The organism is Citrobacter sp. CK181, assembly GCF_030333595.1.
Taxonomy (GTDB): domain Bacteria; phylum Pseudomonadota; class Gammaproteobacteria; order Enterobacterales; family Enterobacteriaceae; genus Citrobacter_B; species Citrobacter_B koseri.
Genome location: NZ_JAOWFN010000013.1, coordinates 343419 through 401089 on the forward strand (window position 1 = coordinate 343419; position 57671 = coordinate 401089).

The following is a 57671-nucleotide window of genomic DNA, read 5'->3' on the forward strand; positions in this document are numbered from 1 at the left end:
CAATCGCCGCCACGCTCATCAGCGTTTCGATGGCGAACCAGCTACCGGTTTTCATCAGGCGCAGCGCCTGACGGGCAATGGGATACAGGCCGACCAGCGTGGTGGCGATAAACGCCAGTTGGCCGAACGGATGGTTGAATTGCTCCAGCCCCCAGCTAATCGCCATCATAATGATGAGCGTGATCAGCGGCAGGTTTTCTTGCAGCCGGGATTCGCGCGCCTCTGCTGTGGCCTGTTCATCACGCAGGGTATAGCCCGCCTTTTGTACGGCGCGTTCAACGTGTTGGCGGATATCGGCATTCGCATCCACCACCAGTTTCTCGGTGGCGAACAGCACCTGTACCTGATTGACGCCCCCGACCTGGCGCACGGCGTTTTCGACTTTACGGGCGCAGGCGGCGCAGTCCATACCGGCGACTTTCCAGGTGTAACGCGTCCCTTCGGTGGTGTCGGGGACGAGAGCCTCCGTTGCGCAGGCGCCCTCACAGCAGCAGTCATCTACCTTCCGGGGGGCTGGCGCCAGTTTGAAGGATGAAAATTGTGGGACTTTTTTGCCATCAGTATCGGGTGTCAACATGGCATCCTCCGGTTGATGATAATTTTCTCATTAACCGGAGGATACACTCTGGAGTCGACTCCAGAGTCAAGCGTTATTAAAGATAAAGCGAGCGGACAATCAGGAAGTGCCCGGCAAAGTAGCAGGCGGCGGAAATAGCGTTATCCGCGCGGAAGCGGCAGCGGTAATGGCTGCCCAGCCAGACGATGTTGCCGAGGAATAACAACGATGCGCCCATAAAAGCAGAGAGCGCCGGGGCGGTCGGGCGGAAGAACCACAGTTCACCGGCCAGCCAGACCATCATGAGCGTCATGGCGATAAAGGTACATATCGGCCAGCGCAGCTCTTCCAGACGCGTCCAGATCACCGCAATCAGCAACCCGCCCAACACCAGCAGCACTAACGGCAATGGCCAGAAGAACGACAGCGTCATCTGGCTGGCGAAATAGAGGGTGTACAGCAGGTGCGACAGGAAGAATGCGCCAATGGCGTACAGCAGACGTTGGCGCGGCAACAGCGTCAACGCATCGCCCAGCAACGAGGCGCACAGGCCCGCCAGCACAAGGTAGCTGATCGCGTCGAACATCGGCGCTTGCCAGGCGAGTAAAAGAAGGAGAATCAGGGTGAGAGGTTTAAAGACCCAGCGCTGCCACGCTGGCCCACGATACGATGCGTCCACAAATAGCCATGCGGAAAGACAGACAGCGATAAACGACCAAAGCATCTTAGTTCCTTGAATTCGTTATTTTTTCGCGAGCGGTATGCTCACGGCCCTGTTGTCCAGTGTAGAGGTCGGCGCAGGCAGATGACAACACCATAACGGGCAGGGTATGCTTATTTCCGCATTTTCTGATGGGTTAAAATGATGAGTAAACCACCACTTTTTTTCATTGTTATCATTGGCTTGATTGTTATCGCCGCGTCGTTTCGCTTTGTTTCGCAGCGGCGAGAAAAAGCCGATAACGATGCCGCGCCATTGCAGCAAAAGCAGGTAGTGGTGAGCAATAAGCGCGAAAAGCCGATCAACGAGCGGCGCTCGCGTCAGCAGCAGGTGACGCCAGCGGGCACCAGTATGCGTTATGAAGCTAGCTTTAAACCGCAGCGCGGCGGGCTTGAGCAGACGTTCCGGCTTGATGCCCAACAGTACCATGCGTTAACGGTCGGGGATAAAGGCACGCTGAGCTACAAAGGTTCGCGGTTTGTCGATTTTGTCGCCCAGCCATAAGATTTCGCCCAATGGCGTGTTGCTTATCGGGCCTACGGTCTGAGGGGTTTGTAGGTCGGATAAGGCGCAGCCGACATCCGGCAAAAGGTTATTTTTTAACGTTAAATTTCTTCTGCCACACCAGCAGCTCAAAGACGCCGAACAGGAAAATGCGGATTTTCTCGCCGGTGGTCATCTGCGGGCCATCTTTAGGCATGGTGCTTTTTAACAGTGCCAGCTGCATACCGTGCATCAGCACCATAAAGACCAGCGCGACGTTGACGAAAATATTCAGCGGGCGCGGGAAAGGCTGTACCATATTAAGAATTAAAAACGCCCAGACGCAGAGCATCAGTAATCGACCCAGATTAATCAGCATCGCTTTCTCCTTGTGCTTCCCGTTGATACAGGCGGTATGCGACCTGTCCGGCCACTTTTTCACGATACAACGACCAGTTTGCCGGGACGGGCGGCAGACCGTTTTCGACTTCGCTTTCGACGTAAATATACGCGTCATCAGCCAGCCAGCCGTGCGTTTCCAGCAGGCTTAACGTCTCTTCCAGCAGCCCTTTGCGAAACGGGGGATCGACAAACACCACGCTGTGCGGCGTACCGGTCTGCGCCAGAAAGGCCAGCGTATTGGCGTTGACCACGCGGGCGTTGCCTGCCTTTAGCGTAGCAAGATTCTTTTGTAACTGCTGTGACACGGCGCGATCCATCTCCAGCAACGTCGCGCCCGCCGCATAGCGGGAAAGCGCTTCCAGCCCCAGCGCGCCGCTTCCGGCGAAACAATCCAGACAGTGGGCGTCTACCATGACCGGTGCCAGCCAGTTAAACAGCGTCTCGCGAACCCGGTCGGTTGTCGGGCGCAGCCCTGGGCTGTCGGGAACCGGAAGTTTACGGCCCCGCCATTGTCCGCCAATAATGCGGATTTGACCGCTGCCAGAGTGATTCGGTTTTTTCATTTCTATTGCTCAATCCGCTGCTGACGTGTCATTCCAGGCGGTGATGTGAATTAAGTTAAGTGGTAGACTATTTCATCATTTTTTTAGCTTCCATGTATATAGCGCCAGATATTAACCGCGAGGAGTACAGTCGCAGATGGCAAAACAGAAAAAACGTGGCTTCTTTTCCTGGCTGGGCTTTGGTGAAAAAGAGCAGGAACAGGAACAAAAAACCGAAGAACAACAGCGTGTTGAAGAACAGTTAGCGCCAGAAACGCCGGTTGAGACGGCGGCAGAGGCCGACGCGGAAACGCACGCCCACGGCAAGGCGGAAACCGACGCTTTCGCCGAAGCTGTGGTGAACGTCACCGAACAGGTTCAGGAAAGCGAAAAACCGCAGCCGGTTGAGCCAGAGCCTGTCGTAGAGCCTGTTGTTGACCCCGTGGTTGAAGAAGACATCGTTGAGCCGCAGGCGGTGGTGGAACATGAAGAACTGCCGCTGCCGGAAGAGGTGAACGTCGAAGAGACGTCGCCTGAAGAGTGGCAGGCCGAAGCGGAAACGGTAGAGATCGTGGAGGCGGTAGAAGAAGAGGCGCAAAACGAACCGCAACTGACCGACGAAGAACGGGAAGCGCAGGCGCTGGCGGCGGAAGCGGCGGAAGACGCGGTGGTTGTCGTGCCGACGGCAGAAGAAGAGACGCCGGTTGAGGAGATGATTCAGGAGCAAGAGAAGCCGACAAAAGAGGGTTTCTTTGCGCGCCTGAAACGTAGTCTTCTGAAAACAAAAGAAAATCTCGGTTCAGGATTTATCAGTCTGTTCCGTGGTAAGAAAATCGACGATGATCTGTTTGAAGAACTGGAAGAGCAGTTACTGATTGCCGATGTGGGTGTGGAAACCACCCGCAAGATCATCGCTAACCTGACAGAGGGCGCCAGCCGCAAACAGCTGCATGACGCCGAAGCGCTGTATGGCCTGCTGAAAGACGAGATGGGCGATATCCTCGCAAAAGTTGACGAACCGCTTAATATTGAAGGCAAAACGCCATTTGTTATTCTGATGGTTGGCGTTAACGGCGTGGGGAAAACCACCACGATCGGTAAGCTGGCGCGTCAGTTCGAGCAGCAGGGCAAATCCGTGATGCTGGCGGCGGGGGATACCTTCCGTGCGGCGGCGGTAGAGCAGTTGCAGGTCTGGGGCCAGCGTAACAACATTCCGGTTATCGCCCAGCATACCGGCGCGGATTCCGCTTCCGTTATCTTTGACGCCATCCAGGCGGCGAAAGCGCGTAATGTGGATGTGCTGATTGCCGATACCGCAGGTCGCTTGCAGAACAAAGCGCACCTGATGGAAGAACTGAAAAAAATCGTTCGCGTGATGAAGAAACTCGACGAAGATGCGCCGCATGAAGTGATGCTGACCATCGACGCCAGCACCGGGCAGAATGCGATAAGCCAGGCCAAACTGTTCCATGAAGCGGTTGGCCTGACCGGTATCACCCTGACCAAGCTGGATGGCACGGCGAAGGGTGGGGTTATCTTCTCGGTTGCCGATCAGTTTGGCATTCCTATCCGCTATATTGGTGTGGGCGAACGTATCGAGGATTTACGTCCGTTTAAGGCGGACGATTTTATAGAGGCACTTTTTGCCCGAGAGGATTAACAATGATTCGCTTTGAACATGTCAGCAAGGCCTATCTCGGTGGGAGACAAGCGCTGCAAGGAGTCACATTCCACATGCAGCCAGGCGAGATGGCGTTTCTGACCGGCCACTCAGGCGCGGGGAAAAGTACCCTGCTGAAGCTTATCTGTGGGATTGAACGGCCGAGCGCTGGGAAAATCTTCTTCAGCGGGCATGACATTACGCGCCTGAAAAACCGTGAAGTGCCGTTTCTGCGTCGTCAGATCGGAATGATTTTCCAGGATCACCACCTGCTGATGGATCGTACGGTCTATGACAACGTGGCGATCCCGTTGATTATCGCTGGCGCCAGCGGGGACGACATCCGTCGTCGTGTGTCGGCGGCGCTGGATAAAGTCGGGCTGCTGGACAAAGCGAGGAATTTTCCCATTCAACTCTCTGGCGGTGAGCAGCAGCGCGTGGGGATTGCCCGTGCGGTGGTGAACAAGCCTGCGGTGCTGCTGGCGGATGAACCGACCGGGAACCTGGATGATGCCTTATCGGAAGGGATTTTACGTCTGTTTGAAGAGTTTAACCGCGTTGGGGTGACGGTATTGATGGCGACGCACGACATCGGGCTTATCTCCCGTCGTTCGTACCGTATGCTCACCCTGAGCGAAGGTCATTTGCATGGAGGCCTGGTCAGTGAATAAGCGTGACGCTATCAACCAAATCAGGCAGTTTGGCGGCAGACTGGACCGTTTTCGTAAATCTGGCGGTTCGTCCGGCGACGGCGGTCGCAATGCGCCGAGACGCGCAAAACCCTCGCCAAAGCCGAACTCGCGTAAAACCAACGTCTTTAACGAGCAGGTGCGCTATGCGTTCCAGGGCGCGTTACAGGATCTGAAAAGCAAGCCGCTGGCGACGTTTCTGACGGTGATGGTGATTGCCATCTCTCTGACGCTGCCAAGCGTCTGCTACATGGTCTATAAGAACGTCAACCAGGCGGCGACGCAGTACTATCCGTCCCCGCAGATCACCGTTTATCTGCAAAAGACGCTGGATGACGACGCGGCCGCCGGGGTGGTCGCACAGGTCCAGGCCGAGCAGGGGGTGGAGAAGGTCAACTATCTCTCCCGCGACGATGCATTGGGCGAGTTCCGCAACTGGTCTGGCTTTGGCGGCGCGCTGGACATGCTGGAAGAGAATCCGCTTCCGGCAGTGGCGGTGGTGATCCCGAAACTGGATTTCCAGGGAACGGAGTCGCTGAATACGCTACGCGATCGCATCTCGCAGATTAACGGCATTGATGAAGTGCGTATGGATGACAGCTGGTTTGCCCGTCTGGCGGCGCTGACCGGGCTGGTAGGGCGCGTTTCCGCGATGATCGGCGTGCTGATGGTGGCGGCGGTGTTCCTCGTCATCGGCAACAGCGTGCGCCTGAGCATTTTCGCCCGCCGTGACACCATCAACGTGCAGAAACTGATTGGCGCGACGGATGGATTTATCCTGCGACCGTTCCTGTACGGCGGCGCGCTGCTCGGCTTTTCAGGGGCATTTCTTTCACTGATTTTGTCAGAAATTTTGGTGATGCGCTTGTCGTCAGCGGTGACGGAAGTGGCGCAGGTTTTCGGCACGAAGTTTGATATCAATGGCTTATCGTTCGATGAGTGCCTGTTGCTGCTGCTGGTGTGCTCGATGATCGGCTGGGTTGCGGCGTGGCTTGCCACTGTGCAACATTTACGTCACTTTACTCCCGATTAATAAAAGCGTGGTATACTCTTTCCCTGCAATGAGTTCCCGTTCGCAGGGAAAGAGCATCAAAACATCTCATCCCCCTGCCCACAGTGTTTTTTCATAGCGGTGTCACATTTTGTGCGTAATTTATTCACAACGTTGCATTGAACTTGTGGATAAAATCACTGTCTGATAAAAGAGTGAGTGCTATTCTCGTTGCTCATAAACGCTGGCACGTTTGTTGCTCATTTGCAGTGCCAGACGATATAAATTGAGAGGATTTGAATGACCAAAGAAATGCAAAATTTAGCTTTAGCCCCTGTTGGTAACCTGGAATCTTACATCCGGGCTGCAAACGCGTGGCCGATGTTATCGGCTGACGAAGAACGGGCACTGGCTGAAAAGCTGCATTACCAGGGCGATCTGGAAGCAGCTAAGACGCTGATTCTGTCTCACCTGCGCTTTGTTGTTCATGTTGCTCGTAACTATGCGGGCTATGGCCTGCCGCAGGCGGATCTGATTCAGGAAGGTAACATCGGCCTGATGAAAGCCGTGCGCCGTTTTAACCCGGAAGTGGGTGTGCGCCTGGTTTCTTTCGCCGTGCACTGGATCAAAGCGGAGATCCACGAATACGTATTGCGTAACTGGCGTATCGTTAAAGTCGCAACCACCAAAGCACAGCGTAAGCTGTTCTTTAACCTGCGTAAAACCAAGCAGCGTCTGGGCTGGTTTAATCAGGATGAAGTGGAAATGGTGGCGCGCGAACTGGGCGTAACCAGCAAAGACGTTCGCGAGATGGAATCCCGTATGGCGGCGCAGGACATGACGTTTGACATGTCTTCGGACGACGAGTCTGACAGCCAGCCGATGGCGCCAGTGCTGTATTTGCAGGATAAAACCTCTAACTTTGCCGACGGCATTGAAGAGGATAACTGGGAAGATCAGGCGGCAAACAAACTGACCCACGCAATGGAAGGTCTGGACGAGCGTAGCCAGGACATCATTCGCGCCCGTTGGCTGGACGAAGATAATAAGTCCACGCTACAGGAACTGGCCGACCGCTATGGCGTTTCTGCTGAACGTGTACGTCAGCTTGAAAAGAACGCGATGAAGAAACTGCGCGCCGCTATCGAAGCGTAATTTCCGCGAAGTGCCCGAAAAACCCTGGATGAGAATCCGGGGTTTTTTGTTTTACAGGCCGGATAAGGCACCGCCGCCATCCGGCAAACAGGCAAACATAAATGCCCGATGGCGTTTCGCTTATCAGGCTACGGGGATAACGCTTTTTTTCTCCCCCGCTCTGGCGAATTCTTCCCCCCTGGCAAACACTTACCGATGGGTTGTGCGCATCTTAGGGGGAGAAGGTGAAAAATAACGAACTGAATGAAAGACGGTTGCAGGCGACGCCGCGCGGCATCGGGGTGATGTGCGGTTTCTATGCCGACAGAGCGGAAAACGCCACGCTGTGGGATATTGAAGGCAATGAGGTGATTGATTTCGCCGCCGGAATTGCCGTGTTGAACACCGGGCACCGTCATCCAAAAGTCATCGCGGCAATTGAAAAACAGCTCCAGTCATTTACCCATACCGCGTATCAAATCGTGCCTTATGCAAGCTACGTTACGCTTGCCGAGCGTATTAACGAGCGCGTGCCGGTCAACGGCCCGGCGAAAACGGCTTTCTTCTCCACCGGCGCGGAGGCGGTCGAAAACGCGGTGAAAATTGCGCGTGCCTGTACCCGACGACCGGGGCTGATTACCTTTGGCGGCGCGTTTCACGGGCGAACCTTTATGACGATGGCGCTCACCGGTAAGGTCGCGCCCTACAAAATTGGCTTTGGGCCGTTCCCGGGATCGGTCTATCACGCGCAATATCCGAATCCTTTGCATGGCGTTACCACGGCGGATGCGCTGAACAGTCTCGAACGGATTTTTAAAGCCGATATTGCGCCGGACCAGGTGGCGGCCATTATCCTGGAACCGGTGCAGGGGGAAGGGGGCTTTAACGTCGCGCCAACGGATTTCATGCAGGCGCTGCGTACGTTATGCGATACCCACGGCATCTTGCTGATCGCCGATGAAGTGCAGACCGGTTTTGCCCGTACAGGCAAACTGTTTGCGATGGAGCACCACGGCGTTCAGCCGGATCTCATTACGATGGCCAAAAGTCTGGCCGGCGGTATGCCGCTGTCGGCGGTATCCGGTCGCGCCGAGGTGATGGATGCGCCTGCGCCGGGCGGTCTTGGCGGCACCTACGCCGGAAACCCGCTGGCGGTGGCCGCCGCGCATGCGGTGCTTGATGTGATTGAAGAAGACGATCTCTGCACTCGCGCCACGCAGCTTGGTCAGCATCTGGTTGAGGTGTTGAACAAAGCGAAAGCCGCCTGCCCGTCCATTGCCGAGATCCGCGCGCAGGGCTCGATGGTGGCGGTAGAGTTTACCGATCCGCAAACCGGCCAGCCGTCCCCTGAATTTACCCGGCAGGTGCAGGATCGCGCATTGCAGGAGGGTCTGCTGCTGCTCAGCTGCGGTGTTTACGGCAACGTGATCCGCTTCCTCTATCCGCTGACGATCCCCGATGCGCAGTTCCGTAAAGCGCTGGAGATCATTACGCGTTCGCTGACACGATAAACCGACGCCGCCCGTTGCGGCGGCGCCCCGTTTTGTCATCAACTTGTTATCTGACTGTCAAATTAGCTATTCCAAAATCATAAAAATCGGGTATGTTTTAGCAGAGTATGCTGCTAAAGCACGGGTGGCTTACCATTAATTGAAATAAAGTGCTGAACAACAACATCACAACATACGTAATAACCACAATAATGGGGATTCTCAGGATGAATATGAAGGGTAAAGCGTTATTGGCAGGATGTATCGCCCTGTCTTTGAGCAATATGGCGTTTGCTAAGGATATCAAAGTGGCCGTTGTCGGCGCGATGTCCGGCCCGGTAGCGCAGTACGGCGATCAGGAATTTACCGGCGCGGAGCAGGCGATTGCCGATATCAACGCGAAAGGCGGCATCAAGGGCGATAAGCTGGTTGCCGTGAAATATGATGATGCCTGCGACCCGAAACAAGCGGTAGCAGTAGCCAACAAAGTGGTCAACGACGGCATTAAATATGTTATCGGCCACCTGTGCTCCTCATCCACGCAGCCTGCGTCTGATATCTATGAAGACGAAGGCATTCTGATGATTACCCCGGCTGCGACCGCACCGGAACTGACCGCGCGCGGTTATCAGCTGATCCTGCGCACCACCGGTCTGGACTCCGATCAGGGGCCGACGGCGGCGAAATATATTCTGGAAAGCGTGAAGCCGCAGCGCATCGCCATTATTCACGATAAGCAGCAGTACGGTGAAGGCCTGGCGCGCGCGGTGCAGGATGGCCTGAAAAAAGGCAATGCCAACGTGGTGTTCTTCGACGGGATTACCGCCGGCGAGAAAGATTTCTCCACCCTGGTGGCGCGCCTGAAGAAAGAGAACATCGATTTTGTGTATTACGGCGGCTACCACCCTGAGATGGGGCAGATCCTGCGCCAGGCTCGCGCTGCTGGCCTGAAAACGAAGTTTATGGGGCCGGAAGGGGTAGCGAACGTGTCGCTGTCTAACATTGCCGGTGAGTCTGCCGAGGGGATGCTGGTCACCAAGCCGAAGAACTACGATCAGGTTCCGGCGAACAAACCGATCGTAGACGCTATCAAAGCGAAGAAACAGGACCCAAGCGGCGCGTTTGTGTGGACCACCTACGCGGCGTTGCAGTCATTGCAGGCGGGTCTGAATCAGTCCGACGATCCGGCTGAAATCGCCAAATACCTGAAAGCGAATACCGTGGAAACCGTTATGGGGCCGTTGTCCTGGGATGAGAAGGGCGATCTGAAAGGCTTTGAGTTCGGCGTCTTTACCTGGCATGCCGACGGTACGGCAACCGACGCCAGGTAATTGAGTGCCGGGTGGCGGCTTCGCCTTACCCCCTGGAAAATTGCGTGAGAGTTGCGAAACACGTAGGCCGGATAAGCGTTAGCGCCATCCGGCTTTTTTATTACCGTTTTTCCCAGCCGTCCGCCTGCGCCGTAAACCCTAATGCCTGCATAAACGCCGCCATTACGCCTCGCTCTTCGACGCCGACATCTGCCATCCACCAGGCTGAAACGCCCGGATTATTGCGGATCACCTCTTCCACCAGATACTGCCCCACGCCGCGACGACGCGTGATCTCGCGAACCCGCAATGAGTCCAGCGCGCCTTGCGTACCGCTTAGCGTTACCCGCACAGCGCCCAACAGACGCTCATTGAAACGCGCCGCGTAGATCCGGTGAGTATCATCTACGCTTAAAGACGAGGCGGAGTATTCCGGCCAGATTTTACCCAGATCGATGAGATCCTGGGCGCTAAAGTTTTCTAAACGAACGATGGTCAGCTTCATCGACAGCATGTCCAAATCACCAAAGAGAGAACCAGTGTACCGAAATAATGTGTTCCGACACTTTCTCTTTTTTATTTCATTTACCAGGCGATTAGTTTTTTGGCAACGATAAGTACAGTTTGAAACATCAGAGAATGAAAAACAGGCAGGATAATCCCCTGGGAGGCAGCGTTTTATTCCGCTCTTTGTGCCGTTATTTTATGCTGACAAGTGCGCTTTTTTTTGTTTATCTATAGCTGAAATCAGAATATTATCTTTTCTTAATCGACTGAAAAATAGAGTGTTTGCTCTGATTTTGCATAAAAAGCTGTGCTAAACCATTAATGCAACAGGTAAAAATAGCATAGTTCAAAAAAAGCACAGTCTGCTTTTTAACCACATAAATACAAAATATATACACAAAATCATTCAAGGTGCATCAAGGCGGCAAGAGCGTGAATCCCCAGGTGCTTACATAAGTTAGTGACTGGGGTGAACGCACGTAGCCAACACCGGGGCAGCGTGAAGGATGAAGTGTAATAACGTCACGAATGGGGATTCAGTAAATGAAACGGAATGCGAAAACGATCATCGCAGGAGTGGTTGCACTGGCGATGTCGCATACGGCAATGGCGGACGATATTAAAGTCGCCGTTGTCGGGGCGATGTCCGGCCCGGTAGCGCAGTGGGGCGATATGGAATTTAACGGCGCGCGTCAGGCCATTAAAGACATCAACGCCAAAGGCGGCATCAAAGGCGATAAGCTGGTGGGCGTTGAGTATGACGACGCCTGTGACCCGAAACAGGCTGTCGCGGTGGCGAACAAAATCGTCAACGACGGCATTCAGTACGTTATCGGCCACCTGTGCTCCTCTTCCACACAGCCCGCGTCTGATATCTATGAAGATGAAGGCATCCTGATGATCTCCCCGGGCGCCACAAACCCGGAACTGACGCAGCGCGGCTACGAACACATCATGCGTACGGCGGGCCTGGACTCCTCCCAGGGGCCAACGGCGGCGAAATACATTCTTGAGAAAGTGAAGCCGCAGCGTATCGCCATTATTCATGATAAGCAGCAGTACGGCGAAGGTCTGGCGCGTTCCGTACAGGACAGCCTGAAAGCGGGCAACGCCAATATCGTGTTCTTTGACGGGATTACCGCTGGCGAGAAAGACTTTTCCGCGCTGATTGCCCGCCTGCAAAAAGAGAATATCGACTTCGTTTATTACGGCGGTTACTACCCGGAAATGGGCCAGATGCTGCGCCAGGCGCGCGCTATCGGCCTGAAAACCCAGTTTATGGGGCCAGAGGGCGTGGGCAATGCCTCACTGTCCAACATTGCTGGCGCGGCGGCAGAAGGCATGCTGGTGACGATGCCAAAACGCTATGACCAGGACCCGGCGAACAAAGGCATTGTCGATGCCCTTAAAGCCGACAAAAAAGATCCTACCGGCCCTTACGTGTGGATCACCTACGCTGCGGTGCAGTCGCTGGCAACCGCAATGGATCGTACCGGCAGCAAAGCGCCGCTCGATCTGGTGAAAGATCTGAAAGCACACGGGGCTGATACCGTGATTGGGCCGCTGAACTGGGATGAAAAAGGCGATCTGAAGGGATTTGAGTTTGGTGTCTTCCAGTGGCATGCCGACGGCTCATCGACCGTTGCCAAATAACGCCTGAAGACAAGTTATCCCTCCGCCCGCGCAAAACGGGCGGGTTGAGAAAGGTTACCTTATGTCCGAGCAGTTTCTCTATTTCTTGCAGCAGATGTTTAACGGCGTCACGCTGGGAAGCACCTATGCGCTGATCGCTATCGGCTATACGATGGTTTACGGCATTATCGGCATGATCAACTTCGCCCACGGCGAGGTCTATATGATCGGCAGCTATGTCTCTTTCATGATCATCGCCGCGCTGATGATGATGGGCATTGATACCAGCTGGCTGCTGGTCGCCGCCGGGTTCGTCGGGGCTATCATTATCGCCAGCGCCTATGGCTGGAGTATTGAACGGGTGGCCTATCGGCCAGTGCGCAGTTCCAAGCGACTGATTGCGCTCATCTCCGCGATCGGGATGTCTATTTTCCTGCAAAACTACGTCAGTCTTACCGAAGGTTCGCGTGACGTGGCGCTCCCCAGCCTGTTTAACGGCCAGTGGATTATCGGCAGCAGTGAGAACTTCGCCGCCAGCATTACCACCATGCAGTTGGTCATCTGGATTGTCACTTTCCTGGCGATGCTGGCGCTGACGCTGTTCATCCGTTACTCCCGTATGGGACGCGCCTGCCGCGCCTGTGCGGAAGACCTGAAAATGGCGAGTCTGCTGGGCATTAATACCGACCGCGTGATTGCGCTGACCTTTGTGATTGGCGCGGCGATGGCGGCGGTGGCGGGCGTGCTGCTCGGTCAGTTCTATGGCGTTATCAACCCGTATATTGGCTTTATGGCCGGGATGAAGGCCTTCACCGCCGCGGTGCTTGGCGGCATCGGCAGCATTCCTGGCGCGATGATTGGCGGCCTGATTCTGGGCGTCGCCGAAGCGCTCTCCTCTGCGTATCTGAGTACCGAATATAAAGATGTGGTGTCGTTTGCGCTGCTGATTCTGGTGCTGCTGGTCATGCCGACCGGTATCCTGGGCCGCCCGGAGGTAGAGAAAGTATGAAACCGATGCATTTTGCGATGGCGCTGCTCTCTGCCGCCATGTTCTTCGTACTGGCGGGCGTCTTTATGGGCGTTCAACTGGAACTCGATGGCACCAAACTGGTGGTGGGGACTGCTGCGGATATTCGCTGGCAGTGGGTGTTTATCGGTACTGCCGTGGTCTTTTTCTTCCAGTTGCTGCGACCGATTTTCCAGAAAAGCCTGAAGGGCATTTCCGGGCCTAAATTTGTTCTGCCAGCGATTGATGGCTCAACCGTGAAGCAGAAGCTGTTCCTGATTGCGCTGCTGGTCATCGCCGTCGTGTGGCCGTTTATGGTGTCGCGCGGCACCGTTGATATCGCCACGCTGACCATGATTTACATCATCCTCGGTCTTGGGCTGAACGTGGTGGTGGGGCTGTCTGGTCTGCTGGTGCTGGGCTACGGCGGTTTCTACGCCATTGGCGCGTATACCTTCGCGTTGCTGAACCACTATTACGGTCTGGGGTTCTGGACCTGCCTGCCGCTGGCGGGGCTGGTTGCAGCGGCGGCGGGATTCCTGCTCGGCTTCCCGGTATTGCGTCTGCGCGGCGACTACCTGGCGATTGTAACCTTAGGCTTTGGCGAGATTGTGCGTATCCTGCTGCTCAATAACACCGAAGTGACCGGTGGGCCGAACGGTATCAGCCAGATCCCGAAACCGACATTCTTCGGCCTGGAGTTCAGCCGTACCGCCCGTGAAGGCGGCTGGGATACCTTCAGCAACTTCTTCGGCGTGAAATACGATCCATCTGACCGCGTGATTTGGCTCTACCTGGTGGCGTTGCTGCTGGTCGTCTTCTCGCTGTTTGTGATCAACCGTCTGCTGCGTATGCCGCTGGGGCGGGCATGGGAAGCGCTGCGTGAAGATGAAATTGCCTGCCGTTCATTAGGCTTAAGTCCGACGCGCATTAAGCTGACGGCGTTTACCATCAGCGCCGCGTTTGCGGGATTCGCCGGAACGCTGTTCGCCGCGCGCCAGGGCTTTGTCAGCCCGGAGTCGTTCACCTTCGCCGAATCCGCTTTTGTACTGGCGATTGTGGTGCTTGGCGGCATGGGTTCGCAGTTCGCGGTTATTCTCGCCGCTATCCTGCTGGTGGTATCGCGCGAGCTAATGCGTGACTTCAACGAATACAGCATGTTGATGCTCGGTGGTTTGATGGTACTGATGATGATCTGGCGTCCGCAGGGCTTGCTGCCGATGACCCGTCCGCAGTTGAAACTGAAAAACGGGGAAGTGAAAGGAGAGCAGGCATGAGTCAGCCATTATTATCCGTTAACGGCCTGATGATGCGCTTTGGCGGTCTGCTGGCGGTAAACAACGTTGAACTGGAGCTGCATCCACGCGAAATCGTCTCATTGATCGGGCCAAACGGCGCCGGGAAAACCACGGTCTTTAACTGCCTGACCGGTTTCTATAAACCGACCGGCGGCACTATTATGCTGCGCGATCAGCATCTGGAAGGGCTGCCGGGTCAGCAGATTGCCCGTATGGGCGTGGTGCGTACCTTCCAGCACGTCCGCCTGTTCCGTGAGATGACGGTGATTGAAAACCTGCTGGTGGCGCAACATCAGCAGTTGAAAACCGGCGTCTTTTCGGGTCTGTTGAAGACTCCGGCGTTCCGTCGGGCGCAGAGTGAAGCGCTCGATCGCGCCGCCACCTGGCTGGAGCGTATCGGCCTGCTGGAGCACGCCAACCGCCAGGCCAGCAACCTGGCCTACGGCGACCAGCGTCGTCTGGAGATCGCCCGCTGCATGGTGACGCAGCCGGAGATCCTGATGCTGGATGAACCGGCGGCGGGTCTGAACCCGAAAGAGACCAAAGAGCTGGACGAATTAATTGCGGAGCTGCGTAATCATCACAACACCACCATTCTGCTGATTGAGCATGATATGAAGCTGGTGATGGGGATTTCCGATCGCATTTACGTGGTGAACCAGGGAACGCCGCTGGCGAACGGGACGCCGGAAGAAGTTCGCAATAACCCGGACGTGATCCGCGCCTATTTAGGTGAAGCATAATGGTGGTGACGCATAAGATGGAAAAAGTCATGTTGTCCTTTGACAAAGTCAGTGCCCACTACGGCAAAATCCAGGCGCTGCACGAGGTGAGCCTGCATATTCGTCAGGGAGAAATCGTCACCCTGATTGGCGCCAACGGCGCGGGTAAAACCACGCTGCTCGGCACGTTATGCGGCGATCCGCGCGCCACCAGCGGTCGGATTGTGTTTGATGGTAAAGACATTACCGACTGGCAGACGGCGAAAATCATGCGTGAAGCGGTGGCGATTGTCCCGGAAGGGCGTCGCGTTTTTTCTCGTATGACGGTAGAAGAGAACCTGGCGATGGGCGGTTTTTTCGCCGAGCGCGACCAGTTTCAGGAGCGCATTAAGTGGGTTTACGCGCTGTTCCCGCGTTTGCATGAGCGTCGTATCCAGCGTGCGGGCACTATGTCCGGCGGTGAACAGCAGATGCTGGCGATTGGCCGCGCATTGATGAGTCAGCCGCGTTTGCTGCTGCTGGATGAACCGTCCCTGGGTCTGGCGCCGATCATCATCCAGCAGATTTTCGATACCATCGAACAGCTGCGCGAGCAGGGAATGACCATCTTCCTCGTCGAGCAGAACGCGAATCAGGCGCTGAAGCTGGCGGATCGCGGCTACGTGCTGGAAAACGGTCATGTGGTGCTGGAAGATACCGGCGATGCGTTGCTGGCCAACGAAGCGGTGCGCAGCGCATATCTCGGAGGCTGAACCGTCTGTGTGCCCGGTGGCGCTACGCTTACCGGGCCTACTCGATCCTGTAGGCCGGATAAGGCGAAGCCGCCACCCGGCTTTTTGTTTTTTGTACGTTTTAGTTGTACAATTTATGTGTACTTAAAAGGAGGCTATATGCGTACAATGAACTATAGTGAGGTACGGCAGAACCTTGCCTCTGTGCTTGATTCTGCTGCCACGGGTACGCCGGTGACGATTACGCGTCGGGGGCATAAATCTGCGGTTATCATCAGCGCAGAGGAGTTTGAACGTTATCAGACAGCAAAACTGGATGCTGAATTTGATGCCATCATGGGCGTTCACGGCGACGAATTAAGAGAACTGGCCGATAAATGACACTTCAATTTATCTCAGCGGAAGAGATAATCCGTTTTCATGACAAATTATTGAGCGTAACGCCCGGCGTTCCGGGAATGCCGGACCCTGGGCGGGCTGAAGCGCTGTTGTACCGTGTTTTAAATAAATACGAATACGAAAGTATTACCGATGTCTGGATCCTTGCGGCGATGCATCTACTCGCTATTTCTCGTGGACATATTTTTAACGATGGTAATAAGAGAACAGCATTATTCATCACATTGCTGTTTCTCAAACGTAACGGTATCTTTCTGGCTGCTAATCCCGATTATGTTGATATGACAGTCGAAGCTGCCGCAGGACGTCTGTCGCTAGAGGAAATTGTACAGCGTTTGCGTCGGTAGCCGCCGCCCGGTGGCGCTACGCTTACCGGGCCTACATATTATCTTCACCATTCCATCATCTTCTTATCATCCTGCTGACGTTTGGCTGTCATTTATTTGTAACTAAAAAGTTATTTTTCTGTCATTCGCGCATGTCATGTTACCTCGCGAGCATAAAACGCGTGATATCGCGCATCCGGCACAACAAGAGAGATAAGCGAATGACATCGTTACGACATACAGCGTTAGGACTGGCGTTAAGCCTGGCATTCGTGGGAAACGCCATGGCCGTTACCACCATTCCATTCTGGCATTCTATGGAAGGCGAGCTGGGGAAAGAGGTTGATTCTCTGGCGCAACGTTTCAATGCGGCCAATCCTGATTACAAGATTGTGCCGGTGTATAAGGGCAACTATGAACAGAGCCTGAGCGCGGGTATCGCCGCGTTTCGTACCGGCAACGCTCCGGCGCTGTTGCAGGTTTATGAAGTCGGCACCGCGACTATGATGGCGTCGAAAGCGATTAAACCGGTCTATGAAGTGTTCAGCGACGCGGGCATCAGTTTCGATGAGTCGCAGTTTGTACCGACGGTGTCCGGTTACTACACCGATTCCAAAAGCGGACATCTGTTGTCCCAGCCGTTTAACAGCTCCACACCGGTGCTGTACTACAACAAAGACGCTTTCAAAAAAGCCGGTTTAGATCCAGAGCAGCCGCCGAAAACCTGGCAGGATCTGGCGGAGTACACCGCGAAGCTGAAGGCGGCGGGAATGAAGTGCGGCTACGCCAGCGGCTGGCAGGGCTGGATTCAGATTGAAAACTTCAGCGCCTGGCATGGTCTGCCGGTCGCCACCCAAAATAACGGCTTTGACGGTACTGACGCGGTGCTGGAATTTAACAAGCCGGAGCAGGTGAAACATATCGCGCTGCTGGAAGAACTGAACAAGAAGGGTGATTTCAGCTACTTCGGGCGTAAAGACGAATCCACTGAGAAGTTCTACAACGGCGATTGCGCCATCACCACCGCCTCTTCCGGTTCTCTGGCGGATATCCGCCACTATGCCAAATTTAATTACGGCGTAGGCATGATGCCTTATGACGCAGACGCCAAAGATGCGCCGCAAAACGCCATTATCGGCGGGGCGAGCCTGTGGGTGATGCAGGGTAAAGACAAAGAGACCTACACCGGCGTGGCGAAATTCCTCGACTTCCTGGCGAAGCCGGAAAATGCCGCTGAATGGCATCAGAAAACCGGCTATCTGCCGATCACCAAAGCGGCTTACGATCTGACCCGCGAGCAGGGATTCTATGATAAGAACCCCGGCGCGGATATTGCCACGCGCCAGATGCTGAACAAGCCGCCGTTGCCGTTCACCAAAGGTCTGCGTCTGGGCAACATGCCGCAGATCCGCACCATTGTGGATGAGGAACTGGAAAGCGTGTGGACCGGGAAGAAATCCCCGCAGCAGGCGCTGGATGCCGCCGTTGAACGTGGTAATCAGCTGCTGCGTCGCTTTGAGCAGTCAACGAAATCGTAACGCATGATATGCCCGGAGGCGCTGCGCTTACCGGGCCTACAAGACCGTAGGCCGGGTAAGGCGAAGCCGCCACCCGGCACTGTTCAGGAATCAAATCTTCATGTCATCATCCCGTCCGGTGTTTCGCTCGCGTTGGCTGCCGTATTTGCTGGTTGCGCCGCAACTGGCGATCACCGTCATTTTCTTTATCTGGCCTGCGGGCGAAGCGCTCTGGTATTCGCTGCAAAGCGTCGATCCGTTTGGGCTGTCCAGCCAGTTTGTCGGTCTGGATAACTTTGTCGCCTTATTCCATGACAGCTACTACCTCGACTCCTTCTGGACGACGATGAAATTCAGTGCGCTGGTGACGGTAAGCGGCCTGTTGGTCTCGCTGTTTTTCGCCGCGCTGGTGGATTACGTGGTACGCGCAAGCCGCCTGTATCAAACGCTGATGCTGCTGCCTTACGCCGTTGCGCCAGCGGTGGCCGCCGTACTGTGGATCTTCCTGTTCAACCCCGGGCGCGGGCTAATCACCCATTTTCTTGCCGGGTTCGGCTATGACTGGAACCATGCGCAACACAGCGGCCAGGCCATGTTTTTGGTGGTGTTCGCTTCAGTCTGGAAGCAGATTAGTTACAACTTCCTGTTCTTTTTTGCCGCGTTGCAATCCATTCCCCGCTCGCTGACGGAAGCGGCAGCGATTGATGGGGCGGGTCCGGTTCGGCGCTTCTTTAAACTTTCGCTACCGCTGATTGCGCCGGTGAGTTTCTTCCTGCTGGTGGTCAATCTGGTGTATGCCTTCTTCGACACCTTCCCGGTGATCGACGCCGCTACCGCAGGCGGACCGGTACAGGCGACGACCACGCTGATTTATAAGATCTACCGCGAAGGCTTTGCCGGGCTGGATCTCTCCGCCTCTGCCGCACAGTCGGTGGTGCTGATGTTCCTCGTCATCATTCTGACGGTTATCCAGTTCCGCTATGTGGAAAGTAAGGTGCGTTACCAATGATTGAGAACCGTCGCGGGCTGACGATATTCAGCCACACTATGTTGATTCTGGGGATTGTGGTGATCCTGTTTCCCTTGTACGTCGCCTTTGTGGCGGCGACGCTGGACAACAGCGCGGTGTTCGATACGCCGATGACGCTCATCCCCGGAACGCATCTGCTGGAAAACATGGCAACGATCTGGGTTAACGGCGTGGGCGTGAACAGCGCGCCGTTCTGGCTGATGATGCTTAACAGTTTCATCATGGCTTTTGGCATTACGGTGGGGAAAATTACCGTTTCTATGCTGTCGGCGTTTGCCATTGTCTGGTTTCGTTTTCCGCTGCGTAATCTGTTTTTCTGGATGATCTTTATCACCCTGATGCTGCCGGTTGAGGTGCGTATTTTCCCGACGGTGGAAGTGATCGCCAATCTGAAAATGCTCGACAGCTACGCGGGTCTGACCCTGCCGCTGATGGCCTCAGCGACTGCCACCTTTCTGTTTCGCCAGTTCTTTATGACGCTGCCGGACGAGCTGATTGAAGCGGCGCGCATTGACGGCGCTTCACCGATGCGCTTTTTCCGCGACATCGTGCTGCCGCTGTCGAAAACCAATCTCGCGGCGCTGTTCGTCATCACTTTCATCTACGGCTGGAACCAGTACCTGTGGCCGTTGCTGATTATTACCGACGTTGATCTCGGCACCGCCGTTGCGGGGATTAAAGGCATGATCGCCACCGGGGAAGGCACTACTCAGTGGAATCAGGTGATGGCGGCGATGCTGCTGACCCTGATTCCCCCCGTCGTTATCGTTTTAGCCATGCAGCGCGCGTTTGTACGCGGCCTGGTGGACAGTGAGAAGTAGGAAATTTTATGGCTGGTTTGAAATTACAGGCAGTAACCAAAAGCTGGGACGGCAAAACCCAGGTCATACAGCCGTTAACGCTGGATGTGGCGGATGGCGAGTTTATTGTGATGGTTGGGCCGTCCGGCTGCGGTAAATCGACGCTGCTGCGTATGGTGGCCGGGCTTGAGCGGGTAACGAGCGGCGATATCTGGATTGACCGCCAGCGCGTTACGGAGATGGAGCCGAAAGACAGGGGCATTGCGATGGTGTTCCAGAACTACGCGCTCTACCCACACATGAGCGTAGAGGAGAACATGGCGTGGGGGCTGAAGATTCGCGGCATGGGCAAAGGGCATATTGCCGAACGGGTGAAAGAGGCGGCGCGGATTCTGGAGCTGGACGGTTTGCTCAAACGCCGTCCACGCGAGCTTTCCGGCGGCCAGCGCCAGCGTGTGGCAATGGGACGTGCGATTGTGCGCGATCCGGCCGTCTTCCTGTTTGACGAGCCGCTGTCCAACCTTGACGCTAAATTGCGCGTCCAGATGCGCCTTGAGTTACAACATCTGCATCGCCGCCTGAAAACCACCTCGCTGTACGTGACGCACGATCAGGTCGAAGCGATGACGCTCGCCCAGCGGGTGATGGTGATGAACAAAGGCGTGGCGGAGCAAATCGGTACGCCGGTAGAGGTGTATGAGAAGCCAGCCAGCCGCTTTGTGGCGAGCTTTATCGGCAGCCCGGCGATGAACCTGCTGGAGGGGCGCATCAGCGCCGCAGGCACCCATTTTGAGCTGGAGAGCGGGATGGCGCTGCCCGTTAACTGGAACTATCGTCGCTATGCCGGGCGGAAAATGACGCTGGGTATCCGTCCTGAGCATATTGCGCTAAGCTCGCAGGCGGAAGGCGGCGTACCGCTGGTGATGGACACGCTGGAGATGCTGGGGGCGGATAACCTGGCGCACGGACGCTGGGGCGATCAAAAAATGGTCGTGCGGCTGGCGCATCAGCAACGTCCGACGGCAGGTGGCACGCTATGGCTGCATTTGCCGGAAAATCATCTGCATCTTTTCGATGGCGAAACAGGACAACGAGTATGAGTAACTGGCCTTATCCCCACATCGTCGCGCATCGCGGCGGCGGAAAACTCGCACCGGAAAACACGCTGGCGGCGATTGACGTGGGGGCGCGGTGCGGACACACGATGATTGAGTTTGACGTGAAGCTGTCGAAAGACGGCGAGATCTTTCTGCTGCATGACGACAACCTGGAGCGCACCAGTAACGGCTGGGGCGTGGCGGGGGAAGTCAACTGGCAGGATCTGCTGCGCGTTGATGCCGGGAGCTGGTTTAGCGGCAAGTTTAAAGGCGAGCCGTTGCCGCTGTTGTCTCAGGTAGCGGAACGCTGCCGCGAGCACGGCATGATGGCGAATATTGAAATTAAACCGACGACCGGCACCGGGCCATTGACGGGGCGAGTGGTGGCGCTGGCGGCGCGGGAGCTGTGGTCTGGAATGACCGCGCCTTTGCTTTCATCGTTTGAAATTGATGCGCTGGAAGCGGCGCAAAAGGCGGCGCCAGAGCTACCGCGCGGTTTACTGCTGGATGACTGGCGTGACGACTGGCATACGCTGACGACCTGGCTGGGCTGCGTCTCTGTTCATCTCAACCATAAATTGCTTGATGAAGCGCGGGTAAAAGCGCTCAAGGCGGCGGGACTGCGCATTCTGGTTTACACCGTCAACAAACCCCAGCGCGCGGCGGAACTGCTGCGCTGGGGCGTGGACTGCATCTGTACCGATGCCATTGATGTGATTGGGCCGGATTTTACTGCGGCGAGTTATTGAGCATATCGCCACTCTGTCGCTGGGGCAGCAGATGTTGCTGACCGCTGCTCTGGCGGGTTCCACCGCTTAACATCCCGCCATTGTTGTTTGGTAAAACCTGCTCACGCACCTGGCCCTGCTGGACCCGCTGCGCGTTATTGTTCATCTGCGTTTGCAGATGCTGTTGCTGAAGCTGGGTCTGCGTTTTTAACTGCTGGTTAAGCATCCCTTTCTGCTGGGTCTGCTGCGTCTGCATTTGGGTTTGCATCCGCTGTTGACTCGGGATCTGATACCCCGGCTGATTCGGGTTATTCATGGTGTTGATGGGCTGCGCAAAGCCGGAAAACGGCAGTAGCGCCGCTAAAATTAAGAGTCGTTTCATCGTCTTTCCTCCTCTGGGGGGATCTATTAAGTTTACTCCTTTCCCGCCGCAACGATGATTATTTCAGAGTTATGCACCAGGCTTAGTGGGGGGCTGACCCCGTATCTCTGGAGAATAACGATGATGAAACCGACGTTTTTGCGCCGGGTAGCCATTGCTGCTCTGCTCTCAGGAAGTTGTTTTAGTGTTGTTGCCGCGCCGCCTGCGCCACCTCCGGTGTCATACGGTGTTGAAGAGGATGTTTTCCACCCTGTTCGTGCGAAGCAGGGGATGGTGGCATCCGTGGATGCGATGGCGACCCAGGTTGGCGTCGATATCCTTAAGCAAGGGGGAAATGCCGTCGATGCGGCGGTTGCCGTTGGCTATGCGCTGGCGGTGACGCATCCGCAGGCAGGGAACCTCGGCGGCGGGGGTTTTATGCTGCTGCGCACCAAAGACGGGAACACCACGGCGATCGACTTCCGCGAAATGGCGCCAGCCAATGCCACCCGCGATATGTTCCTGGACGATCAGGGCAATCCTGACAGTAAAAAATCGCTGACGTCGCACCTGGCGACCGGTACGCCGGGCACCGTGGCTGGATTCTCGCTGGCGCTGGAGAAATACGGCACCCTGCCGCTCAACAAAGTGATACGCCCGGCGATGAAACTTGCGGATGAGGGATTCGTCGTCAACGATGCGCTGGCGGATGACCTGAAAACCTACGGTAGCGAGGTGCTGCCGAATTATGAAAACAGCAAGGCCATTTTCTGGAAAGACGGCGAACCGCTGAAGAAGGGCGACAAGCTGGTGCAGAAAAACCTGGCGAAAAGTCTGGAGATGATTGCTGAGAATGGCCCGGATGCCTTCTACAAAGGGGCAATAGCCGACCAGATCGCACAGGAGATGCAGAAGAACGGGGGGCTTATCACCAAAGAGGATCTGGCGGCTTACAAAGCGGTAGAACGTACGCCGATTAGCGGCGATTATCGCGGGTATCAGGTCTTTTCGATGCCGCCTCCGTCCTCCGGCGGCATTCATATCGTGCAGATCCTCAATATCCTTGAAAACTTCGACATGAAGAAATACGGGTTTGGTAGCGCCGATGCCATGCAGATAATGGCTGAAGCGGAGAAATATGCCTATGCCGATCGGTCGGAGTATCTCGGCGACCCGGATTTTGTGAAGGTGCCGTGGCAGGCGCTGACCAGTAAAGCGTATGCGAAATCCATCGCCGATCAGATAGATATCAATAAAGCCAAACCGTCCAGCGAGATTCGCCCCGGTAAACTGGCGCCGTATGAAAGCAATCAGACCACCCACTTCTCGGTGGTGGATAAAGACGGCAACGCGGTGGCCGTCACCTACACCCTGAACACCACGTTTGGCACCGGGATTGTGGCGGGAAACACCGGGATTCTGCTCAACAATGAGATGGATGACTTCTCCGCGAAACCTGGCGTACCAAACGTTTACGGTCTGGTGGGCGGCGATGCTAACGCCGTAGGGCCGAAGAAACGTCCGCTGTCGTCAATGTCGCCGACCATTGTGGTGAAAGACGGCAAAACCTGGCTGGTGACAGGCAGCCCTGGCGGTAGCCGGATTATTACCACCGTGCTGCAAATGGTGGTCAACAGCATCGATTTCGGGATGAATGTCGCTGAGGCGACCAACGCACCGCGTTTCCATCATCAGTGGCTGCCGGATGAGCTGCGCGTGGAAAAGGGCTTTAGCCCGGATACGCTGAAACTCCTGGAACAGCGTGGGCAAAAAGTCGCGCTGAAAGAAGCGATGGGCAGCACCCAGAGCATCATGGTTGGACCGGATGGTTCGCTGTACGGCGCGTCTGACCCGCGCTCAGTCGATGATTTAACAGCGGGGTACTAAGGATAACGGCCCTCTTCGGTGGAAGAGGGCTTATCAGGAAGTTCTGGTTGTAACCTTGTTTTTCAACAGCATTATTCTGCACGGCGATTATGGTACGTTATTGTCAGTATCAGTATTCTTGATTAGCCTGTATCCTTTTTCAGATACGCGATAGTAAGGCATGGACTTATGCCCACTATCTTCAATATTTACCAGACCCTCGCTAGCCAATTTATTCACAATATTAACGACATTGCTGAACCCCGGGATTCTTTTCATGGAAAGCGTGCGATCCAGATTCATCCAGTTCCAGTTAATATCTTTTTCGGCCATAACTTTTAGTACGTTAAGTTCAGTTTCAGTTATCATAGTTAAGTGCATCCTGGTGGTATAAGTCGTCAACTGTTCCCTTGAGTCTGTAATCTTCCAGCGTGGCTGTATGGGCATGATTCCATAGATTATATCCTGCATCCCCCTCAGGCTGCCCAAATTCCCATCCCAGATTACAGTAGCGCTGATATTCTCGGCATTCATGAGTATAGTAATTCAGATCGACCTGTTCTGGAGGTATTTTCCCTTTTTCAATGTCTTCCAACCTGCCGAACATTACATCATTTGCAGGATCATGAACGAACCTGGAAATATGTTTCTCAACTGTAGCGATACCTTTACTGTTAATAATGACACCATCAGTTGTCAGGCTCTCTATTGGACCTCCGGCAAGCTCGGGATCGAATGTTCGTCCTGATGCAGTTCCCCAGGCACCGAACTGCTCCAGTTCTTCTAATTCAGGAAGTTTCATTCTTCCCATAGTTAAGCTGGCAGCTATTGAAGCTCCAAGAATCAGCAATCCTTTGTTATCCATAACCTGCTCGTAACCCGCTGGAGCAACGCCTCCCAACTTTTCTGCCGTTTCCCTGAAACCTTCGATATTCCCGTTGTAGATACCTCCGGCGGCAAGCAATCTGCCAACCCCTTTGCTGCTTAACGTTTTGAGGCTATTATCTGCGGGTGTTTTTGGACGGGGGATAAACAGGCGGTTGTAGTTCTCGGGCAACGCCAGGTAGCTGAATTCAGTGTTGGCAATAAGGTGTTTGCAGAGGATATATTCATAGCTGATGGTTATTGTTTCTGTATCTAAATTATTTTCGCTGAATTGGTGTTGGATACCTGATAGAAATGCTCCCCGCAGTTGAATATAATGATACTTCTCCCATCTACCGAATCTATTGATGCGGTAGAAATAAAACTCCATATACAACTATTGTCAGGTAGACAATATTTCCCATTATTACCTTATCCTTTAATAACGGCATGCTAAATGTATTAGCCGTGAATCCTTTCTTTATTATCTGTTTACGCTCTATTCTCAGATTCGTATACAGAGTTAATAAATGTTTTCACTTTAGCCAAATATTATTGAGGATATTCTGAATTGGGCAGGACTACTTTTAATTACGGGATATTCCCCTCTCCTGGAGAGAGGGGAGGCGAAAATTACTTCATCCGCGCCATAAAGTATGCGTCGACATACTCACCGTTACGCAGTGCGTACTTCTTGCCGGTGCCTTCAATCTCAAAACCATGCTTCTTGTAGACCGCCACGGCGGGTTCATTATCGACAAATACCGTTAGCTCGATACGCTCCACGCGCAGCCAGTTATCGCACATATCGATCATGGTACGGAGCAGCGCGCTGGCGACCCCACGGTTTTGCCACTGCGCATCAACGCTGATGCCAAAATCGGCGACATGGCTGCGGCGCGGACGCTGGATGACCGCAATGGTGAGATGTCCAACGACAGTATCGTCAATACAGGCGACCAGCTGTTTGATGCCGGGCTGGTCGGCTAGCCGCTCCTGCCACATCGCACTGGAAGGATGAGGAACCTGTAGCGTGTTGTGATACACCTCCGGCTGGGCATGGATCTGACGAATTGCGTCGTAATCTTTTGATTCCGCGTGGCGTATCACTATCTCACTCATTTCTGTGTCCTTAGCAGATTAAAAGTCCTTTTAAACATCATTGACTTTAAAAACGGAGTCAACTGCATTTTTTTGCAAAAAGTATTGGACAAGTGCGAATGAGAATGATTATTATTGCTCTGCGTTCAGGGAGACCCTTGCGGAGAACCTGAAAGCACGACATTGCTCACATTGCTTCCAGTATTACTTTAGCCAGCCGGGTGCTGGCTTTTTTTTTGAGCTGGGTGTTCGGCCTGGCTTACTTGTCATTTTGTCCCCGGGAAGTGCTCGTGCTCCTCACGTACATTTAGTACGCTCCGGGCCCTGCGCGCTTGCCGTGAACAAACTGACCGCGACGCCGACGACCGATCTTGAGGCTTCTTCTTTTGTAGGCCGGATAAGGCAAAGCCGTCATCCGGCAATGGCTCTTGTGACGCCGGATGGCGCTTATGCTTATCCAGCCTACGATCGTTTCACCGCTATTTCCCACATGTTGTTTGCGCTATGGTGTATGCAATCACCTTTCAAAAAGGACACTCCCATGACCTTACACTGCGCATTTATTGGATTTGGTAAAAGCACCACCCGCTACCATCTGCCGTATGTTCTTAACCGTAAAGGCAGCTGGCATGTTGCGCATATCTTCCGCCGTCACGCGAAGCCGGAGGAGCAGGCGCCGATCTACTCGCATATTCACTTCACCAGCGATCTTGATGAAGTGCTGAACGATCCGCAGGTAAAACTGGTGATCGTCTGTACCCATGCGGACAGCCATTTTGACTACGCCCGGCGCGCGCTGGAGGCGGGAAAAAACGTGCTGGTGGAAAAACCGTTTACGCCAACGCTTGCCGAGGCGAAAGTGTTGTTCGAACTGGCGCGGAGCAAAGGGCTGACCGTCACGCCGTACCAGAACCGCCGCTTTGACTCCTGTTTCCTGACTGCCAAAAAAGCGATTGAGAGCGGTAAACTGGGCGAGATTGTTGAAGTTGAAAGCCACTTTGATTACTACCGACCGGTTGCGGAAACCAAACCTGGCCTGCCGCAGGACGGCGCGTTTTACGGCCTCGGCGTGCATACGATGGATCAAATTATTTCGCTGTTCGGACGCCCGGACCATGTGGCCTATGACATCCGCAGCCTGCGCAATAAAGCCAACCCGGATGATACGTTCGAAGCGCAGCTGTTTTACGGCGATCTGAAAGCCATCGTTAAAACCAGCCATTTAGTGAAGATCGATTACCCGAAATTTATCGTTCACGGCACCAGAGGCTCGTTTGTGAAGTACGGCATCGACCAGCAGGAAACCAGCCTGAAGGCCAATATCATGCCCGGCGAACCGGGGTTTGCGGCGGATGATTCTGTCGGCCTGCTGGAATACGTTAATGACGAAGGCGTGACGGTGAAAGAAGAGATGAAACCGGAGGTCGGCGACTATGGCCGCGTTTATGACGCCCTGTTCGAGACCATTACGCATGGCGTGCCGAATTACGTCAAGGAATCTGACGTTCTCACCAACCTTGAGATCCTTGAGCGGGCGTTTGAACAGGCGTCTCCGGCCACTGTAACCCTTGCGAAATAAACAAAATCAACGCCTCTGGGCTTGTTCATAATTTTTGAACAGAGGAGTCAATTTTCACCCTCTATGATCCCGTCTGGATTGGGTTCACACTTACTCCATCGAAAACATCTGGGGGTGAATACAATGATCTACTTACGCAAAGCAAACGACCGTGGTCATGCGAATCATGGCTGGCTGGATTCCTGGCATACTTTCTCTTTTGCAAACTACTATGACCCTAACTTTATGGGCTTCTCGGCACTGCGCGTGATTAACGATGACGTTATTGAAGCAGGACAGGGCTTTGGGACGCACCCGCATAAAGACATGGAAATCCTGACCTATGTGCTGGAAGGCGCAGTGGAACACCAGGACAGTATGGGTAACAAAGAGCAGGTTCCTGCCGGTGAGTTCCAGATAATGAGCGCCGGGACGGGCATTCGTCACTCGGAATACAACCCGAGCAATACCGACCGCCTGCGTTTGTATCAGATTTGGATCATGCCGCAGGAAAACGGGATTACGCCGCGTTACGAGCAGCGTCGTTTTGACGCCGTACAGGGCAAACAGCTGGTGCTGTCGCCGGATGCGCGCGACGGTTCGCTGAAAGTGAATCAGGACATGGAGCTGTACCGTTGGGCGCTGCTGAAAGACGAACAGTCTGTACACCAGATCTCCGCCGAACGCCGCATCTGGATTCAGGTGGTGAAAGGTAACGTCACCATTAACGGCACCAAAGCGTCTACCAGCGATGGTCTGGCGATTTGGGATGAGCAGGCGATCTCCATCCATGCCGACAGCGATAGCGAAGTGTTACTGTTCGACCTGCCGCCAGTTTAAAAATACACGTCATCCTTCAAGCCGCATCTTTGTTGGCTTCCTGGCTTACTCCGGTCGCGTACTTGATGTACGCTTCCGGGGATTTAATGAGGGACATCCTTGTCCCTCACCAGAGGCAACCTTCGGTTGTTCAAATTCGTTCCTGACGAATTTGTCACTGCGTCGCCGCCTTGATGCAACTCGAATGATTTAGTGTATTTCTCACAATACAAAAACAACCTTAGTTTTCTCTGCGAAGGTTCATGCACGTCCGTGGTAAACTGGGGAAATCTATCCCTTTTATGCCTTTCAGGACGATGAAAAAGAAAAGACCCGTACTTCAGGATGTGGCTGACCGCGTAGGCGTGACCAAAATGACGGTCAGCCGTTTTCTGCGTAACCCGGAGCAGGTCTCCGTCGCGCTGCGGGGCAAGATCGCTGCTGCACTTGATGAACTGGGTTACATTCCCAATCGTGCTCCCGATATTCTTTCTAACGCGACCAGCCGTGCGGTGGGCGTTCTGCTGCCGTCGTTAACCAACCAGGTTTTCGCCGAGGTGTTACGCGGCATTGAGACCGTCACCGATGCCCACGGCTACCAGACGATGCTGGCGCACTACGGCTATAAGCCGGAAATGGAGCAGGAACGTCTGGAGTCGATGCTGTCATGGAACATTGACGGGCTAATCCTCACTGAACGTACCCATACGCCGCGCACGCTCAAAATGATTGAAGTCGCGGGCATTCCGGTGGTGGAGCTGATGGACAGCAAATCGCCATGCCTCGATATCGCCGTCGGTTTTGACAACTTTGAAGCCGCTCGTCAGATGACCGCCGCGATTATCGCGCGTGGCCATCGTCATATCGCCTATCTGGGGGCGCGCCTCGACGAACGTACTATCATCAAACAGAAGGGCTATGAACAGGCCATGCTGGACGCCGGGCTGGTGCCCTACAGCGTGATGGTGGAGCAATCGTCGTCTTACTCTTCCGGGATTGAGCTGATCCGCCAGGCAAGACGCGAATACCCGCAGCTGGACGGTATTTTCTGTACCAACGATGACCTTGCCGTCGGGGCGGCGTTCGAATGCCAGCGTTTAGGGCTCAAAATTCCTGATGATATGGCGATTGCCGGTTTCCACGGCCACGACATTGGTCAGGTGATGGAACCGCGTCTGGCCAGCGTACTCACGCCGCGTGAGCGGATGGGCAGTATCGGCGCAGAGCGCCTGCTGGCGCGCATACGCGGTGAAGCGGTGACGCCTAAAATGTTAGATTTAGGTTTCACCTTGTCACCGGGTGGATCTATTTAGTCCAACAAATTTGAAGTAGCTCACACTTATTCACTTCTGCCACGAATGGATATTGCTTCTATTCTGGTCCGGCCGGACAATGTTACCGATAACAGTTACCCGTAACAATTCCTGATCCTTGTACTGTGGGGGCACCACTTTGAGCACGACTAACCATGATCACCACATTTACGTTCTGATGGGCGTATCAGGCAGTGGCAAATCCGCTGTCGCCAGCGAAGTGGCGCATCAGCTGCATGCCGCGTTTCTTGATGGCGATTTTCTCCATCCGCGTTGCAACATCATGAAAATGGCCTCCGGCGAGCCGTTGAATGACGACGACCGCAAGCCGTGGTTACAGGCGCTGAACGATGCGGCGTTTGCGATGCAGCGAACCAATAAGGTATCGCTGATTGTCTGTTCCGCACTGAAAAAACACTATCGCGACCTGCTGCGCGACGGTAACCCAAACCTGTCTTTCATCTACCTGAAAGGGGATTTTGACGTTATCGAAAGCCGCCTGAAGGCACGTAAAGGCCACTTCTTTAAAACGCAGATGCTGGTAACTCAGTTTGACACGCTGGAAGAGCCGGGCGCTGACGAGAGCGATGTACTGGTGGTGAATATCGATCAGCCGCTGGAAGGTGTCGTGGCAAGCACCATTGAGGTCATTAACAAAGGCAGTAAGTAGTGAGTACATTAACGCTTGTTTTAACAGCAGTAGGTTCTGTTTTACTGCTGCTGTTTTTAGTGATGAAGGCGCGTATGCACGCCTTCGTTGCTTTGATGGTGGTGTCTATTGGCGCTGGTCTCTTTTCCGGTATGCCGCTCGATAAAATCGCGGCGACGATGGAAAAAGGGATGGGCGGTACGCTTGGCTTCCTGGCGATTGTCGTCGCACTGGGCGCCATGTTCGGCAAAATTTTGCATGAGACGGGCGCAGTCGATCAGATTGCCGTCAAAATGCTCAAATCTTTCGGCCACAGCCGCGCGCATTACGCGATTGGTCTGGCGGGGCTGATTTGCGCGCTGCCGCTGTTCTTTGAAGTCGCCATTGTGCTGCTGATTAGCGTCGCATTCTCTATGGCGCGCCATACCGGAACAAACCTTGTGAAGTTGGTCATTCCGCTGTTTGCGGGCGTGGCGGCGGCTGCGGCGTTTCTGCTGCCCGGGCCTGCGCCGATGCTGCTGGCGTCCCAAATGCACGCTGATTTTGGCTGGATGATCCTGATTGGTCTGTGCGCGGCAATCCCTGGCATGATCATCGCCGGGCCGCTGTTTGGTAATTTCATTGGCCGCTATGTGGAACTGCACGTCCCGGACGACATTACCGAACCGCATCTGGGCGAAGGTAAAATGCCGTCGTTTGGCTTCAGCCTCTCGCTGATCCTGCTGCCGCTGGTGCTGGTAGGGCTGAAAACGATCGCCGCGCGCTTTGTCGCGGAAGGTTCCAGCGCTTACGAATGGTTTGAGTTTATCGGCCACCCGTTCACCGCGATTCTGGTGGCGTGCCTGGTGGCAATCTATGGCCTGGCGGTGCGTCAGGGGATGGCGAAAGATAAAGTCATGGCGATCTGCGGTCAGGCGCTGCAACCGGCGGGCATTATTCTGTTGGTGATTGGCGCAGGCGGCGTGTTCAAGCAGGTTCTGGTGGATTCCGGCGTTGGCCCGGCGCTGGGCGAAGCGTTAACCGGCATGGGCTTGCCGATTGCCATCACCTGCTTCGTGCTGGCGGCAGCGGTGCGTATCATTCAGGGTTCCGCGACCGTCGCGTGCTTAACGGCGGTGGGGCTGGTGATGCCGGTGGTGGAACAACTGAACTTCTCCGGCGCGCAGATGGCGGCATTGTCTATCTGTATCGCGGGCGGTTCTATCGTGGTCAGCCACGTAAACGACGCCGGTTTCTGGCTGTTCGGTAAATTCACTGGCGCGACCGAAGCGCAAACGCTGAAGACCTGGACGATGATGGAAACCATTCTCGGCACCGTCGGCGCGATTGTCGGTATGATTGCGTTCCAGCTTCTGAGCTGAGTCTTGTTGCCCGGTGGCGCGCTGCTTACCGGGCCTACAAGTGAGCACATATCCACACCGTAGGCCGGGCAAGCGCCACCCGGCTTTTCATCCTCAGCCTTTCATCCACATCCGAATGCCGTCCAGGAACATTTGGGTCGCCATCATCACCAGAATCAACCCCATCAGACGTTCCAGCGCGTTAACCCCTTTCTCGCCCAGCAGACGCAGGAACAGCGACGATTGCAGCAGAATCACAAACGTGCCGCCCCAGGCGATCAGCAGAGCGATGACCAGATGCCCCATCTGGTTCGGATACTGATGCGATAACAGCATCAGCGTCGCCAGGATGGTCGGGCCCGCCACCAGAGGGATAGCCAGCGGTACGATAAACGGTTCTTCGCCCGCCGGGAGTCCGGCGCTGTTGCCTGATGCGCTGGGGAAAATCATCTTAATGGCGATCAGGAACAGAATAATCCCCCCGGAGATCGACACGGTTTCCGCCCGCAGGTTGAGAAAGGCCAAAATTTTCTCGCCCGCAAACAGGAAAATGAGCATCAGTAAAAGCGCAATAAACAGCTCACGAACCATAATCGCCCGGCGGCGCTTTGGTTCGGTATGTTTCAGTACGGACATGAAAATGGGCAGATTTCCGAGTGGATCCATAATCAGGATCAATAAAACTGCCGCTGAAATGATTTCATTCATAACTCAAATTCCCTGATAATTACTGCGGACTTTCTGCTTGCTTAGGAAGCGGGATAAGTCGCATTACTGATGGCTTCGCTATCATTGATTAATTTCACTTGCGACTTTGGCTGCTTTTTGTATGGTGAAGGAAGAACCAGTAGGACACTGGTTTGCATACACAGCACACATCTTTGCAGGAAAAAAACGCTATGAAAAATGTTGGTTTTATCGGCTGGCGCGGTATGGTCGGCTCTGTACTCATGCAACGCATGGTTGAAGAGCGCGACTTCGATGCCATTCGCCCTGTTTTCTTTTCTACTTCCCAGCTTGGGCAGGCAGCGCCGACGTTCGGCGGTACGCCCGGCGGCACACTTCAGGATGCCTTTGATCTCGACGCGCTGAAGGCGCTTGATATCATTGTGACCTGTCAGGGCGGCGATTATACCAACGAAATCTATCCAAAGCTCCGTGAAAGCGGCTGGCAGGGCTACTGGATTGACGCGGCATCCTCGCTGCGCATGAAAGACGACGCCATCATTATTCTTGATCCGGTTAACCAGGATGTCATTACCGACGGCCTGAACAACGGCATTAAAACCTTCGTCGGCGGTAACTGTACCGTCAGCCTGATGCTGATGTCGCTGGGCGGTCTGTTTGCTAATGACCTGGTGGACTGGGTTTCTGTTGCGACTTACCAGGCGGCGTCCGGCGGCGGCGCGCGTCATATGCGCGAACTGCTGGCGCAGATGGGCCACTTGTACGGTCACGTAGCCGATGAGCTGGCGACGCCTTCTTCCGCGATCCTCGACATTGAGCGCAAAGTGACGACCCTGACCCGCAGCGGCGACCTGCCGGTTGATAACTTTGGCGTACCGCTGGCGGGCAGCCTGATTCCGTGGATCGACAAACAGCTCGATAACGGCCAGAGCCGCGAAGAGTGGAAAGGCCAGGCGGAAACCAACAAAATTCTCAACACCTCTTCCGTGATCCCGGTGGATGGTCTGTGCGTGCGCGTCGGCGCGCTGCGCTGCCACAGCCAGGCGTTCACCATTAAACTGAAAAAAGACGTGTCTGTTCCGACCGTGGAAGAACTGCTGGCCGCGCACAACCCGTGGGCGAAAGTGGTACCCAACGATCGTGACATTACCCTGCGTGAGTTAACCCCGGCTGCCGTTACCGGCACGCTCACCACGCCGGTTGGCCGCCTGCGTAAGCTGAACATGGGGCCGGAGTTCCTCTCCGCCTTTACCGTTGGCGACCAGCTGCTTTGGGGCGCGGCAGAACCGCTGCGCCGTATGCTGCGTCAGCTGGCGTAATTGTGGATGGCCTGGTAGCGCGAACGCTTATCAGGCCCACCAATAACGTGAATCACCAGGCCGGATAACGCATCGCCGCCATCCGGCAAACAAAACAGAGTTTAAATGTTGGGTGCTGAGTCACCCTTTTTTTTGCGTAATACAGGAGTAAGCGCAGATGTTCCAATATTTACCAGGAGTAAGATAAAGCATTGGCTATTCTTTAAGGGTGTCTTAATACCGGAGGTATTAAGCCTTAGCCTGAAGGTGGGACGGGGCAGAGAGGATGCACATTGGTGCTGCGCCGTTCAGGTCAAAGAAGTGTCACAACCTGATGTCGAAGATCAGTTGGAAGGGGTGACACCATAAAACAGGAAGACAGCCATGTCCGATCGTATCGATAGAGACGTGATTAATGCGCTAATTGCGGGCCATTTTGCGGACCCTTTTTCCGTACTTGGTATGCACCAAACCACCGCGGGACTGGAAGTCCGCGCCCTATTGCCTGATGCCACCGAAGTGTGGGTGATTGAACCGAAAACCGGACGTAAAGTCGGCAAACTGGAATGTATCGACTCACGCGGTTTTTTTAGCGGTGTGCTCCCCCGACGCAAAAATTTCTTTCGCTATCAGCTCGCTGTTGTCTGGCATGGACAGCAGAATCTGATTGACGATCCTTACCGTTTTGGCCCGCTGATCCAGGAAATGGATGCCTGGTTGCTGTCTGAAGGCACGCATTTACGCCCGTATGAAACGCTGGGCGCACATGCCGACACAATGGACGGCGTTACTGGAACCCGTTTTTCCGTCTGGGCGCCGAATGCCCAGCGCGTCTCCGTCGTTGGGCAATTCAACTACTGGGATGGTCGCCGCCACCCGATGCGCCTGCGCAAAGAGAGCGGTATCTGGGAGCTGTTTATTCCCGGCGCGCAACACGGTCAGTTGTACAAGTTCGAGATGATCGATGCGCATGGCAAGCTGAGAATCAAAGCCGACCCGTATGCGTTTGAAGCGCAAATGCGCCCGGAAACGGCCTCGCTGATCTGCGGTCTACCGGAAAAAGTGGTGCAGACGGAAGAGCGCAAACAAGCCAACCGGTTCGATGCGCCAGTCTCCATCTATGAAGTGCATCTGGGCTCGTGGCGTCGTCATACCGATAACAATTTCTGGCTGAGCTACCGCGAACTGGCGGATCAGCTTATTCCATACGTAAAATGGATGGGCTTTACCCACCTCGAACTGCTTCCTGTTAATGAACATCCCTTTGATGGCAGCTGGGGCTACCAGCCGACCGGGCTGTATGCGCCGACCCGCCGTTTCGGCACGCGCGATGACTTCCGCTATTTCATCAATGCCGCTCATCAGGCGGGTCTGAACGTCATTCTTGACTGGGTGCCGGGCCACTTCCCGTCGGATGATTTTGGTCTGGCGGATTTCGACGGCACCAAACTGTATGAGCACAGCGACCCGCGTGAAGGGTATCACCAGGACTGGAACACGCTTATCTATAACTACGGGCGCCGTGAAGTCAGCAACTATCTGGTCGGGAACGCGCTTTACTGGATTGAGCGTTTCGGCATTGATGCGCTGCGTGTAGACGCCGTGGCGTCGATGATTTACCGCGACTACAGCCGCAAAGAAGGTGAGTGGATCCCCAACGAGTTCGGCGGGCGTGAGAACCTGGAAGCCATTGAGTTCTTACGCAATACCAACCGTATTCTGGGCGAGCAGGTGTCTGGCGCGGTGAGCATGGCCGAGGAGTCCACTGACTTCGCTGGCGTGTCCCGACCACAGGATATGGGCGGACTGGGTTTCTGGTACAAATGGAACCTGGGCTGGATGCATGACACGCTGGACTACATGAAGCTGGACCCGGTTCATCGCCAGTATCATCACGATAAGCTGACCTTCGGCATGCTCTACAACTACACCGAAAACTTTGTCCTGCCGCTGTCGCATGACGAAGTGGTGCATGGCAAAAAATCGATTCTCGACCGTATGCCTGGCGACGCCTGGCAGAAATTCGCCAACCTGCGCGCCTATTACGGCTGGATGTGGGCGTTCCCCGGTAAGAAACTGCTGTTTATGGGCAACGAGTTCGCCCAGGGGCGCGAGTGGAACCACGATGCCAGCCTTGACTGGCATCTGCTGGAAGGCGGCGACAACTGGCACCACGGCGTACAGCGGCTGGTGCGCGATCTCAACCATACCTATCGCCACCATAAAGCGCTGCATGAACTTGATTTTGACGCTTACGGTTTTGAATGGCTGGTGGTGGATGATAACGAACGTTCGGTGCTGATTTTTGTCCGCCGCGATAAAGTCGGCAATGAAATCATCGTCGCCAGCAACTTTACCCCGGTGCCGCGCCATGACTATCGTTTTGGCATCAATCAGCCAGGGAAATGGCGGGAGATTGTGAATACCGATTCCATGCACTACCACGGCAGCAATACCGGCAACGGCGGGGTGGTGCACAGCGACGAGATCGCCAGCCACGGCCGCCAGCACTCATTGAGTCTGACGCTGCCGCCGCTGGCCACCATCTGGCTTGTGCGGGAGGGTGAATGACGCAACTGGCAACCGGCAAAGCGACACCGCATGGCGCGACGTATGACGGTCATGGCGTCAACTTCACGCTTTTTTCGGCACATGCGGAGCGCGTTGAACTGTGCGTGTTTGATGCGCTCGGCAATGAGCAGCGGTATGACCTGCCGGGGCGCAGCGGCGATGTCTGGCACGGCTACCTTGCCGACGCCAGACCCGGCCTGCGCTACGGGTATCGCGTACACGGCCCGTGGCAACCCGCGCAAGGGCACCGCTTTAACCCGGCAAAACTGCTTATCGATCCCTGCGCTCGCCGCGTTGAAGGGGAGCTGAAGGATAACCCGCTGCTGCACGGCGGGTACGACGAGCCGGACCATCGTGATAATGCCGCTGTTGCCCTGAAATGCGTTGTCACCGCCGACCGCTATGACTGGGAAGATGACGCCCCGCCGCGCACGCCGTGGGGCAACACGGTCATCTACGAAACGCATGTGAAGGGGCTGACGTACCTGCATCCGGCGATCCCGTCAGAGATTCGCGGCACCTGGAAGGCGCTGGGCCATCCGGTGATGATCGCGTATTTCAAGCAGTTGGGCATTACCGCGCTGGAGCTGTTGCCGGTGGCGCATTTTGCCAGTGAACCGCGCTTACAGCGCCTGGGGCTGTCGAATTACTGGGGCTATAACCCGGTGGCGATGTTCGCGCTGCATCCGGCTTATGCCTGCTCCCCGGAAACTGCGCTGGATGAGTTTCGCGATGCCATCAAAGCGCTGCATAAAGCCGGTATTGAAGTCATTCTTGATATTGTGCTGAACCATAGTGCGGAGCTGGATCTCGACGGGCCGCTCTTCTCCCTGCGCGGAATCGACAACCGTAGCTATTATTGGATCAAGGAGGATGGCGACTATCACAACTGGACCGGCTGCGGCAACACCCTCAATCTGAGCCATCCCGGTGTGGTGGAGTTTGCGTGCGAGTGCCTGCGCTACTGGGTTGAAACATGCCATGTGGACGGTTTTCGTTTTGATCTGGCCTCCGTGATGGGGCGCACCCCGGCGTTCCGTCAGGATGCGCCGCTGTTTACCGCCATCAACAATTGCCCGGTATTGTCGAGCGTGAAGCTCATTGCTGAGCCCTGGGATATCGGCGAAGGCGGCTATCAGGTGGGGAATTTCCCGCCGCCGTTTGCCGAGTGGAACGACCATTTCCGTGACGCGGCCCGCCGCTTCTGGTTGCAACGCAATCTGCCCCTCGGTGAGTTTGCCGGACGTTTCGCCGGTTCCAGCGATGTGTTTAAACGCCACGATCGCCTGCCCAATGCGTCCGTCAATCTGATCACCGCGCATGACGGTTTTACGCTGCGCGACTGTGTTTGTTTCAATCAGAAACACAATGAGGCGAACGGTGAGGAAAATCGGGACGGCACCAACAACAATTACAGTGATAATCATGGTAAAGAGGGATTAGGCGGCACGCTGGATCTGATTGAACGGCGGCGCGACAGCATTCACGCCCTGCTGACCACGTTGTTGCTCTCTCAGGGAACGCCGATGCTGCTGGCGGGCGATGAACACGGCCATAGCCAGCACGGCAACAATAACGCTTACTGCCAGGATAACGCATTAACCTGGCTGGACTGGCAGCAGGCAAACAGTGGGCTAACCACCTTTACCGCTGCATTGATTCATCTTCGCCAGCAGATACCGGCATTAGTGGGAAATCGCTGGTGGGAAGAAAATGACGGCAATGTTCGTTGGCTGAATAAAAATGCAGAGCCCTTAAGCGCGGGCGAGTGGGAAAACGGGCCGAAACAGATGCAGATCCTGCTTTCAGACCGCTTCCTTATCGCGATAAACGCCACGCTTGAGGTGACAGATATCGTTTTACCTGAAGGGGAGTGGCACGCTATTCCCCCATTCGCTGGAGAGGATAATCCGGTGATTACGGCTGTCTGGCAGGGACCTGCGCACGGACTGTGTGTGTTCCAGAGATGATAAAAAAGGAGTTAGTCATGGTGAGTTTAGAGAAGAACGATCGTGTAATGTTGGCGCGCCAGCTGCCATTAAAATCTGTTGCCCTGATCCTGGCCGGTGGCCGTGGTACACGCCTGAAAGATTTAACCAACAAACGTGCCAAACCTGCCGTGCACTTTGGCGGTAAGTTCCGCATCATCGATTTTGCCTTATCCAACTGTATTAACTCCGGGATCCGCCGTATTGGCGTGATCACGCAATACCAGTCTCATACTCTGGTACAGCATATTCAGCGCGGCTGGTCATTCTTCAGCGAAGAGATGAACGAATTCGTCGACCTGCTTCCCGCCCAGCAAAGGATGCAGGGCGAAAACTGGTATCGTGGAACGGCAGATGCCGTGACCCAGAACCTGGACATCATTCGTCGCTATAAAGCGGAATATGTGGTGATCCTCGCGGGCGATCATATCTACAAGCAGGACTACTCGCGCATGCTGATCGACCACTTCGAAAAAGGAGCGCGCTGCACCGTGGCGTGTATGCCGGTGCCGATTGAAGAGGCCACCGCGTTTGGCGTGATGGCGGTGGACGAGAGCGACAAGATCATCGAGTTTGTTGAAAAACCGGCGAATCCGCCAGCCATGCCTGGTGACGCGACGAAATCTCTCGCCAGCATGGGGATCTACATTTTCAACGCCGATTATCTGTATGAGTTGCTGGAGGAGGACGACAAAGACGACACCTCCAGCCACGATTTCGGTAAAGATATCATCCCAAAAATCACCAAAGCCGGTATGGCGTATGCGCATCCATTCCCGCTGTCCTGCGTGCAGTCCGATCCCGAATCTGAACCTTACTGGCGCGATGTGGGCACGCTGGAAGCCTACTGGAAAGCCAACCTCGACCTGGCCTCGGTGACGCCGGAACTCGACATGTATGATCAAGACTGGCCGATCCGCACGCACATGGAGTCTCTGCCGCCTGCGAAATTTGTTCAGGATCGCTCCGGCAGCCACGGCATGACGCTCAACTCGCTGGTCTCCGGCGGGTGCATTATATCCGGTTCGGTGGTGGTGCAGTCCGTCCTGTTCCCGCGCGTGAGGGTGAACTCATTCTGTAACATCGATTCGGCAGTCCTGCTGCCAGAGGTCTGGGTTGGACGCTCATGCCGCTTGCGTCGTTGCATCATCGATCGCGCCTGCGTAATCCCGGAAGGTATGGTGATTGGCGAAAACGCGGAAGAAGATGCCCGTCGTTTCTACCGCTCAGAGGAAGGCATTGTGCTGGTCACGCGTGAAATGCTGCGCAAATTGCAGGTCAAACAGGAGCGATAATGCAGGTTTTACATGTATGTTCAGAGATGTTCCCCCTGCTAAAAACAGGTGGTCTGGCGGATGTGATTGGCGCGTTGCCTGCGGCACAGATTGCGGATGGTGTGGATGCTCGTGTGCTGCTTCCTGCATTTCCTGATATTCGTCGGGGCATCCCGGATGCGCAGGTAGTGACCCGGCGCGATACCTTTGCGGGAAGAATTACGCTCCTGTTCGGGCATTATAACGGCGTGGGAATCTACCTGATTGATGCGCCGCATCTGTATGACCGTCCGGGAAGCCCTTATCACGATACGAATTTATTCGCCTATACCGATAACGTCCTGCGGTTTGCGCTGTTGGGATGGGTGGGATGTGAAATGGCCTGCGGGCTTGATCCATTCTGGCGCCCGGATGTGGTGCATGCGCACGACTGGCATGCAGGCCTGGCACCTGCGTATCTGGCTGCGCGCGGGCGTCCGGCGAAATCGGTGTTTACCGTACACAACCTGGCCTATCAAGGCATGTTTTATGCACATCACATGGATGACATCCAACTGCCATGGTCGTTCTATAACATGCATGGTCTGGAGTTTAACGGGCAGATTTCATTCCTGAAGGCGGGGTTGTATTACGCCGACCATATTACGGCGGTGAGCCCGACCTATGCGCGTGAAATTACCGAGCCGCAGTTCGCGTACGGGATGGAAGGCCTGCTGCGTCAGCGTCATCAGGAAGGGCGTCTGTCCGGCGTGCTGAATGGCGTGGATGAGAAAATCTGGAGCCCTGAAACGGATCTGCTGCTGGCGGCGCGCTATACGCGTGATTCGCTGGAGGAGAAAGCGGAGAACAAGCGCCAGCTACAGATTGCGATGGGGCTGAAAGTGGATGACAAAGCGCCGCTGTTCGCCGTGGTCAGCCGTCTGACCAGCCAGAAAGGGCTGGATCTGGTGCTGGAGGCGTTGCCGGGATTGCTGGAGCAGGGCGGGCAACTGGCGCTGCTGGGCGCGGGCGATCCGGTATTGCAGGAAGGATTTTTAGCGGCGGCGGCGGAACACCCAGGCCAGGTGGGCGTGCAGATCGGCTATCACGAAGCCTTCTCTCACCGCATCATGGGCGGGGCGGATGTCATTCTGGTGCCCAGCCGCTTTGAGCCGTGCGGCTTAACGCAGTTATACGGACTGAAGTACGGCACGCTGCCGCTGGTGCGGCGTACCGGTGGGCTTGCTGATACGGTGTCGGACAGTTCGCTGGAAAACCTGGCGGACGGCATCGCCAGTGGGTTTGTATTTGAAGATAGTAATGCCTGGTCTCTGTTACGGGCGATCCGGCGTGCTTTCGTGTTGTGGTCCCGACCTTCGCTCTGGCGGTTTGTGCAACGGCAGGCTATGGCCATGGATTTTAGCTGGCAAGTCGCGGCGAAGTCTTACCGCGAGCTTTACTATCGCTTGAAATAGTTATCCAGGAATCACCTATATGAATGCTCCATTTACTTATGCATCGCCCACTCTTAGCGTAGAAGCGCTTAAGCATTCTATTGCCTACAAACTGATGTTCACGATTGGTAAAGATCCGGTCATTGCCAATAAACATGAATGGCTGAACGCCACGCTGTTCGCGGTGCGCGATCGCCTCGTGGAACGCTGGCTGCGTTCTAACCGTGCTCAACTGTCGCAGGAAACCCGTCAGGTCTATTACCTGTCGATGGAATTTTTGATTGGCCGAACCCTCTCCAATGCCTTGTTATCGTTGGGTATTTACGACGATGTTAAAGGGGCGCTGGAAGCGATGGGGCTGGATCTCGAAGAACTGATTGATGAAGAGAACGACCCCGGTCTTGGCAACGGCGGTCTTGGCCGTCTGGCGGCGTGCTTCCTTGATTCGCTGGCGACCCTGGGCCTGCCGGGGCGCGGCTATGGAATTCGCTACGACTACGGCATGTTCAAGCAGAACATTGTCGAGGGGCGGCAGAAAGAGTCCCCGGACTACTGGCTGGAATACGGCAATCCGTGGGAGTTCAAACGCCATAATACGCGCTACAAGGTGCGTTTCGGCGGGCGAATTCAGCAGGAAGGCAAGAAAGCCCGCTGGATTGAAACCGAAGAGATTCTGGCGGTGGCCTATGACCAGATTATCCCGGGTTATGATACCGACGCCACCAACACGCTGCGCCTGTGGAGCGCTCAGGCCAGTAGCGAAATCAACCTTGGTAAATTTAACCAGGGCGACTACTTCGCGGCGGTAGAGGACAAAAATCACTCTGAAAACGTATCCCGCGTGCTTTACCCGGATGACTCCACCTATTCGGGACGCGAGCTGCGCCTGCGTCAGGAGTACTTCCTGGTTTCCTCAACGGTACAGGACATTCTGAGCCGCCACTACCAGCTGCATAAAACCTATGACAACCTGGCGGATAAAATCGCCATTCACCTCAATGATACCCACCCGGTGCTGTCGATCCCGGAACTGATGCGCTTGTTGATTGATGAGCACAAATTCAACTGGGACGATGCGTTTGAGGTGTGCTGCCAGGTCTTCTCCTACACCAACCACACGCTGATGAGCGAAGCGCTGGAAACCTGGCCGGTGGATATGCTGGGTAAAATCCTGCCGCGTCATTTGCAGATCATCTTTGAGATTAACGACTATTTCCTGAAAACGTTGCAGGAGCAGTATCCCAACGATACCGCTCTGCTGGGGCGGGCGTCGATTATCGATGAGTCCAACGGTCGCCGCGTCCGTATGGCGTGGCTGGCGGTGGTGGTGAGCCATAAAGTGAATGGCGTATCGGAGCTGCACTCTAACCTGATGGTGCAGTCGCTGTTTGCTGATTTTGCGAGTATCTTCCCGACCCGCTTCTGCAACGTGACCAACGGCGTGACGCCGCGCCGCTGGCTGGCGCTGGCGAACCCGTCGCTTTCTGAGGTGCTGGACGAAAATATCGGGCGCACCTGGCGTACGGATCTCAGCCAGCTAAGCGAACTACAGCAGCATTGCGATTTCCCGCTGGTGAATCACGCGGTGCGCCAGGCGAAGCTGGAAAACAAAAAACGGCTGGCAATACTCATCGCTCAGCAATTGAACGTGGTGGTCAATCCGAAGGCGTTGTTTGATGTGCAGATTAAACGTATTCACGAGTACAAACGTCAGTTGATGAATGTGCTGCATGTGATTACGCGTTATAACCGCATCAAGGAAGATCCTGAGGCGGAATGGGTGCCGCGCGTGAATATCTTTGCCGGTAAGGCGGCTTCGGCCTATTACATGGCGAAGCACATTATTCACCTGATCAATGACGTTGCTAAGGTGATCAACAACGATCCGCAGATTGGCGATAAGCTGAAAGTGGTGTTTATCCCGAACTACAGCGTGAGCCTGGCGCAGGTCATTATTCCTGCCGCCGACCTGTCTGAGCAGATTTCGCTGGCGGGTACGGAGGCGTCCGGCACCAGTAATATGAAGTTTGCGCTCAACGGCGCGCTGACCATCGGTACGCTGGACGGCGCAAACGTCGAGATGCTGGAGCATGTGGGGGCGGAGAATATCTTTATCTTTGGCAATACGGCGGAAGAGGTGGAAGAACTGCGCAAGCAGGGCTATAAACCGCGCGAGTATTACGAAAAAGATGCGGAGCTGCACCAGGTGCTGACGCAGATCGGCAGCGGCGTGTTCAGCCCGGAAGAGCCGGGGCGCTACCGTGATCTGGTGGATTCGTTGATTAACTTTGGCGACCACTATCAGGTGCTGGCGGATTATCGTAGCTATGTTGATTGCCAGGATAAGGTGGATGAATTGTATCGTCATCCCGAAGAGTGGACCGCGAAAGCGATGCTCAATATCGCCAATATGGGGTATTTCTCCTCCGACAGGACGATCAAGGAGTATGCCGAAAATATCTGGCACATTGATTCGGTAAGGTTGTAACAAGGGACAGGACTACCTGTAGGCCGGATAAGACGTTAGTGGCCATCCGGCAAAAGGCCCGGTGGCGCTGACGCTTACCGGGCCTGTGGACTGTTTTGTAGGCCGGATAAGGCGTAGCCGCCATCCGGCATTGTCATTACGACGCCAGCGACAACTGACGTTTGCCAATATATTCCGCCAGCCACTGGCTCACGCGGGACTGCTGCTCGGCGTTGAGCCACATCCCTTCTTTGGTGCGGCGCCACAACGCGTCGTCCGCACGACGTACCCATTCGTGATCCACCAGATACTTCAACTCCGCTTCGTAAAGTTCGTGACCGAAATCTTCACCTAACTCGGCAACGGAGGTGGCTTCGCCGAGTATCCACTCGGTATTGCTGCCGTAGGTGCGGGAATAATGACGCGCCAGCGACTCCGTCAGGAACGGATAGCGGCGGCGCAGTTTGGCCGCGTAATCTTCACGATCGCCGCCGATATCCCCGCCAGGAAGCACGCACTCTTTAGTCCAGGCCGGGCCAATGCCCTGGTAATAGGACGACAGTTTTTCCATTGCGTGTTCGGCCAGCTTACGATAAGTGGTCAGCTTACCGCCGAATACCGACAGCAGCGGCGCTTTGCCGTTTTCATCGTGGATATCCAGCGTGTAGTCACGGGTGATCGCCTGCGGAGAATCGGACTCGTCATCGCACAGCGGACGCACGCCGGAGTAGGTCCAGACGATATCGTCGCGGCCCAGTTGTTTCTTGAAGTGCGCGTTATAGACCTTCAACAGGTAATTGATTTCGCTTTCATCAATTTTCACTGCCTTCGGATCGCCTTTGTACTCCACGTCAGTGGTGCCGATGATTGAGAACTCATCCATCCACGGAATCACAAATACGATACGCTTATCTTCGTTTTGCAGGATATAAGCCTGTTTCTGCGTATGCACGCGCGGCACCACAATGTGGCTGCCTTTGATCAGACGAATGCCGTAGGGTGAAGGCAGGTGCATACCGTCGTCGAAGAACTGTTTTACCCACGGCCCCGTGGCGTTGACCAGACCACGCGCCTGCCAGGTGTGCTTTTTACCGGTATCGATATCTTCCGCTTCTACGATCCACAGACCGTTTTCACGACGGGCAGAGGTCGCTCGGGTACGGGTTAACACTTCCCCGCCTTTACGCACCACCATTTGGGCGTTTGCCAGAACCAGACGTGCATCGTCTACCCAGCAGTCAGAATATTCGAAACCGCGCACGATCTCCGGTTTCAGCACCGAATCTGCGCCAAAACGCAAACCGGTTGAACCGGGCAGACTGGTGCGTTTGCCCAGATGATCGTACATAAACAAACCAATTCGGATCATCCATGCCGGGCGCAGGTGCGGGCGGTGAGGCAGTCGGAAGCGCATCGGGAAGGCGATGTGCGGCGCCATTTTCAGCAGCACTTCACGTTCGGCCAGCGCTTCGCTGACCAGGCGGAATTCGTAGTGTTCAAGGTAGCGCAAGCCACCGTGAATTAATTTAGAGCTGGCGGAAGAGGTTGCACAGGCCAAATCCTGCGCTTCCAGCATGAGCACGGATAAACCACGTCCGGCGGCGTCTGCCGCGATACCCGCACCGTTAATGCCCCCGCCTATCACAATCAGATCTTTGGTTTCCATGCTACCCTCTTGCACTTTCGTTAAAGCTCAAAAATGTTCGTTATCGAGCATAATAGCAAAAAAACGAGCTGGTGGTAACATCGAAAAAACATTTTAGAGTGATACATATAACATTATGGCGTTTACTTACCCCGGCGACGTACACTGAACGGTAAAATAGCCATCTGCATATAAAGCCTGCATATAAAAGAAAGAGAGACTCATGGATCAGTTTGAATGTATTAATGTCGAAGAAGCTCACCAGAAGCTGCACCAGGGAACGGCGGTGCTGGTGGATATCCGCGATCCGCAAAGCTATGCGATGGGCCACACGCCGCAGGCGTTCCATCTGACCAACGATACGCTGGGCGCGTTTATGCGCGACCATGATTTCGATACCGTGGTGATGGTGATGTGCTATCACGGCAATAGCAGCAAAGGCGCGGCACAGTACCTGCTACAACAGGGTTATGACGCGGTTTACAGTATTGATGGCGGGTTTGATGCCTGGCACCGCCATTTCCCCTCAGAGGTGGCATTTGGCGCATAAGCCCACAAAGATGCAGCCTGAAGCCGGAAGGGCCTATATACTGTCCTCTTTTGTGTGGACTAAGCGACAGCAACAATGTTGATGATTACCTCTTTTGCTAACCCCCGCGTGGCGCAGGCATTTGTTGATTACATGGCGACGCAGGGCGTTATCCTGACGATTCAACAACATCATCAAAGCGATGTCTGGCTGGCGGACGAATCTCAGGCCGAGTGCGTGCGGGCGGAGCTGGCGCGCTTTCTGGAAAATCCCGCCGATCCGCGTTATCTGGCGGCAAGCTGGCAGTCCGGTCATACCGGCAGTGGGCTGCACTATCGCCGTTTCCCGTTTATCGCCACATTGCGCGAGAGGGCGGGCCCGGTCACCTGGCTTATTATGATCGCCTGTATCCTGGTGTTCGTTGTGATGAGCATCGTCGGCGCGCAGAGCGTCATGGTGTGGCTGGCGTGGCCGTTTGATCCGTCACTGAAATTTGAGTTCTGGCGCTATTTCACCCATGCGTTTATGCACTTCTCGTTAATGCATATCCTCTTCAACCTGTTGTGGTGGTGGTATATCGGCGGGGCGGTGGAAAAACGTCTGGGCAGCGGAAAACTGATCGTTATTACCGTCATCAGCGCATTGCTGAGCGGTTATGTACAGCAGAAGTTCAGCGGCCCGTGGTTTGGTGGGCTTTCCGGCGTGGTTTACGCGCTGATGGGCTACGCCTGGCTACGTGGTGAACGCGATCCGCAAAGCGGCATATATCTACAGCGTGGGCTTATTGCTTTTGCGTTGATCTGGATTGTTGCCGGGTGGTTTGATGTGTTTGGCATGTCGATGGCGAACGGTGCGCACATCGCCGGGCTGGCCGTGGGGCTGGCGATGGCATTTGCTGACACGGTGAATGCGCGAAAACGAACATGATTGGGGTTGCGCCGGATGGCGGCGAAACGCCTTATCCGGCCTACTAAAAATGCACGGTCGGTAGGCCGGATAAAACGCCAGGCGTCGCCATCCGGCAAAATTCCAGGGAATAACAATGAAACAGACACAACGTCATGACGCTATCATCGAACTGGTAAAAAAGCAGGGATACGTCAGCACTGAAGAACTGGTGGAACATTTCTCCGTCAGCCCACAAACCATCCGTCGGGATCTCAACGACCTGGCGGAGCAGAATATGATCCTGCGCCACCACGGCGGCGCGGCGTTGCCTTCCAGCTCGGTAAACACGCCGTGGCACGATCGTAAAGCGACGCAAACGGCGGAGAAGGAACGTATTGCGCGGAAAGTCGCCACGCAAATCCCCAACGGTTCAACGCTGTTTATCGATATCGGCACGACGCCGGAAGCGGTGGCGCATGCCTTGTTGGATCACAGTAACCTGCGCATTGTGACCAACAATCTCAACGTGGCGAACACGCTGATGGTGAAAGAGGATTTTCGCATTATTCTCGCTGGCGGTGAGCTTCGCAGCCGTGACGGCGGCATTATTGGCGAAGCGACGCTCGATTTCATCTCTCAATTCCGCCTGGATTTTGGCATTCTGGGGATCAGCGGTATCGACAGCGATGGGTCGCTGCTGGAATTTGATTATCACGAAGTACGCACGAAACGCGCGATTATTGAAAATTCACGCCATGTGATGCTGGTTGTGGATCACTCTAAGTTTGGTCGTAATGCGATGGTGAATATGGGCAGCATTAGCCTGGTGGATGCCGTCTATACCGATATGACGCCGCCAGCAGGGGTATTGCAGGTGCTTACCGACCACCATATTCAGTTAGAGTTGTGCTGATCATCGTGATTGTAGGCCCGGTAAGCGTAAGCGCCACCGGGCAATCATCACACCCCGTACCCCATCATTTTCAAAAGCCTCTGCGCATGTTGTACGGCGTCCTGACGATGCGCGACGCCGAGCTTCTGATATAAATTGCGAATGTGCGTTTTGATGGTCGTGGCCGCAACCGCCAGCTCGCCAGCGATTTGCTCGTTGCTGTAGCCGGAATAGATCAGCCCCAGAACCTGCCACTCACGCTGCGTTAGCGGGCTGGTGCGGATCAGCTCCGGTACGTCCGGGTGATTTAACAGCCGCTCCACAAAGCCTTCGTCAAAATGGGCGAACTTATGTCGATGGTGCTGGTTAATTTCCCGCAGGATGCGCTGTGCGCGATGTTGTTCAAGCTCCGGCAGCGTATTCAACTGAATCAACTGACGCAGTTGCTGCGCCATCGCTTCGCCTTCAATCACAAAGTGGCTGATGAAACCGGTACGGTTCGCCAGTTGCAGCGCATCAAGCAACACCCGCTGGGCGTCGTTTTTACGTCCGGCCTGCCAGTACAGTTGATTAAGCAACAGCAGGTTACGGTTAAGATCGCTCATTAAACGCAGGCTACGGGCGTTCTCGTTTAGCTCTTCCAGCACAATCTCTGCGGATTCAAACTCACCCAGCAGGATCTGCGCCCTGGCGATATTACGCCACTGGCCTTGCAGGAAGTGGTTGTTGGCAAATTCTGGTTTCGGCGTATGACGCAGCCAGTTGGCGGCGGACTTCTTATCGCCCGTCATCTGCCAGTAAATCACGCGAACCTTATCGGCATTGGAAATCCAGTCGCTGTGATACTGGCCGTTGCCCAGCAGGTTCTCCAGACGGTTCAACTGCGTGCGGGCATTATCCAGATCGCCGCGCGCCAGCGAGCACTGCACCAGCAGCGCCAGACACTGCAATTGCTGCTGCGGCTGGAATGCGGAAAGCACATCAATACCGCTGCGGGCGGAGGCTTCCGCTTCGTCAAGACGCGCCCATGCCCACAGAAGCTGCGCGCGAATGCGCATCAGGAACTCGTGCATCGGCAACTGTTCGAGATGTTGCTCTTTAATCAGCTGGAACGCTTTCTCCTGGGTTTCCCAGGCGGCCTGCAAAAAGCCCTGGGCGAAGAGAATTTCACTTTGTTGGAGCAGGCTCCAGAGGGCGTAATGCCAGACGTCATGATGACGCGACATTTGCTCAGTTTGCTGCATCAGCGACAGTGAGCGGGAGAGATCGCCTTTACAGTGCAGCACTTCGCCGTGTACGGAGGTGGCGACAATACGGCTGTAAAACCAGGCGATCGGCAGCTCATCCAGCGCCAGTTTTGCCAGCCGTTCCGCTTCATCCGGGTTGCCGTCGTTAATCGCGACCTGAGCGCGCAGGGCGTTGAATTCCGCATGCAGCGTACCGTCCATCATGCCCTGAATTTCTTGCTCAGCGCGCGCCAGCAGGGTATTCACTTCGCTGTAGCGGTGCTGGCTTTGCATCAGCCATGCCTGCAACAGAACCAGCCGCGGGTTTTCCAGCAAACTTTCCCACGGCAGGGCCTTTAACGACTCTTCCAGCAGCGCCAGCTCACTGTGATTAAACAGCCCCCACGCATGATTCAGCAGGATATCGCGCAGCATATGCGCATCGCCCGCCGCCAGGGCATGGTGAATGGCTTCGCTGGGGAAACCTTGCGCCATCCAGCTTTCGGCGGCAGCGCGGTGGATATCCGGCAGCTCGGTCGCCAGTTCCCACTGGCAACGCTGACGCAGGAAACTGCCAAAAAGCGGGTGATAGCTGAACCATTCGCCCGTATCGTCCATGCGTTGCAGGAACAGCCCCTGACGCTCAATCTCCTCCAGACGCATCTGCCCGTTCTCTTCGCCCGTCACGCGCACGATCAGCGCATCGTTCATCGAACGCAGGATGGCGCTTTTCAGCAGAAAATGCCGGGTACTCACGTCCACGTTGTCCAGCACTTCATCGACCAGGTAATCGGACAGATGGCTGGCGTTGATTCCCGCCAGGCGTCGCGCAGACTGGTGCGCGGAGTTATTGTTCTGGCGGGCGGAAAGGGCGATAAGCTGTAGCGCGGTTGCCCAACCGGCGACGTCGTCGCACATCCGGCTGCTTTCGGCGGCTTCGATAGGCGAGGACAGACGGCGGTCAAAGAACTGTTTTGCTTCCTGATGGTTAAAGGCTAATTGCTGGCTGCCGATTTCCAGCAGCTGATCGCGAACGCGCAAGTTAGCGATGCCGAGCTGCGGTAAATTACGCGACAGCACGACCAGCGTGAGATTTTCGGGCTGATGGCGCAGGAAAAAGCGCATCGCGTCGTGGATCACCGGGTTTGTGATCAGATGGTAATCATCAATGACCAGATAAAGCGGGCGATGCCACTCAGCTAACTCAATAAAGAGTTGCGCGAAAAGGGAGGTCAGGCTGACGTACTGGCGTTTTTGCACCATGACTTCACTGGTGGAGCAATGCCCGCCCGTTGCCTGCTGAAGCGCGGCAATTAAATAACTGGCGAATCGCTCCTGCTGGTTGTCGCCTTCATCCAGCGAGAACCAGCCTAACTCGTTTTTCCCGGCTGCCCACTGTGAAACAAGCGTGGTTTTCCCATAGCCCGCAGGGCTTGTTACCAGGGCCAGCCTGAAATTGTTCGCGCCGGAAAGTTTAGCCAACAGGCGCTCACGAACCACCGTATGGTCGAGTCGAACCGGACGACTTAATTTAGACGGAATCAACATAGTAATCACTTCACTGTGAGGAAATGGGGAAATGCGATTTTTTTTGCGCTTCGTAATTAATAGATATAAGGTCGGACAGAAACCGGTTTAATGCAAGCTATGCAAGTTTTTTGTGTGTCTGAATTTGCACTCTGTCACAATTCTAAATATCCATTGCAAGAAACGGTTTAGCACGGTCTGAGTGTGCGTGGAGACTGGGATGGTGCCCGATCCTGCCTGCCCCAAATAATGCCGTTTCCTCTGTGTGGTTACTGTACTTTTTAATGAAAGTCAGGAAGTAATGAACTCAGGGAATTATTCAGGAACGGAAATAACTGAATGGGTTTGATATTTCAGGTTAGAAACTATTTCCGCATTTACATATTCACTTTCAATAAACCTCCGCGATTTAATTATTTGTGTCATCGTGCGTAAAACGGCGTGCAGTCGCAGGTATGCTGTGCGGTAATTCGACGTATTCACCGGCAATCCACTACCTTTAAGTGGCGGCGATCACACTTTTATGCTCATCCCCACTACTCCTCCCTGCCTAATCCCGGGTGGGATGAGGAAGGTCAACATCGAGCCAGGCAAACTAACGATAACGTTGTTTTATTACCTGAGGATTCGGAATTTCTATGTCACAGCCTACCTTCAACAAAGATCACTTTCAGGCTGCCCTGATGCGTCAGTGGCAGCGTTTCGGTTTACTGTCGGCTCATGAGATGACATCTCGCCAGTGGTGGCAGGCCGTTAGCGGCGCACTGGCTGAATTGCTCAGCGCGCAACCTGCGGCGAAACCGGCTAAAAACCAGCGTCATGTTAACTACATCTCGATGGAATTCCTGATTGGCCGCCTGACCGGGAACAACCTGTTGAATCTGGGCTGGTATCAGGCGGTGAGCGATGTGCTGAAAACGCACGACGTCAACCTGACCGACCTGCTGGAGGAAGAGGTTGATCCTGCGCTGGGCAACGGTGGTTTAGGGCGTCTGGCGGCATGTTTCCTGGACTCTATGGCGACGGTAGGCCAGTCCGCAACGGGCTATGGCCTGAACTACCAGTATGGGCTGTTTCGTCAGTCTTTTGTCGATGGGCAACAGATGGAAGCGCCGGATGACTGGCATCGCGGTAGCTACCCGTGGTTCCGTCACAATGAACAGCTTGATGTTCAGGTCGGTATTGGCGGTAAAGTGACGAAGGACGGGCGTTGGGAACCGGGTTTTGTGATCGCCGGGCAGGCGTGGGACTTGCCGGTGCTTGGCTACCGGAACGGCGTCGCACAGCCGCTGCGTTTGTGGCAGGCCGCGCATGCGCATCCGTTTAACCTGACCAAATTCAACGACGGCGATTTCCTGCGCGCGGAGCAGCAGGGGATCGACGCGGAAAAACTGACGAAAGTCCTCTATCCGAACGACAACCACACCGCAGGCAAAAAGCTGCGCCTGATGCAGCAGTATTTCCAGTGTGCCTGCTCGGTAGCGGATATTCTGCGTCGTCACCACCTGGCGGGGCGCAAACTGCATGAGCTGGCGGAGTATGAGGTCATTCAACTCAACGATACTCACCCGACCATCGCTATCCCTGAACTGCTGCGCGTGCTGCTCGATGAGCACCAGCTAAGCTGGGACGACGCCTGGGCCATCACCAGTAAAACGTTCGCCTACACCAACCATACGCTGATGCCGGAAGCGCTGGAGTGCTGGGATGAGAAACTGGTGAAAGCGCTGCTGCCGCGCCATATGCAGATCATCAAAGAGATTAATGACCGCTTTAAGAAACAGGTTGATAAAACCTGGCCGGGCGATAAGCAGGTGTGGGCGAAGCTGGCGGTAGTGCACGACAAGCAGGTGCGGATGGCCAATATGTGCGTGGTCAGCGGCTTTGCGGTCAACGGCGTTGCGGCGCTGCACTCCGATCTGGTGGTGAAGGATCTGTTCCCGGAATATCACCAGCTGTGGCCGAACAAATTCCACAACGTGACCAACGGCATTACGCCGCGTCGCTGGATCAAACAGTGCAACCCGGCACTTGCGGCGCTGCTGGATAAGTCGTTGAAGAAAGAGTGGGCTAACGACCTCGATCAGCTGATCAACCTGGAGAAATTCGCCGACGACGCGGCGTTCCGCAAAACGTATCGTGAGATTAAACAGGCGAATAAAGTCCGCCTGGCCGAATTTGTGAAAATGCGCACCGGGATTGAAATCAACCCGCAGGCGATTTTCGATATCCAGATTAAGCGCCTGCACGAATATAAGCGCCAGCACCTGAACCTGCTGCATATTCTGGCTCTGTACAAAGAGATCCGCGAAAATCCGAAAGCAGACCGCGTGCCGCGCGTGTTCCTGTTTGGCGCAAAAGCGGCGCCGGGCTACTATCTGGCGAAAAACATCATCTTCGCCATTAACAAGGTGGCGGAAACCATCAACAACGACCCGAAAGTCGGCGATAAGCTGAAAGTGGTCTTCCTGCCGGACTACTGCGTTTCGGCGGCGGAAATGCTGATCCCGGCGGCGGACGTCTCTGAGCAGATCTCTACTGCCGGTAAAGAAGCCTCCGGCACCGGCAATATGAAGCTGGCGTTGAACGGCGCGCTGACGGTCGGTACGCTGGATGGGGCGAACGTTGAGATCGCCGAACAGGTCGGGGACGAGAACATCTTTATCTTTGGTCATACCGTGGAAGAGGTGAAACGGCTGAAGGCCAAGGGCTACGACCCGGTGAAATGGCGTAAGAAAGACAAAGTGCTGGACGCGGTGCTGAAGGAGCTGGAAAGCGGCAAATACAGCAACGGCGACAAGCACGCTTTTGATCAGATGCTGCACAGCATTGGCAAACAGGGGGGCGATCCGTACCTGGTGATGGCGGACTTTGCCGCCTACGTTGCGGCACAAAAGCAGGTGGACGTGCTGTATCGCGACCAGGATGCCTGGACCCGGGCGACGATCCTGAACACCGCGCGTTGCGGGATGTTCAGCTCGGATCGCTCCATCCGCGATTATCAGGCTCGTATCTGGCAGGCAAAACGCTAAGGAAGCGCCATGGAACGCAAACGTCTGGATAATGCCGCGCTGGCGGCGGGGATCAGCCCCAATTACATCAATGCCCACGGTAAACCGCAGTCGATTGGCGCCGAAACCAAACGGCGTTTGCTTGATGCGATGCACCGTGCCACCGCCGCCACGAAGGTGGCGGTAACGCCAGTGCCGAATGTGATGGTGTATACCGCAGGCAAGAAGATGCCGCTGGCGGTAGAAGGCAGCGGCGATTTTAGCTGGCTGCTGACCACCGAGGAGGGCGTACAGCACAAGGGGCACGCCACCGGCGGTAAAGCCTTTACGCTTCCGGCAAAGCTGCCGGAGGGGTATCACACGCTGACCCTGACTCAGGGCGAACAGCGCACGCACTGCCGGATCATCGTGGCGCCGAAACGCTGCTATGAGCCGCAGGCGCTGCTGACCGGACAGAAGCTGTGGGGAGCGTGCGTTCAGCTTTATACCCTGCGTTCGGAAAAAAACTGGGGGATTGGCGACTTTGGCGATCTCCAGTCGATGCTGACGGATGTTGCGAAACGCGGCGGCGCATTTATTGGCCTGAACCCGATTCACGCCCTCTACCCGGCAAACCCAGAGAGCGCCAGCCCGTACAGCCCCTCATCCCGCCGTTGGCTGAATGTCATTTATATCGACGTGAATGCCGTTGACGATTTCCGGTTGAGCAAAGAGGCGCAGGCCTGGTGGAACATGCCGACGACGCAGCAGACATTGCAGCGCGCACGGGATGCCGAATGGGTTGATTATTCTGCTGTTACCGCGCTGAAAATGACCGCCCTGTGGATGGCATGGAAAGGTTTTGCGCTTCGTGATGACGAGCAGATGGCGGCGTTTCGCCACTTTGTCGCCCAGGAAGGCGACAGCCTGTACTGGCAGGCGGCATTTGACGCGCTGCACGCGCATCAGGTGAAGGAAGATGAGTTGCGCTGGGGCTGGCCGGTCTGGCCGGAAGCGTATCAGTCAGTGAACTCGCCGGAAGTGAAACAGTTCTGTGAAGATCACCGCGATGAGGTGGACTTTTACCTCTGGTTACAGTGGCTGGCGTATACCCAGTTTGCCGCCTGTTGGGCGGTATGCCAGGGTTATGATATGCCGATTGGCCTGTATCGCGATCTGGCGGTAGGGGTTGCGGAGGGCGGGGCGGAAACCTGGTGCGACCGTGAGCTGTATTGCCTGAAAGCGTCGGTGGGCGCGCCGCCGGATATCCTCGGCCCGCTGGGGCAGAACTGGGGACTGCCGCCGATGGACCCGCACATCATCGCCGCTCGCGCCTATGAGCCGTTTATTGAACTGCTGCGCGCCAATATGCAGAACTGCGGCGCTTTGCGTATCGATCATGTTATGTCGATGCTGCGTCTGTGGTGGATTCCTTACGGTGAAACGGCGGATCACGGGGCGTATGTGCATTACCCGGTGGACGCCCTGCTCTCTATTCTGGCGCTGGAAAGTAAACGTCATCGCTGCATGGTGATTGGCGAAGATCTGGGGACGGTGCCGGTGGAAATCGTGGGTAAACTGCGCGATAGCGGCGTTTACTCGTATAAAGTGCTCTATTTCGAGAATGATCATGAGAAGAACTTCCGCGCGCCGAAAGCGTACCCGGAACAATCAATGGCAGTCGCGACGACGCATGACCTTCCTACGCTGCGCGGCTACTGGGACAGCGGCGACCTGACGCTCGGCAAAATGCTGGGGCTTTACCCGGATGAAGTGATATTGCGTGGGCTGTATCAGGATCGTGAGCTGGCGAAGCAGGGTCTGCTGGACGCGCTGCACAAATACGGTTGCCTGCCGAAACGTGCCGGGCATAAGGCGTCGCTGATGTCGATGACGCCGATCCTCAACCGTGGAATGCAGCGTTACATCGCGGACAGCCATAGCGCATTGCTGGGGTTGCAGCCGGAAGACTGGCTGGACATGGCGGAGCCGGTCAATATTCCAGGCACCAGCGACCAGTACAAGAACTGGCGGCGCAAGTTGTCCACGACGCTTGAGAAGATGTTTGCCGATGACAAGGTGAATAAACTGCTTAAAGATTTGGACAAACGGCGAAAAGCGGCCGCGAAGAAGAAGTAAAAAAAGCCGGGAATTTCCCGGCTTTTTTATGGTGACAACACGTAGGCCTGATAAGCGCAGCGCCATCAGACAATTCTGGCGCACATTGCCGGATGGCGGTTTTGCCTTATCCGGCCTACAGGCCGTCTCGGTTACACCACCATTCCCAGCAGCAGACACCCAATCAGGCCGCAGACGGAGATAATGGTTTCCAGCATTGACCAGGACTTGATGGTTTCGCCGATGGTCAGGTTGAAATACTCTTTGAACAGCCAGAAGCCAGGATCGTTTACGTGAGAGAAAATGACGCTACCGGAACCGACGGCGATAACCATCAGCTCAGGGCTTACGCCCGTCGTCGCAATCAGCGGCGCCACGATACCACCCGCGGTAATTGCGGCCACGGTGGCAGAACCGAGCGCGATACGCAGTACGGCAGCGATGGACCACGCCATGAACAGCGGAGAAACGTTGGTTTCGTTCATCATGGACGCGATGTATTTGTCTACGCCGCTATCAACCAGTACCTGCTTGAATGCGCCGCCGCCGCCGATGATCAGCAGCATCATCGCGATGATTTTGATTGAGGAACCCAGCGTGTCGTTAATCTGATCCATTGAGCGGCCACGGTTCAGACCGAACGTGAACATCGCAATCAGTACCGCAATCAGCGTTGCCATTACCGGGTCGCCAAAGAACTCAGCAACCGGCAGGAAGGCATGACCTTTTGGCAGCACCATTTCTGCAACGGCGCGCATGGCCATTAAAATAACCGGCACCAGAGAAGTCCAGACGCTGACGCCAAAGCCAGGCATCTCTTCTTCAGTAAAGTTTTTTGCGCTGTACAGACCTTCCGGGATCGGCTTATCGATGCCTTTCAGGAAGCGGGCAAATACCGGGCCAGCGAGAATTACGGTCGGGATAGCCAGAATCGTACCGAACAGCAGGGTTTTACCCATATCGGCGTGGAAGATCGTGGCGATGGCGGTCGGGCCTGGGTGCGGAGGCAGGAAGCCGTGGGTAACGGACAGCGCTGCCGCCATCGGTACGCCGACATACAGCAAAGGAATGCTGGCCGCCGCTGCGATGGTGAATACCAGCGGCAGCATCAGCACGAAGCCCACTTCATAGAACAGTGCGAAACCTACCGTGAAACCGGTTAATACCACTGCCCACTGGATGTGTTTTTTACCAAATTTGGCAATCAGCGTGGTCGCGATGCGCTGTGCGCCACCGCAGTCTGCCAGCATTTTGCCCAGCATGGCGCCGAAACCCATAATCAGGGCGAGGCTACCAAGAGTACCACCAACACCAGCTTTAATAGAGCCAATGACTTTATCCAGCGGCATTCCTTGCATCAATCCAACAGCAAGTGCCACCAGGACGAGAGCGATGAAACCGTTCATTTTGAAGCGGATCATCAGGAGTAATAACAAAATTACACCGATAGCGACGATGACTAATGGCATGATTTACCTGGCCTTTCATTTGTTATGGGTAACGTCGGTGTGTCGACGAAAAATTCCGCTTGTCCCAACCGGGAACAGAAGCGTAACGGCACCAATACTGATTGACTTTAACACTATCTGGTTTAGTCGGCTGTTATGGGGATGTTTGGTGCCCATATGAATGATACGGGTAACATATAGCGATTGAGAATCACCCTGGCAGGCAAAATTTAAATTATGAGAGGCAGGTCATGTTATCGGAGGGGAAAAGCGGAAGATATCATCACGCCGGATGGCGGCGTAAACGCCTTATCCGGCCTACGGGATATACATTGTAGGCCCGGTAAGCGACGCGCCACCGGGCAGAATCTTAGTAGTAAGAGTGCTCGCCGCGCTGGTGTTCGGTCAGATCGCGAACGCCTTTCAGCTCAGGGAATTCATTCAGCAGCTGCTTCTCGATCCCTTCTTTCAGGGTCACATCGACCATCGAGCAACCGTTACAGCCGCCGCCAAACTGCAAAATGGCGTAGCCTTCGTCGGTGATCTCCATCAGAGAGACGCGACCGCCGTGACCGGCAAGCTGCGGGTTGATCTGCGATTGCAGCATGTACTCCACACGTTCCATCAGCGGCGCATCATCAGCAACCTTACGCATTTTGGCGTTTGGCGCTTTCAGCGTCAGCTGAGAACCCAGCTGATCGGTGACGAAATCGATCTCGGCATCTTCCAGATACGGCGCGCTCAGTTCATCAACATAAGCGGTCAGAAGGTCAAATTTCAGGGCAGTGTCGCTTGCTTCCACGGCGTCCGGCGGACAATAAGAAACGCCGCATTCAGCGTTAGGCGTACCGGGATTGATCACAAATACGCGGATTTGTGTCCCTTCTTCCTGATTTGCCAGCAGTTTGGCAAAGTGCGCTTGTGCAGCATCGGAAATATGGATCATAGTAATGGCCTAATAGTTGACTATTTTACTTGGTTATAATACGCCCATCATCGAGGCTCTACAAGGTTCGACACAGGCACCATACCTGGACAGTCGCCGCGC

The 57671-nt window shown here is 55.1% G+C and carries 51 protein-coding genes (2 of these 51 cut by a window edge); 36 read left to right on the plus strand and 15 right to left on the minus strand.

What is annotated here, in order from left to right; genetic code table 11:
- Both zntA and OGW17_RS12960 read right to left on the minus strand, forming a co-directional pair.
- Positions 1 to 577, minus strand: the 5' portion of a protein-coding gene (zntA, locus tag OGW17_RS12955; RefSeq protein ID WP_071259321.1) for a Zn(II)/Cd(II)/Pb(II) translocating P-type ATPase ZntA. It extends 1622 nt beyond the left edge of the window; the window shows 577 of its 2199 coding nt (coding positions 1–577); its start codon is at positions 575 to 577; its stop codon lies off the left edge, out of view.
- Positions 578 to 653: 76 nt separating this feature from the next.
- Positions 654 to 1280, minus strand: a complete 627-nt coding sequence (locus tag OGW17_RS12960) for a lysoplasmalogenase (protein WP_012135582.1) — start codon at positions 1278 to 1280, stop codon at positions 654 to 656.
- Between the two features lie 141 nt (positions 1281 to 1421).
- Here OGW17_RS12960 and OGW17_RS12965 point away from each other — a divergent pair, with 141 nt between their 5' ends.
- Positions 1422 to 1781 (plus strand): DUF2500 domain-containing protein, encoded by a 360-nt coding sequence (locus OGW17_RS12965; RefSeq protein WP_024131032.1) that lies wholly within the window; start codon positions 1422 to 1424, stop codon positions 1779 to 1781.
- An 88-nt stretch (positions 1782 to 1869) separates the two neighbouring features.
- On the opposite strand, the gene OGW17_RS12970 is transcribed toward OGW17_RS12965, so the two are convergent.
- Entirely contained in the window at positions 1870 to 2139 is a 270-nt protein-coding gene (locus OGW17_RS12970; protein WP_071259323.1) for a DUF1145 family protein, read from the minus strand.
- Positions 2129 to 2725, minus strand: coding sequence for a 16S rRNA (guanine(966)-N(2))-methyltransferase (rsmD, locus tag OGW17_RS12975; RefSeq protein ID WP_071259325.1), 597 nt, complete (start codon positions 2723 to 2725; stop codon positions 2129 to 2131). The genes OGW17_RS12970 and rsmD overlap by 11 nt, the downstream gene beginning before the upstream one ends.
- 136 nt (positions 2726 to 2861) lie before the next feature.
- Here rsmD and ftsY point away from each other — a divergent pair, with 136 nt between their 5' ends.
- The 6 genes from ftsY to livJ all read left to right on the plus strand — a co-directional run bounded on the left by ftsY (position 2862) and on the right by livJ (position 9999).
- Positions 2862 to 4364, plus strand: coding sequence for a signal recognition particle-docking protein FtsY (ftsY, locus tag OGW17_RS12980; RefSeq protein WP_071259327.1), 1503 nt, complete (start codon positions 2862 to 2864; stop codon positions 4362 to 4364).
- Positions 4365 to 4366: 2 nt separating this feature from the next.
- Entirely contained in the window at positions 4367 to 5035 is a 669-nt protein-coding gene (ftsE, locus tag OGW17_RS12985; RefSeq protein WP_012135575.1) for a cell division ATP-binding protein FtsE, read from the plus strand.
- Positions 5028 to 6086, plus strand: a complete 1059-nt coding sequence (ftsX, locus tag OGW17_RS12990) for a permease-like cell division protein FtsX (protein ID WP_071259328.1) — start codon at positions 5028 to 5030, stop codon at positions 6084 to 6086. The genes ftsE and ftsX overlap by 8 nt, the downstream gene beginning before the upstream one ends.
- 258 nt (positions 6087 to 6344) lie before the next feature.
- A complete protein-coding gene (gene rpoH / locus OGW17_RS12995; RefSeq protein WP_012135571.1) occupies positions 6345 to 7199 on the plus strand; it encodes an RNA polymerase sigma factor RpoH in 855 nt (284 codons plus the stop codon).
- 224 nt (positions 7200 to 7423) lie between these two features.
- Positions 7424 to 8689 (plus strand): 4-aminobutyrate--2-oxoglutarate transaminase, encoded by a 1266-nt coding sequence (locus tag OGW17_RS13000; RefSeq protein WP_071259330.1) that lies wholly within the window; start codon positions 7424 to 7426, stop codon positions 8687 to 8689.
- A gap of 206 nt (positions 8690 to 8895) precedes the next feature.
- Complete coding sequence (livJ, locus tag OGW17_RS13005) at positions 8896 to 9999, plus strand: branched chain amino acid ABC transporter substrate-binding protein LivJ (protein ID WP_024131030.1); 1104 nt, start codon at positions 8896 to 8898, stop codon at positions 9997 to 9999.
- Between the two features lie 100 nt (positions 10000 to 10099).
- On the opposite strand, the gene panM is transcribed toward livJ, so the two are convergent.
- Positions 10100 to 10483: an aspartate 1-decarboxylase autocleavage activator PanM gene (gene panM, locus OGW17_RS13010; RefSeq protein ID WP_024131029.1), complete on the minus strand. Its 384-nt coding sequence runs from the start codon at positions 10481 to 10483 to the stop codon at positions 10100 to 10102.
- A gap of 545 nt (positions 10484 to 11028) precedes the next feature.
- Here panM and livK point away from each other — a divergent pair.
- The 12 genes from livK (at position 11029) to ugpQ (ending at position 21792) form a co-directional block, all read left to right on the plus strand.
- Positions 11029 to 12138, plus strand: a complete 1110-nt coding sequence (gene livK / locus OGW17_RS13015; protein WP_012135565.1) for a high-affinity branched-chain amino acid ABC transporter substrate-binding protein LivK — start codon at positions 11029 to 11031, stop codon at positions 12136 to 12138.
- A gap of 61 nt (positions 12139 to 12199) precedes the next feature.
- Entirely contained in the window at positions 12200 to 13126 is a 927-nt protein-coding gene (gene livH, locus OGW17_RS13020; RefSeq protein ID WP_012135564.1) for a high-affinity branched-chain amino acid ABC transporter permease LivH, read from the plus strand.
- Positions 13123 to 14400, plus strand: coding sequence for a branched chain amino acid ABC transporter permease LivM (gene livM, locus OGW17_RS13025; protein ID WP_071259332.1), 1278 nt, complete (start codon positions 13123 to 13125; stop codon positions 14398 to 14400). Before livH ends, livM begins: the two co-directional genes overlap by 4 nt.
- Positions 14397 to 15164, plus strand: a complete 768-nt coding sequence (livG, locus tag OGW17_RS13030; protein ID WP_047460588.1) for a high-affinity branched-chain amino acid ABC transporter ATP-binding protein LivG — start codon at positions 14397 to 14399, stop codon at positions 15162 to 15164. The genes livM and livG overlap by 4 nt, the downstream gene beginning before the upstream one ends.
- Positions 15165 to 15181: 17 nt before the next feature.
- Positions 15182 to 15895, plus strand: coding sequence for a high-affinity branched-chain amino acid ABC transporter ATP-binding protein LivF (gene livF / locus OGW17_RS13035; RefSeq protein WP_047463875.1), 714 nt, complete (start codon positions 15182 to 15184; stop codon positions 15893 to 15895).
- Between the two features lie 138 nt (positions 15896 to 16033).
- Positions 16034 to 16255, plus strand: a complete 222-nt coding sequence (locus OGW17_RS13040; protein ID WP_047460592.1) for a type II toxin-antitoxin system Phd/YefM family antitoxin — start codon at positions 16034 to 16036, stop codon at positions 16253 to 16255.
- On the plus strand, positions 16252 to 16620 hold the full coding sequence (locus OGW17_RS13045) for a type II toxin-antitoxin system death-on-curing family toxin (protein WP_047460595.1): 369 nt from the start codon (positions 16252 to 16254) through the stop codon (positions 16618 to 16620). Before OGW17_RS13040 ends, OGW17_RS13045 begins: the two co-directional genes overlap by 4 nt.
- 200 nt (positions 16621 to 16820) lie before the next feature.
- Positions 16821 to 18137, plus strand: a complete 1317-nt coding sequence (gene ugpB / locus OGW17_RS13050) for a sn-glycerol-3-phosphate ABC transporter substrate-binding protein UgpB (protein WP_024131025.1) — start codon at positions 16821 to 16823, stop codon at positions 18135 to 18137.
- Positions 18138 to 18237: 100 nt separating this feature from the next.
- Positions 18238 to 19125: a sn-glycerol-3-phosphate ABC transporter permease UgpA gene (gene ugpA, locus OGW17_RS13055; RefSeq protein WP_024131024.1), complete on the plus strand. Its 888-nt coding sequence runs from the start codon at positions 18238 to 18240 to the stop codon at positions 19123 to 19125.
- Positions 19122 to 19967 (plus strand): sn-glycerol-3-phosphate ABC transporter permease UgpE, encoded by an 846-nt coding sequence (ugpE, locus tag OGW17_RS13060; protein ID WP_047460601.1) that lies wholly within the window; start codon positions 19122 to 19124, stop codon positions 19965 to 19967. Before ugpA ends, ugpE begins: the two co-directional genes overlap by 4 nt.
- An 8-nt stretch (positions 19968 to 19975) precedes the next feature.
- Positions 19976 to 21046, plus strand: coding sequence for a sn-glycerol-3-phosphate import ATP-binding protein UgpC (locus OGW17_RS13065; RefSeq protein ID WP_012135556.1), 1071 nt, complete (start codon positions 19976 to 19978; stop codon positions 21044 to 21046).
- The gene (ugpQ, locus tag OGW17_RS13070; protein ID WP_071259334.1) at positions 21043 to 21792 is read left to right on the plus strand and encodes a glycerophosphodiester phosphodiesterase; all 750 of its coding nucleotides are present in this window, start codon (positions 21043 to 21045) and stop codon (positions 21790 to 21792) included. The genes OGW17_RS13065 and ugpQ overlap by 4 nt, the downstream gene beginning before the upstream one ends.
- Here the strand turns inward: ugpQ and OGW17_RS13075 are convergent.
- Positions 21773 to 22153 carry a DUF2756 family protein gene (locus OGW17_RS13075; RefSeq protein WP_012135554.1) on the minus strand — a complete coding sequence of 127 codons (381 nt, stop codon included), beginning with the start codon at positions 22151 to 22153 and terminating at the stop codon, positions 21773 to 21775. The genes ugpQ and OGW17_RS13075 overlap by 20 nt on opposite strands.
- A 120-nt stretch (positions 22154 to 22273) precedes the next feature.
- On the opposite strand from OGW17_RS13075, the gene ggt reads away from it, so the two are divergent.
- Entirely contained in the window at positions 22274 to 24019 is a 1746-nt protein-coding gene (gene ggt / locus OGW17_RS13080; RefSeq protein ID WP_049009224.1) for a gamma-glutamyltransferase, read from the plus strand.
- 87 nt (positions 24020 to 24106) lie between these two features.
- Here ggt and OGW17_RS13085 read toward each other — a convergent pair whose 3' ends face one another.
- The 3 genes from OGW17_RS13085 to yhhY form a co-directional block, all read right to left on the minus strand.
- The gene (locus OGW17_RS13085) at positions 24107 to 24367 is read right to left on the minus strand and encodes a MarR family transcriptional regulator (protein WP_071259335.1); all 261 of its coding nucleotides are present in this window, start codon (positions 24365 to 24367) and stop codon (positions 24107 to 24109) included.
- Positions 24357 to 25259: an Hcp family type VI secretion system effector gene (locus OGW17_RS13090; protein WP_225622037.1), complete on the minus strand. Its 903-nt coding sequence runs from the start codon at positions 25257 to 25259 to the stop codon at positions 24357 to 24359. The genes OGW17_RS13085 and OGW17_RS13090 overlap by 11 nt, the downstream gene beginning before the upstream one ends.
- 236 nt (positions 25260 to 25495) lie before the next feature.
- Positions 25496 to 25984 (minus strand): N-acetyltransferase, encoded by a 489-nt coding sequence (gene yhhY, locus OGW17_RS13095; RefSeq protein WP_071259337.1) that lies wholly within the window; start codon positions 25982 to 25984, stop codon positions 25496 to 25498.
- 520 nt (positions 25985 to 26504) lie between these two features.
- Between yhhY and OGW17_RS13100 the strand changes: the two genes are divergently transcribed.
- From OGW17_RS13100 to gntU, 5 genes are all read left to right on the plus strand, one after another.
- Positions 26505 to 27542, plus strand: coding sequence for an oxidoreductase (locus OGW17_RS13100; RefSeq protein WP_049012101.1), 1038 nt, complete (start codon positions 26505 to 26507; stop codon positions 27540 to 27542).
- Between the two features lie 123 nt (positions 27543 to 27665).
- Positions 27666 to 28361: a quercetin 2,3-dioxygenase gene (gene yhhW / locus OGW17_RS13105; RefSeq protein ID WP_012135544.1), complete on the plus strand. Its 696-nt coding sequence runs from the start codon at positions 27666 to 27668 to the stop codon at positions 28359 to 28361.
- A 296-nt stretch (positions 28362 to 28657) separates the two neighbouring features.
- Entirely contained in the window at positions 28658 to 29653 is a 996-nt protein-coding gene (gene gntR / locus OGW17_RS13110; RefSeq protein WP_024131020.1) for a gluconate operon transcriptional repressor GntR, read from the plus strand.
- Positions 29654 to 29792: 139 nt separating this feature from the next.
- Positions 29793 to 30323, plus strand: coding sequence for a gluconokinase (gene gntK / locus OGW17_RS13115; protein WP_024131019.1), 531 nt, complete (start codon positions 29793 to 29795; stop codon positions 30321 to 30323).
- Complete coding sequence (gene gntU, locus OGW17_RS13120) at positions 30323 to 31663, plus strand: gluconate transporter (protein ID WP_047460635.1); 1341 nt, start codon at positions 30323 to 30325, stop codon at positions 31661 to 31663. Before gntK ends, gntU begins: the two co-directional genes overlap by 1 nt.
- Positions 31664 to 31756: 93 nt before the next feature.
- Here gntU and yhgN read toward each other — a convergent pair whose 3' ends face one another.
- Positions 31757 to 32350 (minus strand): NAAT family transporter YhgN, encoded by a 594-nt coding sequence (gene yhgN / locus OGW17_RS13125; RefSeq protein WP_012135540.1) that lies wholly within the window; start codon positions 32348 to 32350, stop codon positions 31757 to 31759.
- Positions 32351 to 32541: 191 nt separating this feature from the next.
- On the opposite strand from yhgN, the gene asd reads away from it, so the two are divergent.
- The 6 genes from asd to glgP all read left to right on the plus strand — a co-directional run bounded on the left by asd (position 32542) and on the right by glgP (position 43381).
- Positions 32542 to 33648 carry an aspartate-semialdehyde dehydrogenase gene (gene asd / locus OGW17_RS13130; protein WP_012135538.1) on the plus strand — a complete coding sequence of 369 codons (1107 nt, stop codon included), beginning with the start codon at positions 32542 to 32544 and terminating at the stop codon, positions 33646 to 33648.
- A 363-nt stretch (positions 33649 to 34011) separates the two neighbouring features.
- On the plus strand, positions 34012 to 36198 hold the full coding sequence (gene glgB / locus OGW17_RS13135) for a 1,4-alpha-glucan branching enzyme (RefSeq protein WP_012135537.1): 2187 nt from the start codon (positions 34012 to 34014) through the stop codon (positions 36196 to 36198).
- Positions 36195 to 38168: a glycogen debranching protein GlgX gene (gene glgX, locus OGW17_RS13140; RefSeq protein ID WP_071259341.1), complete on the plus strand. Its 1974-nt coding sequence runs from the start codon at positions 36195 to 36197 to the stop codon at positions 38166 to 38168. Before glgB ends, glgX begins: the two co-directional genes overlap by 4 nt.
- 17 nt (positions 38169 to 38185) lie before the next feature.
- Positions 38186 to 39481 (plus strand): glucose-1-phosphate adenylyltransferase, encoded by a 1296-nt coding sequence (gene glgC, locus OGW17_RS13145; protein ID WP_024131017.1) that lies wholly within the window; start codon positions 38186 to 38188, stop codon positions 39479 to 39481.
- On the plus strand, positions 39481 to 40914 hold the full coding sequence (glgA, locus tag OGW17_RS13150) for a glycogen synthase GlgA (RefSeq protein ID WP_012135534.1): 1434 nt from the start codon (positions 39481 to 39483) through the stop codon (positions 40912 to 40914). Before glgC ends, glgA begins: the two co-directional genes overlap by 1 nt.
- 19 nt (positions 40915 to 40933) lie before the next feature.
- Entirely contained in the window at positions 40934 to 43381 is a 2448-nt protein-coding gene (gene glgP, locus OGW17_RS13155; RefSeq protein ID WP_071259344.1) for a glycogen phosphorylase, read from the plus strand.
- Positions 43382 to 43517: 136 nt separating this feature from the next.
- Here the strand turns inward: glgP and glpD are convergent, their stop codons facing one another.
- Positions 43518 to 45026 (minus strand): glycerol-3-phosphate dehydrogenase, encoded by a 1509-nt coding sequence (gene glpD / locus OGW17_RS13160; RefSeq protein ID WP_012135531.1) that lies wholly within the window; start codon positions 45024 to 45026, stop codon positions 43518 to 43520.
- 202 nt (positions 45027 to 45228) lie between these two features.
- Between glpD and glpE the strand changes: the two genes are divergently transcribed.
- The 3 genes from glpE (at position 45229) to OGW17_RS13175 (ending at position 47335) form a co-directional block, all read left to right on the plus strand.
- A complete protein-coding gene (glpE, locus tag OGW17_RS13165; RefSeq protein WP_012135529.1) occupies positions 45229 to 45555 on the plus strand; it encodes a thiosulfate sulfurtransferase GlpE in 327 nt (108 codons plus the stop codon).
- A gap of 75 nt (positions 45556 to 45630) precedes the next feature.
- Complete coding sequence (gene glpG / locus OGW17_RS13170; RefSeq protein ID WP_071259346.1) at positions 45631 to 46461, plus strand: rhomboid family intramembrane serine protease GlpG; 831 nt, start codon at positions 45631 to 45633, stop codon at positions 46459 to 46461.
- Between the two features lie 115 nt (positions 46462 to 46576).
- Positions 46577 to 47335, plus strand: a complete 759-nt coding sequence (locus OGW17_RS13175; protein ID WP_012135527.1) for a DeoR/GlpR family transcriptional regulator — start codon at positions 46577 to 46579, stop codon at positions 47333 to 47335.
- Between the two features lie 47 nt (positions 47336 to 47382).
- Here OGW17_RS13175 and malT read toward each other — a convergent pair whose 3' ends face one another.
- Positions 47383 to 50088 carry an HTH-type transcriptional regulator MalT gene (malT, locus tag OGW17_RS13180; RefSeq protein ID WP_012135526.1) on the minus strand — a complete coding sequence of 902 codons (2706 nt, stop codon included), beginning with the start codon at positions 50086 to 50088 and terminating at the stop codon, positions 47383 to 47385.
- Positions 50089 to 50705: 617 nt separating this feature from the next.
- Here malT and malP point away from each other — a divergent pair.
- Both malP and malQ read left to right on the plus strand, forming a co-directional pair.
- On the plus strand, positions 50706 to 53099 hold the full coding sequence (gene malP, locus OGW17_RS13185; RefSeq protein ID WP_071259349.1) for a maltodextrin phosphorylase: 2394 nt from the start codon (positions 50706 to 50708) through the stop codon (positions 53097 to 53099).
- Positions 53100 to 53108: 9 nt separating this feature from the next.
- Positions 53109 to 55196, plus strand: a complete 2088-nt coding sequence (gene malQ / locus OGW17_RS13190; protein WP_071259352.1) for a 4-alpha-glucanotransferase — start codon at positions 53109 to 53111, stop codon at positions 55194 to 55196.
- 131 nt (positions 55197 to 55327) lie between these two features.
- On the opposite strand, the gene gntT is transcribed toward malQ, so the two are convergent.
- The 3 genes from gntT to gntX all read right to left on the minus strand — a co-directional run.
- Complete coding sequence (gene gntT / locus OGW17_RS13195; protein WP_012135522.1) at positions 55328 to 56644, minus strand: gluconate transporter; 1317 nt, start codon at positions 56642 to 56644, stop codon at positions 55328 to 55330.
- A 349-nt stretch (positions 56645 to 56993) separates the two neighbouring features.
- On the minus strand, positions 56994 to 57569 hold the full coding sequence (nfuA, locus tag OGW17_RS13200) for a Fe-S biogenesis protein NfuA (RefSeq protein WP_012135521.1): 576 nt from the start codon (positions 57567 to 57569) through the stop codon (positions 56994 to 56996).
- 58 nt (positions 57570 to 57627) lie between these two features.
- Positions 57628 to 57671: the 3' portion of a DNA utilization protein GntX gene (gene gntX / locus OGW17_RS13205; RefSeq protein ID WP_024131016.1), read on the minus strand. It continues 640 nt past the right edge of the window; 44 of the gene's 684 nt are visible here — the last part of the coding sequence; its start codon lies beyond the right edge, outside the window — the gene reads right to left on this strand; the stop codon is at positions 57628 to 57630.

Excerpts from the sequence above, each read along its gene's own strand:
- OGW17_RS12960 (WP_012135582.1), bottom strand. The coding sequence starts at position 1,280 with ATGCTTTGGTCGTTTATCGCTGTCTGTCTTTCCGCATGGCTATTTGTG.
- OGW17_RS12965 (WP_024131032.1), top strand. The coding sequence starts at position 1,422 with ATGAGTAAACCACCACTTTTTTTCATTGTTATCATTGGCTTGATTGTT.
- OGW17_RS12970 (WP_071259323.1), bottom strand. The coding sequence starts at position 2,139 with ATGCTGATTAATCTGGGTCGATTACTGATGCTCTGCGTCTGGGCGTTT.
- rsmD (WP_071259325.1), bottom strand. The coding sequence starts at position 2,725 with ATGAAAAAACCGAATCACTCTGGCAGCGGTCAAATCCGCATTATTGGC.
- ftsY (WP_071259327.1), top strand. The coding sequence starts at position 2,862 with ATGGCAAAACAGAAAAAACGTGGCTTCTTTTCCTGGCTGGGCTTTGGT.
- ftsE (WP_012135575.1), top strand. The coding sequence starts at position 4,367 with ATGATTCGCTTTGAACATGTCAGCAAGGCCTATCTCGGTGGGAGACAA.
- rpoH (WP_012135571.1), top strand. The coding sequence starts at position 6,345 with ATGACCAAAGAAATGCAAAATTTAGCTTTAGCCCCTGTTGGTAACCTG.
- livJ (WP_024131030.1), top strand. The coding sequence starts at position 8,896 with ATGAATATGAAGGGTAAAGCGTTATTGGCAGGATGTATCGCCCTGTCT.
- panM (WP_024131029.1), bottom strand. The coding sequence starts at position 10,483 with ATGAAGCTGACCATCGTTCGTTTAGAAAACTTTAGCGCCCAGGATCTC.
- livK (WP_012135565.1), top strand. The coding sequence starts at position 11,029 with ATGAAACGGAATGCGAAAACGATCATCGCAGGAGTGGTTGCACTGGCG.
- livH (WP_012135564.1), top strand. The coding sequence starts at position 12,200 with ATGTCCGAGCAGTTTCTCTATTTCTTGCAGCAGATGTTTAACGGCGTC.
- livM (WP_071259332.1), top strand. The coding sequence starts at position 13,123 with ATGAAACCGATGCATTTTGCGATGGCGCTGCTCTCTGCCGCCATGTTC.
- livG (WP_047460588.1), top strand. The coding sequence starts at position 14,397 with ATGAGTCAGCCATTATTATCCGTTAACGGCCTGATGATGCGCTTTGGC.
- livF (WP_047463875.1), top strand. The coding sequence starts at position 15,182 with ATGGAAAAAGTCATGTTGTCCTTTGACAAAGTCAGTGCCCACTACGGC.
- OGW17_RS13040 (WP_047460592.1), top strand. The coding sequence starts at position 16,034 with ATGCGTACAATGAACTATAGTGAGGTACGGCAGAACCTTGCCTCTGTG.
- OGW17_RS13045 (WP_047460595.1), top strand. The coding sequence starts at position 16,252 with ATGACACTTCAATTTATCTCAGCGGAAGAGATAATCCGTTTTCATGAC.
- ugpB (WP_024131025.1), top strand. The coding sequence starts at position 16,821 with ATGACATCGTTACGACATACAGCGTTAGGACTGGCGTTAAGCCTGGCA.
- ugpA (WP_024131024.1), top strand. The coding sequence starts at position 18,238 with ATGTCATCATCCCGTCCGGTGTTTCGCTCGCGTTGGCTGCCGTATTTG.
- ugpE (WP_047460601.1), top strand. The coding sequence starts at position 19,122 with ATGATTGAGAACCGTCGCGGGCTGACGATATTCAGCCACACTATGTTG.
- OGW17_RS13065 (WP_012135556.1), top strand. The coding sequence starts at position 19,976 with ATGGCTGGTTTGAAATTACAGGCAGTAACCAAAAGCTGGGACGGCAAA.
- ugpQ (WP_071259334.1), top strand. The coding sequence starts at position 21,043 with ATGAGTAACTGGCCTTATCCCCACATCGTCGCGCATCGCGGCGGCGGA.
- OGW17_RS13075 (WP_012135554.1), bottom strand. The coding sequence starts at position 22,153 with ATGAAACGACTCTTAATTTTAGCGGCGCTACTGCCGTTTTCCGGCTTT.
- ggt (WP_049009224.1), top strand. The coding sequence starts at position 22,274 with ATGATGAAACCGACGTTTTTGCGCCGGGTAGCCATTGCTGCTCTGCTC.
- OGW17_RS13085 (WP_071259335.1), bottom strand. The coding sequence starts at position 24,367 with ATGATAACTGAAACTGAACTTAACGTACTAAAAGTTATGGCCGAAAAA.
- yhhY (WP_071259337.1), bottom strand. The coding sequence starts at position 25,984 with ATGAGTGAGATAGTGATACGCCACGCGGAATCAAAAGATTACGACGCA.
- OGW17_RS13100 (WP_049012101.1), top strand. The coding sequence starts at position 26,505 with ATGACCTTACACTGCGCATTTATTGGATTTGGTAAAAGCACCACCCGC.
- yhhW (WP_012135544.1), top strand. The coding sequence starts at position 27,666 with ATGATCTACTTACGCAAAGCAAACGACCGTGGTCATGCGAATCATGGC.
- gntR (WP_024131020.1), top strand. The coding sequence starts at position 28,658 with ATGAAAAAGAAAAGACCCGTACTTCAGGATGTGGCTGACCGCGTAGGC.
- yhgN (WP_012135540.1), bottom strand. The coding sequence starts at position 32,350 with ATGAATGAAATCATTTCAGCGGCAGTTTTATTGATCCTGATTATGGAT.
- asd (WP_012135538.1), top strand. The coding sequence starts at position 32,542 with ATGAAAAATGTTGGTTTTATCGGCTGGCGCGGTATGGTCGGCTCTGTA.
- glgB (WP_012135537.1), top strand. The coding sequence starts at position 34,012 with ATGTCCGATCGTATCGATAGAGACGTGATTAATGCGCTAATTGCGGGC.
- glgX (WP_071259341.1), top strand. The coding sequence starts at position 36,195 with ATGACGCAACTGGCAACCGGCAAAGCGACACCGCATGGCGCGACGTAT.
- glgC (WP_024131017.1), top strand. The coding sequence starts at position 38,186 with ATGGTGAGTTTAGAGAAGAACGATCGTGTAATGTTGGCGCGCCAGCTG.
- glgA (WP_012135534.1), top strand. The coding sequence starts at position 39,481 with ATGCAGGTTTTACATGTATGTTCAGAGATGTTCCCCCTGCTAAAAACA.
- glgP (WP_071259344.1), top strand. The coding sequence starts at position 40,934 with ATGAATGCTCCATTTACTTATGCATCGCCCACTCTTAGCGTAGAAGCG.
- glpD (WP_012135531.1), bottom strand. The coding sequence starts at position 45,026 with ATGGAAACCAAAGATCTGATTGTGATAGGCGGGGGCATTAACGGTGCG.
- glpE (WP_012135529.1), top strand. The coding sequence starts at position 45,229 with ATGGATCAGTTTGAATGTATTAATGTCGAAGAAGCTCACCAGAAGCTG.
- glpG (WP_071259346.1), top strand. The coding sequence starts at position 45,631 with ATGTTGATGATTACCTCTTTTGCTAACCCCCGCGTGGCGCAGGCATTT.
- OGW17_RS13175 (WP_012135527.1), top strand. The coding sequence starts at position 46,577 with ATGAAACAGACACAACGTCATGACGCTATCATCGAACTGGTAAAAAAG.
- malT (WP_012135526.1), bottom strand. The coding sequence starts at position 50,088 with ATGTTGATTCCGTCTAAATTAAGTCGTCCGGTTCGACTCGACCATACG.
- malP (WP_071259349.1), top strand. The coding sequence starts at position 50,706 with ATGTCACAGCCTACCTTCAACAAAGATCACTTTCAGGCTGCCCTGATG.
- malQ (WP_071259352.1), top strand. The coding sequence starts at position 53,109 with ATGGAACGCAAACGTCTGGATAATGCCGCGCTGGCGGCGGGGATCAGC.
- gntT (WP_012135522.1), bottom strand. The coding sequence starts at position 56,644 with ATGCCATTAGTCATCGTCGCTATCGGTGTAATTTTGTTATTACTCCTG.
- nfuA (WP_012135521.1), bottom strand. The coding sequence starts at position 57,569 with ATGATCCATATTTCCGATGCTGCACAAGCGCACTTTGCCAAACTGCTG.